The 57,671-nt window shown below is 38.7% G+C and carries 43 protein-coding genes and 4 pseudogenes (2 of these 47 cut by a window edge); 27 read left to right on the forward strand and 20 right to left on the reverse strand.

All coding sequences use genetic code 11. The features are described from left to right. From IPO27_11145 to IPO27_11210, 14 genes and pseudogenes are all read left to right on the forward strand, one after another. Positions 1 to 56 (forward strand): annotated as a pseudogene (locus IPO27_11145) (carbonic anhydrase) (it extends 499 nt beyond the left edge of the window). A 157-nt stretch (positions 57 to 213) separates the two neighbouring features. Next, complete coding sequence (locus IPO27_11150) at positions 214 to 1,482, forward strand: phosphoribosylformylglycinamidine cyclo-ligase (GenBank protein ID MBK8847065.1); 1,269 nt, start codon at positions 214 to 216, stop codon at positions 1,480 to 1,482. Between the two features lie 12 nt (positions 1,483 to 1,494). After that, the gene (locus IPO27_11155) at positions 1,495 to 2,373 is read left to right on the forward strand and encodes an NAD kinase (GenBank protein ID MBK8847066.1); all 879 of its coding nucleotides are present in this window, start codon (positions 1,495 to 1,497) and stop codon (positions 2,371 to 2,373) included. Positions 2,374 to 2,472: 99 nt separating this feature from the next. Continuing rightward, positions 2,473 to 5,031: a choice-of-anchor L domain-containing protein gene (locus IPO27_11160; GenBank protein MBK8847067.1), complete on the forward strand. Its 2,559-nt coding sequence runs from the start codon at positions 2,473 to 2,475 to the stop codon at positions 5,029 to 5,031. Positions 5,032 to 5,262: 231 nt separating this feature from the next. After that, positions 5,263 to 5,751: a hypothetical protein gene (locus tag IPO27_11165; protein MBK8847068.1), complete on the forward strand. Its 489-nt coding sequence runs from the start codon at positions 5,263 to 5,265 to the stop codon at positions 5,749 to 5,751. A 68-nt stretch (positions 5,752 to 5,819) separates the two neighbouring features. After that, positions 5,820 to 6,125, forward strand: coding sequence for a hypothetical protein (locus IPO27_11170; protein MBK8847069.1), 306 nt, complete (start codon positions 5,820 to 5,822; stop codon positions 6,123 to 6,125). 158 nt (positions 6,126 to 6,283) lie between these two features. Beyond that, on the forward strand, positions 6,284 to 6,808 hold the full coding sequence (locus IPO27_11175) for a hypothetical protein (protein MBK8847070.1): 525 nt from the start codon (positions 6,284 to 6,286) through the stop codon (positions 6,806 to 6,808). A 248-nt stretch (positions 6,809 to 7,056) separates the two neighbouring features. Then, positions 7,057 to 7,560, forward strand: a complete 504-nt coding sequence (locus tag IPO27_11180) for a hypothetical protein (protein MBK8847071.1) — start codon at positions 7,057 to 7,059, stop codon at positions 7,558 to 7,560. Positions 7,561 to 7,628: 68 nt separating this feature from the next. Continuing rightward, a complete protein-coding gene (locus IPO27_11185; GenBank protein MBK8847072.1) occupies positions 7,629 to 8,540 on the forward strand; it encodes a hypothetical protein in 912 nt (303 codons plus the stop codon). A 676-nt stretch (positions 8,541 to 9,216) separates the two neighbouring features. After that, positions 9,217 to 10,446, forward strand: coding sequence for a T9SS type A sorting domain-containing protein (locus IPO27_11190; GenBank protein MBK8847073.1), 1,230 nt, complete (start codon positions 9,217 to 9,219; stop codon positions 10,444 to 10,446). Beyond that, positions 10,443 to 11,360 (forward strand): hypothetical protein, encoded by a 918-nt coding sequence (locus tag IPO27_11195; GenBank protein ID MBK8847074.1) that lies wholly within the window; start codon positions 10,443 to 10,445, stop codon positions 11,358 to 11,360. The genes IPO27_11190 and IPO27_11195 overlap by 4 nt, the downstream gene beginning before the upstream one ends. Continuing rightward, positions 11,360 to 11,509 (forward strand): hypothetical protein, encoded by a 150-nt coding sequence (locus IPO27_11200; protein MBK8847075.1) that lies wholly within the window; start codon positions 11,360 to 11,362, stop codon positions 11,507 to 11,509. Before IPO27_11195 ends, IPO27_11200 begins: the two co-directional genes overlap by 1 nt. Continuing rightward, positions 11,496 to 11,876: a T9SS type A sorting domain-containing protein gene (locus tag IPO27_11205; GenBank protein MBK8847076.1), complete on the forward strand. Its 381-nt coding sequence runs from the start codon at positions 11,496 to 11,498 to the stop codon at positions 11,874 to 11,876. The genes IPO27_11200 and IPO27_11205 overlap by 14 nt, the downstream gene beginning before the upstream one ends. A 437-nt stretch (positions 11,877 to 12,313) precedes the next feature. Beyond that, positions 12,314 to 15,742: a hypothetical protein gene (locus IPO27_11210; GenBank protein MBK8847077.1), complete on the forward strand. Its 3,429-nt coding sequence runs from the start codon at positions 12,314 to 12,316 to the stop codon at positions 15,740 to 15,742. Between the two features lie 5 nt (positions 15,743 to 15,747). On the opposite strand, the gene rpiB is transcribed toward IPO27_11210, so the two are convergent. The 12 genes and pseudogenes from rpiB to alaS all read right to left on the reverse strand — a co-directional run bounded on the left by rpiB (position 15,748) and on the right by alaS (position 31,644). Beyond that, positions 15,748 to 16,185, reverse strand: a complete 438-nt coding sequence (gene rpiB, locus IPO27_11215; protein ID MBK8847078.1) for a ribose 5-phosphate isomerase B — start codon at positions 16,183 to 16,185, stop codon at positions 15,748 to 15,750. Between the two features lie 248 nt (positions 16,186 to 16,433). Beyond that, the gene (locus IPO27_11220; protein ID MBK8847079.1) at positions 16,434 to 17,216 is read right to left on the reverse strand and encodes an enoyl-CoA hydratase/isomerase family protein; all 783 of its coding nucleotides are present in this window, start codon (positions 17,214 to 17,216) and stop codon (positions 16,434 to 16,436) included. A 21-nt stretch (positions 17,217 to 17,237) separates the two neighbouring features. Further along, positions 17,238 to 17,645 carry a cobalamin B12-binding domain-containing protein gene (locus IPO27_11225; protein MBK8847080.1) on the reverse strand — a complete coding sequence of 136 codons (408 nt, stop codon included), beginning with the start codon at positions 17,643 to 17,645 and terminating at the stop codon, positions 17,238 to 17,240. Between the two features lie 49 nt (positions 17,646 to 17,694). Beyond that, positions 17,695 to 18,983 (reverse strand): annotated as a pseudogene (locus IPO27_11230) (nucleotide sugar dehydrogenase). 155 nt (positions 18,984 to 19,138) lie between these two features. Beyond that, on the reverse strand, positions 19,139 to 21,823 hold the full coding sequence (locus IPO27_11235; GenBank protein MBK8847081.1) for a T9SS type A sorting domain-containing protein: 2,685 nt from the start codon (positions 21,821 to 21,823) through the stop codon (positions 19,139 to 19,141). A 108-nt stretch (positions 21,824 to 21,931) separates the two neighbouring features. Then, on the reverse strand, positions 21,932 to 22,207 hold the full coding sequence (locus IPO27_11240; GenBank protein MBK8847082.1) for an HU family DNA-binding protein: 276 nt from the start codon (positions 22,205 to 22,207) through the stop codon (positions 21,932 to 21,934). A gap of 251 nt (positions 22,208 to 22,458) precedes the next feature. Continuing rightward, entirely contained in the window at positions 22,459 to 24,966 is a 2,508-nt protein-coding gene (locus IPO27_11245; protein MBK8847083.1) for a carboxypeptidase-like regulatory domain-containing protein, read from the reverse strand. Positions 24,967 to 24,974: 8 nt separating this feature from the next. Beyond that, positions 24,975 to 25,566 (reverse strand): annotated as a pseudogene (locus tag IPO27_11250) (DNA-3-methyladenine glycosylase I). Positions 25,567 to 25,945: 379 nt separating this feature from the next. Beyond that, positions 25,946 to 26,200 (reverse strand): hypothetical protein, encoded by a 255-nt coding sequence (locus IPO27_11255; GenBank protein MBK8847084.1) that lies wholly within the window; start codon positions 26,198 to 26,200, stop codon positions 25,946 to 25,948. An 18-nt stretch (positions 26,201 to 26,218) separates the two neighbouring features. Continuing rightward, a complete protein-coding gene (locus IPO27_11260; GenBank protein MBK8847085.1) occupies positions 26,219 to 27,517 on the reverse strand; it encodes a hypothetical protein in 1,299 nt (432 codons plus the stop codon). Positions 27,518 to 28,496: 979 nt separating this feature from the next. Continuing rightward, a complete protein-coding gene (locus IPO27_11265; protein MBK8847086.1) occupies positions 28,497 to 29,030 on the reverse strand; it encodes a CvpA family protein in 534 nt (177 codons plus the stop codon). A gap of 4 nt (positions 29,031 to 29,034) precedes the next feature. Beyond that, positions 29,035 to 31,644: an alanine--tRNA ligase gene (gene alaS / locus IPO27_11270; protein ID MBK8847087.1), complete on the reverse strand. Its 2,610-nt coding sequence runs from the start codon at positions 31,642 to 31,644 to the stop codon at positions 29,035 to 29,037. A gap of 300 nt (positions 31,645 to 31,944) precedes the next feature. Here alaS and IPO27_11275 point away from each other — a divergent pair, with 300 nt between their 5' ends. The 6 genes and pseudogenes from IPO27_11275 to sufD all read left to right on the forward strand — a co-directional run bounded on the left by IPO27_11275 (position 31,945) and on the right by sufD (position 37,291). Then, positions 31,945 to 32,271, forward strand: coding sequence for an iron-sulfur cluster assembly accessory protein (locus IPO27_11275; GenBank protein ID MBK8847088.1), 327 nt, complete (start codon positions 31,945 to 31,947; stop codon positions 32,269 to 32,271). 89 nt (positions 32,272 to 32,360) lie between these two features. Beyond that, positions 32,361 to 32,743, forward strand: a pseudogene (locus tag IPO27_11280) (four helix bundle protein). Positions 32,744 to 32,835: 92 nt separating this feature from the next. Further along, positions 32,836 to 34,269, forward strand: a complete 1,434-nt coding sequence (gene sufB, locus IPO27_11285; protein MBK8847089.1) for a Fe-S cluster assembly protein SufB — start codon at positions 32,836 to 32,838, stop codon at positions 34,267 to 34,269. A 244-nt stretch (positions 34,270 to 34,513) separates the two neighbouring features. Continuing rightward, a complete protein-coding gene (locus IPO27_11290) occupies positions 34,514 to 34,906 on the forward strand; it encodes a four helix bundle protein (protein ID MBK8847090.1) in 393 nt (130 codons plus the stop codon). A 117-nt stretch (positions 34,907 to 35,023) separates the two neighbouring features. Further along, positions 35,024 to 35,779 carry a Fe-S cluster assembly ATPase SufC gene (gene sufC / locus IPO27_11295; GenBank protein ID MBK8847091.1) on the forward strand — a complete coding sequence of 252 codons (756 nt, stop codon included), beginning with the start codon at positions 35,024 to 35,026 and terminating at the stop codon, positions 35,777 to 35,779. Between the two features lie 234 nt (positions 35,780 to 36,013). Then, positions 36,014 to 37,291, forward strand: a complete 1,278-nt coding sequence (sufD, locus tag IPO27_11300) for a Fe-S cluster assembly protein SufD (GenBank protein MBK8847092.1) — start codon at positions 36,014 to 36,016, stop codon at positions 37,289 to 37,291. A 311-nt stretch (positions 37,292 to 37,602) separates the two neighbouring features. Here sufD and IPO27_11305 read toward each other — a convergent pair whose 3' ends face one another. The 7 genes from IPO27_11305 to IPO27_11335 all read right to left on the reverse strand — a co-directional run bounded on the left by IPO27_11305 (position 37,603) and on the right by IPO27_11335 (position 47,499). Continuing rightward, entirely contained in the window at positions 37,603 to 38,364 is a 762-nt protein-coding gene (locus IPO27_11305) for a phosphate ABC transporter ATP-binding protein (GenBank protein ID MBK8847093.1), read from the reverse strand. Between the two features lie 13 nt (positions 38,365 to 38,377). Continuing rightward, positions 38,378 to 39,181 carry a phosphate ABC transporter permease PstA gene (gene pstA, locus IPO27_11310; GenBank protein MBK8847094.1) on the reverse strand — a complete coding sequence of 268 codons (804 nt, stop codon included), beginning with the start codon at positions 39,179 to 39,181 and terminating at the stop codon, positions 38,378 to 38,380. Positions 39,182 to 39,225: 44 nt separating this feature from the next. Then, positions 39,226 to 40,122, reverse strand: coding sequence for a phosphate ABC transporter permease subunit PstC (gene pstC / locus IPO27_11315; GenBank protein ID MBK8847095.1), 897 nt, complete (start codon positions 40,120 to 40,122; stop codon positions 39,226 to 39,228). A gap of 26 nt (positions 40,123 to 40,148) precedes the next feature. Further along, positions 40,149 to 41,099, reverse strand: a complete 951-nt coding sequence (locus IPO27_11320) for an extracellular solute-binding protein (GenBank protein MBK8847096.1) — start codon at positions 41,097 to 41,099, stop codon at positions 40,149 to 40,151. Positions 41,100 to 41,119: 20 nt separating this feature from the next. Then, entirely contained in the window at positions 41,120 to 42,547 is a 1,428-nt protein-coding gene (locus tag IPO27_11325) for an alginate export family protein (protein MBK8847097.1), read from the reverse strand. A gap of 771 nt (positions 42,548 to 43,318) precedes the next feature. Continuing rightward, entirely contained in the window at positions 43,319 to 44,959 is a 1,641-nt protein-coding gene (gene lnt, locus IPO27_11330) for an apolipoprotein N-acyltransferase (protein MBK8847098.1), read from the reverse strand. A 20-nt stretch (positions 44,960 to 44,979) separates the two neighbouring features. After that, positions 44,980 to 47,499, reverse strand: coding sequence for a hypothetical protein (locus tag IPO27_11335; GenBank protein MBK8847099.1), 2,520 nt, complete (start codon positions 47,497 to 47,499; stop codon positions 44,980 to 44,982). Between the two features lie 197 nt (positions 47,500 to 47,696). Between IPO27_11335 and IPO27_11340 the strand changes: the two genes are divergently transcribed. The 7 genes from IPO27_11340 to IPO27_11370 all read left to right on the forward strand — a co-directional run bounded on the left by IPO27_11340 (position 47,697) and on the right by IPO27_11370 (position 55,993). Then, a complete protein-coding gene (locus IPO27_11340; protein MBK8847100.1) occupies positions 47,697 to 50,399 on the forward strand; it encodes a DUF2723 domain-containing protein in 2,703 nt (900 codons plus the stop codon). Next, positions 50,392 to 50,796 carry a hypothetical protein gene (locus IPO27_11345; GenBank protein ID MBK8847101.1) on the forward strand — a complete coding sequence of 135 codons (405 nt, stop codon included), beginning with the start codon at positions 50,392 to 50,394 and terminating at the stop codon, positions 50,794 to 50,796. The genes IPO27_11340 and IPO27_11345 overlap by 8 nt, the downstream gene beginning before the upstream one ends. A 140-nt stretch (positions 50,797 to 50,936) precedes the next feature. Continuing rightward, on the forward strand, positions 50,937 to 51,368 hold the full coding sequence (locus tag IPO27_11350; protein MBK8847102.1) for a hypothetical protein: 432 nt from the start codon (positions 50,937 to 50,939) through the stop codon (positions 51,366 to 51,368). A 51-nt stretch (positions 51,369 to 51,419) separates the two neighbouring features. Beyond that, positions 51,420 to 52,175, forward strand: a complete 756-nt coding sequence (locus IPO27_11355) for an enoyl-CoA hydratase/isomerase family protein (GenBank protein MBK8847103.1) — start codon at positions 51,420 to 51,422, stop codon at positions 52,173 to 52,175. A gap of 156 nt (positions 52,176 to 52,331) precedes the next feature. Next, entirely contained in the window at positions 52,332 to 53,777 is a 1,446-nt protein-coding gene (locus tag IPO27_11360; GenBank protein MBK8847104.1) for a hypothetical protein, read from the forward strand. Positions 53,778 to 53,916: 139 nt separating this feature from the next. After that, on the forward strand, positions 53,917 to 54,555 hold the full coding sequence (locus IPO27_11365; GenBank protein ID MBK8847105.1) for a deoxynucleoside kinase: 639 nt from the start codon (positions 53,917 to 53,919) through the stop codon (positions 54,553 to 54,555). Between the two features lie 130 nt (positions 54,556 to 54,685). Further along, on the forward strand, positions 54,686 to 55,993 hold the full coding sequence (locus tag IPO27_11370) for an OmpA family protein (GenBank protein ID MBK8847106.1): 1,308 nt from the start codon (positions 54,686 to 54,688) through the stop codon (positions 55,991 to 55,993). Positions 55,994 to 56,268: 275 nt separating this feature from the next. Here IPO27_11370 and IPO27_11375 read toward each other — a convergent pair. Beyond that, positions 56,269 to 57,671, reverse strand: part of the annotated coding region (locus tag IPO27_11375) for a tetratricopeptide repeat protein (protein MBK8847107.1) (this coding region is incomplete at its 5' end). The annotated region continues 323 nt past the right edge of the window; 1,403 of its 1,726 annotated nt are in view.

Raw genomic sequence — 57,671 nt, forward strand, 5'->3', positions numbered from 1 at the left:
TTACCGCGGCCTTTGATGCAAATACATTATTTAGTGCTCCTGGCGTGATATCGTAATTAAAAAAATAAAGATTTGATTGGTTTAACCGGCAAGACCATAAGTACTTGCCGGTTTTTTTTGATATTAAAAGCCTGCAATTACCTATGGTATAGAAAGTTTTTTGCAAAGCATTTAGGCTTTTACATGTCAAAAGCCATACCTTAGCCGACACTTATGCAAAACACAGAGCAAAGCGAAAAATATGCTGCGCGAGGAGTATCGGCAGGCAAGGAAGATGTACATGCCGCTATAGTCAATACCGATAAAGGACTTTTTCCAAAGGCTTTTTGCAAAATATTTCCTGATTTTTTAGCTAACGACCCAAGCATGTGCACCATCATGCATGCAGATGGTGCAGGCACGAAATCGTCATTAGCCTATGCATACTATAAGCTAACGAATGACATTTCGGTTTGGAAAGGAATTGCGCAGGACGCATTGGTTATGAATACCGATGACCTCATGTGTGCCGGTGCCATAGATGATATTTTATACAGCAGCACCATTGGGCGCAACAAACACCTGGTGGGTGGTGAGATCATAAAATCAATTATTGAAGGTACCGAACAGTTGATAAACGAACTGGGAAAATTTGGAATAAAAATATATACCACCGGAGGCGAAACAGCCGATGTAGGCGATCTTGTGCGTACCATCATTGTTGATACTACGGTAGCATGCCGATTGCAACGCAATCGGGTTATTGACAATGCCAAAATTAGCCCCGGTGATGTTATTGTTGCTTTTGCATCTTACGGTGAAGCCACTTATGAAAGCGGGTATAATGGTGGCATGGGTAGCAATGGTCTTACCAGCGCGCGGCACGATGTATTTGATAAATCAATAGCCGAACATTTTCCCGAAACCTACGACTCCGCGCTTCCTGAACACTTAGTATACTGTGGCCGTTACAAACTAACGGATGAAATTCGTGTCGATAAAAATAACCCCACAGTTTACATTGTGAATAGAGGCAACCAATTGCTGTATCAATCAAAAGAAAAGGTTGGAGATGATTACTACACAACCACCATGGGTAAGCTAGTGCTATCACCTACACGAACCTACTTGCCATTGGTAAAGGATATTTTCCTTTCGCATCATGCAGATATACATGGCATGATACATTGCAGTGGTGGCGGTCAAACCAAAGTTTTGCATTTTATTGACCAACTGGAAGTTGTAAAGAATAATTTGTTGCCGGTACCTCCCCTGTTTGATATAATACAACATAGCTCGGGCAGTGAGTTGAGCGAAATGTTTAAGGTGTTTAATATGGGTCATCGGCTCGAAATCTATACCCACAAGCAAGCAGCTGAAAGCATGATTGAAATTGCCCGAAGGTATAACATCCCCGCCCAAATAATTGGATATTGCAAACCCGCTGCCGGCAAACAGGTTAGCATTCACTACCAGGACCATGTATTTAATTACACCTCATAAAAGCACGCAATTATGACCATCGCATTATACGGCAGGCAACAAAACACAAGCAATATTGAATTTATCGAATTCCTGATAAATGCATTAAAAGCTGTTGGATGCGATTTATTATTTTTTGATAATTTTTTGCATTTCTACAACCGACATGCTGCCAAAAAGATTGATGCTCCACAATTTACCTCAAACGATGAATTGAAAAATAAAGCTGATTTTTTGTTTAGTATAGGAGGTGATGGTACCATACTCGACACCATTACCATGGTGCAGGACTCCGGCATGCCTGTACTTGGCATAAACACCGGCCGGTTGGGCTTCTTGTCAAGCATCAATAAAAACGAAGCTGCGTCAGCAATCGAATCGCTTAAGAAAGGATTATATTCGCTTGATAAGCGCGCATTGCTTAGGCTCGAGTCAAACAAAAATATTTTTGGCAAAACATTCTATGCACTCAATGAATTAACCATTCATAAAAAAGACAGTGCTACTATGATGATTGTGCATACGTTTTTAAATGGCGAGTACTTAAACTCTTACTGGGCCGATGGATTAATAATTGCAACCCCTACCGGAAGCACGGGCTATAGCATGAGTTGCGGTGGCCCCATCATTATGCCACAAAGCGAAAATTTCGTAATCACACCCATTGCACCACATAATTTGAACGTACGCCCCATTATTGTAAGCGATAAATCTGTAATTTCGGTGGAAGTGGAAGGGCGCAGTCAGTATTTTCAGGCTTCGCTAGACTCGCGCACGGTTACCATCGACTCATCTATTCAACTTGCTGTGCGCAAAGAAGACTTTACCCTTAACCTGGTGCGCCTCGACAATGAAAATTTTCTAAGCACCCTGCGACATAAGCTGAATTGGGGTATGGACTTACGAAATTAAGATTCGGCACGGTGCATCCATACAGCCATAAATTTAGTCTTTTAAGCTAAAAGAAGTTTAGTACATTTGTCATAAATTTATCCTGAAAAATCATCATCTATGAAAAAATTAATTGGATTGCTAATGCTAGCAATTATTCCGTTTGCATCTAAATCACAGTTAACGGTAAGTGGTGGCCTTACACCACAGCAATTGGTTCAAAACGTTTTGTTAGGAAGCGGTATTACTGCTTTTAATGTTACCTTCACAGGCGACCCTGTTGCCATTGGAACTTTTAATGGCGTTAATTCGAATATTGGTTTGGATAGTGGCATTATTATGACCAGTGGTGATATTGCCCAGGCGGCAGGTGCCAATACCATGCAGGGTGCTGGGCTTGCCAATGGTGCTTCGGGCGATGCAGATCTTGATTTCATTAACAGCACCACCACACAAAATGCATGTGTACTTGAATTTGATTTTGTTCCTGCATCAAGTAATATAAAGTTCAATTTCGTATTTGGGTCTGAAGAGTATAACGAATTTGTTAACTCCAGTTTTAACGATGTATTTGCCTTCCTGCTTAGCGGCCCCGGTATTATTGGTCAGCAAAATCTGGCCCTGGTACCTGCTACCACTTTACCTGTTGCTATCAATAATGTAAATAATGGTAATGCCTTTGGTCAAAGTAATGGCCCTTGTACAAATTGCACCTACTTCATCGACAATACCAACGGAACCACTGCCCAATACGATGCTTTTACTACCGTACTAACTGCGTATGCCATTGTAAATCCCTGCGATACCTTTCATATCAAATTAGCAATTGCAGATGCGGTTGACCAAATATTGGATTCAGGAGTTTTGCTTGAAGCTGCAAGTTTTACCGGAGGTGTTCCTCTTATTAGTGCCACCTTTGCTTCACAATATGCTCTAAACGATTCTTCCATTATAGAAGGTTGTACCGATGTAACCGTACGTTTTTCTTATCCTGATACGGTTGCAGTTGATACCTATATTAAATTAGCGTATGCTGGCACAGCTACCAATGGTATAGATTATAATCAACTACCTGATTCTGTAAAAATTCCTGCTGGCGACTCTACCACTTTCATTTCTATTTATCCTGTTTCGGATGCATTGCCTGAAGGTGTTGAAACCATAGAAATTTCTCAAACCAACTTACCGCCATGCCTTGTTGCTCCTTCTCCGCTAATTGTAAAAATCAGAGATAAAACACCATTTCAGGCATATGTAAGTAATGACACTACCATTTGTTCCGGAAATACCGTAAACCTTCAAGCATTTATTGTTACAGGTCAGCAGCCATACACCATTAGTTGGGACAATGGGGTTTCTACCGATTCCATTTATACTGTATCGCCTACGCAAACTACTACTTACAATGTTAGCATAACCGATGCATGCGGACAACCATTTACACAATCGATAACAGTATCGGTATTGCCCAATGGACCCGTACTAGCCTTAAGTGATACAACCATTTGCCCCGGCAGCAGCGTATTGCTCATGGCCAATGTTGGACTAGGGGCGGCACCACTTACGTTTAACTGGAACAATGGAGCAGCCACTACGCAGTTCTATCAAGTTACTCCATCTGCTACCACTACCTATACGGTTACCGTTACAGATGCATGCCAGCAATCGAGTACGGGCAGTATCACGGTAACTGTGCAAAGTGCAGGCCCTCAAATATCAATTATTCCTGGCGACACTACCATTTGCCCCGGAGCAAGTGTGGTGCTTTCCATTAACACCAACCTGGGTGTACCACCATTTACCTATACGTGGAACAATGGCTTACCATCAACTAATAATGTTACCGTAACACCGTCATCGGCTACTACCTATAGTGTTACCGTAACCGATGCCTGCACACAAACTACCAATGCCACAGTTACTATCAGCATTTCGTCTACCCCATCATTATCAATAACCCCCGGTGATACAGCAGTATGCGAAGGCACCCAACTTACTCTGGTACCTACCGTAACCAATGCTGCGGGCAATGTTCAATACAACTGGGACAATGGACAGGCTACATCATCAGCATATACCGTTACCGTTAACAACACGGTGGCTATCCCGCTAACTGTAACCGATGCTTGTGGCAGCACCGCCTCGCAAACCGTAAATATTACTGCCAACAAAGCGCCTACCGGAACCTTAGCCGGTCCCGATACTAGTTGCAATAACAACGAAGCTGCCTTTACCTTTACTGGTGCAGCTGCCTCTAATGCAAATTATACATGGCAGTTTACCGGTGCAACTGCGGTAACGGGCAGTGGCTCGGGTATACATCAAGCTACCTGGAATGTGGCTGGCACTTACCCATATACCCTCGTGGTAGACGATGGTAGTTGCCCAAAGCTTACCTTAACCGGTGAAATTGATGTTATTCCTTGCGAGATAATTATTCCAAACATTTTCACTCCTAATGGCGATAATTTTAATGAGCTATTCTTTATTCAAGGATTAGAAGCATTTCCAAATACTCGGGTAGAAATTTACAACCGTTGGGGTAATTTAATTTACGAAACCGATAATTATAAAAATGACTGGAGAGCAACAGATGCTCCCGATGGAGTATATTATTATATTGTAGTACCTACAAGCGATAAAGTATATAACGGTACCGTTACAATTATGAGGAAGTAGTTTTTTTCAAAACAGAAATAATGCCCGGCACGTTTTCGTTGCCGGGTTTTTTATTTAAAAGCTATAAAAATAAATTAATTAGTGCCTGCCCGAAAAGCCTCCAAACGCATTGATATCAACGGTTTCGTGTTGATAAGTAATGTCGAAAGTTGAAAAGAAAAAACGATAATGATGGGTTTGATTCGTATTTTTAGGCGAGATTCAAAATAAATCAAGCAATGCGTCAACGATTTGATACAATTAAGAATAGGTCAATCACCTATCAGCGAAATTATATTTCCACCAAGCTATTTCAAAAGTCGTGATGAACAACCTGCAGCTATGTTTGCATTACTGCACATATTTAAAACACCGGCATTAAACGAAGCAGTGTTTTCTATCCTCGAAAAAAAAATAATACCTGCGCAAAAGCTACGTGCTAAAAATGGAAGGCCCGGTATGGATTTGTGGCAAATATTTGTACTCGCTACACTACGCCATGTGCTGGATTGCAATTGGGATAGATTAATGATGATTGCAAATCATGATATTATAGTTCGAGCGTTATTGGGCATAGAACACATAGCAGGATATGATGTGCAGCAATATGAATTTAAATATCAAACATTGATAGACAATGTAAACCTGATAGACGAGCAAATGCTGATAGAAATAAATACAGTATTGGTGGAGATGGGTGAAAAGATTTTAAAAAAAAAGAAGACGAAAAGATACATCTAAAAACGGATAGCTATGCGGTTGAAAAAAACATACACTTTCCAACTGACCTCAATTTGCTTTGGGACTCAATGCGCAAATGTTTTAGTATAATAGAAAATTGGCATGAGCAAGCAATCATAAACGGCTGGCGCAAAGTAAAAAGCAATACACAGACTTTTAAAGCCATATATCGCAACACAAGCTTTGCCGTATTCAAAGGCAGAAAAGAAGATGCGAAAAAAAAGCAAGTGAAACAATATTTGCAACAAGCCCGTCAACTATTACAACGATTTGAACTTGCCAAACAGGAGGTAATAAAAGCATCATTGACAGAAAAGAATTTTATTTTACTTGTGGCATTAAAGCAATATGAAAACTATGCAAAAAATTTATAGACCAAATAGAACGCAGACTACTACAAGGAGAAGTTATACCATCGAGCGAGAAAATATATTCCATATTTGAACCCGAAACAGAATGGATAACCAAAGGAAAAATAAACAAGCGAGTTGAGTTAGGCCACCTTGCATTAGTAACCACCAACCAATACAATTTGATAGTTGATTTCAAAATGATGGAAGGCGAAAAAGATGCAGCCCAAGTAAAACCATTGATAGACAGGCTATGCCAAAGGTATCCCAATCAAATAGAAAGTATCAGCTTTGACAAAGGATTTTATAGCAAAGAAAATTTTGAGTACGTATTAAATGCAGGAATACCACAAGTAGTGATGCCCCAAAAAGGCAAAAAAAATGTACAAGAGGCAGAATACGAAAACACAAAAATATTCAAAAAAATACGCAACCAACATTCCGCAATCGAGAGCAGCATCAACATGCTCGAACATCACGGAGCCAACCGCTGCCCCGATAAAGGACATAAAAACTTTTGCAAATATTTTGCCTTCTGTGTACTTGCCACCAACCTACATCTAATAGGAAACCAACTCCTAAAACAAGAAAAGGAACAGACACAAAAGGCACTAAAAAGCTGCATAAACGAAATATTCAACGCCCGTGGCGGAGCTATGCTTAGTCACGAAAAAAAACGATTTGCTCAATGTTTTTTCCGAAAATAAAGTCCAGTCACCGTTTTTTGAGCTGCTTTTTACAACCAAAAAAAATATGTACACTACTTCGAGCTGCCTTCTATTTCTTTGACAGGAGTTTTCGGGCAGACACTATATAGTGCCTGCCCGAAAAGCCTCCAAACGCATTGATATCAACGGTTTCGTGTTGATAAGTAATGTCGAAAGTTGAAAAGAAAAAACGATAATGATGGGTTTGATTCGTATTTTTAGGCGAGATTCAAAAAATAAATCAAGCAATGCGTCAACGATTTGAGCCACAATTAAGAATAGGTCAATCACCTATCAGCGAAATTATATTTCCACCAAGCTATTTCAAAAGTCGTGATGAACAACCTGCAGCTATGTTTGCATTACTGCACATATTTAAAACACCGGCATTAAACGAAGCAGTGTTTTCTATCCTCGAAAAAAAAATAATACCTGCGCAAAAGCTACGTGCTAAAAATGGAAGGCCCGGTATGGATTTGTGGCAAATATTTGTACTCGCTACACTACGCCATGTGCTGGATTGCAATTGGGATAGATTAATGATGATTGCAAATCATGATATTATAGTTCGAGCGTTATTGGGCATAGAACACATAGCAGGATATGATGTGCAGCAATATGAATTTAAATATCAAACATTGATAGACAATGTAAACCTGATAGACGAGCAAATGCTGATAGAAATAAATACAGTATTGGTGGAGATGGGTGAAAAGATTTTAAAAAAAAAGAAGACGAAAAGATACATCTAAAAACGGATAGCTATGCGGTTGAAAAAAACATACACTTTCCAACTGACCTCAATTTGCTTTGGGACTCAATGCGCAAATGTTTTAGTATAATAGAAAATTGGCATGAGCAAGCAATCATAAACGGCTGGCGCAAAGTAAAAAGCAATACACAGACTTTTAAAGCCATATATCGCAACACAAGCTTTGCCGTATTCAAAGGCAGAAAAGAAGATGCGAAAAAAAAGCAAGTGAAACAATATTTGCAACAAGCCCGTCAACTATTACAACGATTTGAACTTGCCAAACAGGAGGTAATAAAAGCATCATTGACAGAAAAGAATTTTATTTTACTTGTGGCATTAAAGCAATATGAAAACTATGCAAAAAAATTTATAGACCAAATAGAACGCAGACTACTACAAGGAGAAGTTATACCATCGAGCGAGAAAATATATTCCATATCTGAACCCGAAACAGAATGGATAACCAAAGGAAAAATAAACAAGCGAGTTGAGTTAGGCCACCTTGCATTAGTAACCACCAACCAATACAATTTGATAGTTGATTTCAAAATGATGGAAGGCGAAAAAGATGCAGCCCAAGTAAAACCATTGATAGACAGGCTATGCCAAAGGTATCCCAATCAAATAGAAAGTATCAGCTTTGACAAAGGATTTTATAGCAAAGAAAATTTTGAGTACGTATTAAATGCAGGAATACCACAAGTAGTGATGCCCCAAAAAGGCAAAAAAAATGTACAAGAGGCAGAATACGAAAACACAAAAATATTCAAAAAAATACGCAACCAACATTCCGCAATCGAGAGCAGCATCAACATGCTCGAACATCACGGAGCCAACCGCTGCCCCGATAAAGGACATAAAAACTTTTGCAAATATTTTGCCTTCTGTGTACTTGCCACCAACCTACATCTAATAGGAAACCAACTCCTAAAACAAGAAAAGGAACAGACACAAAAGGCACTAAAAAAAGCTGCATAAACGAAATATTCAACGCCCGTGGCGGAGCTATGCTTAGTCACGAAAAAAAACGATTTGCTCAATGTTTTTTCCGAAAATAAAGTCCAGTCACCGTTTTTTGAGCTGCTTTTACAACCAAAAAAATATGTACACTACTTCGAGCTGCTGTTTACTACGAATATAAAATAATTTCAGGGCTAACACCCCTCGAAATAAGATCAATTAGCTTTTCTACGAAGATACAAGGGCTACGCCCCTGATTTTACACATCTGAAGCACGGATGCCTATTGGTTTTGCAAAACGATATTTCAAATTGTTGTAAAATTGCAATTGGCGTGCCTTTTTTTCTTGTGGATACATACAGATATATGACTAGCTTTTTCACTTTACATTGAGTGATTGTTTAAGTTTTTGAATTTTCTATGTGCGAATTGTAAATTAACAATGTATGATGTTGTATCCGCATTTCAAATGCTGACGAGTGAGGGCATCCGTAAGTACCGCTGCAAGACTGTGCTGCGCCTTTGTGCGTAGTCACTTTTATTGCACAATTGTTTGAGGTTGCATACTCAGCAAATTTTAAACATGTATCTTCAAACTAATTTACCCGCAGCCAAATAGTATTATTTTTGATACTAATCTCGCCAAAGGCGAGACGTATTTTTATAAAAACAAAAAATATAAATTCCTTTTGCTATGAAAAAAAGTGTTGTTGTATTGCTTATTATCCATTGCACATTACAAATGGTGCATGCACAAACAGCCGACCAAAAGCGTAACATGCACTGGTATTTTGGTGTGTTTGCGGGTTTAGATTTTACAAGTGGTACAGCAGTTGCGGACACCAATGGGCAAATTTCTACATTAGAAAGCACAGCAGTAATTTCTGATACCAATGGCATACTGCAATGTTATTTTGGCTATGGCTATCAAACCAATTATGATTGGTGCATTTATAATCGTGAGCATAAAACCATGCCTAATGGATGTGGCATAGGCAATGGCAATAGTACACCGAACGACTGCGCAGTATTTATACCCAAGCCAGGCGATGATAGTACCTATTTTCTTTTTACAGTTGATGGCTGGGAAGGGCAATTTATGCGTGGTTTGCGCTGGCACGAAATAGACATGAGGCAAGATAGTGGTCGAGGGGATGTTGTATCAAAGGACAATGTATTTTTGCAGCAAATAAATTTGATTGATAGCACGGTAAAATATATTGTGCTGCAAATAAATGACCACGATAGCCTGGAGTTAATAGGCAATACAAATTTAAACATGGCAACAAGAGAAAATTATATTTTGCAATTGTCAACTGAAATAGAAAATCGCAATCTTTTATTTGCGCAGCGTGAAACATTTATAGTAAGTTTGTTGAACGAAGCAGCAACACGATTAGGCCAAACATCAACAAGCGAAACCCCTTTGATGAATGATAAAACAGTGTATGAAATAGAATTGGATTATCATACTTATGGTGAAAGTGTAATTGAAAACCATATGGTAACGCTTTACTCCATTGCTGTGCAATGTCCATACAGCGCGGGTAATGCAGTTTACAAAGCAAGAGCATGGCTCGAAAATTTGTACGATTCACTTTATTGGGACGATGCGAATGTTTGTTTTAACGAAGGCATTTATAGACAAAGCAATTTATCAAACCTGCCTATCAACAGCAACATTATTGTAAGACCAAATCCATCAAGCGGAATTGTAGAAATTGTAAAATCAAGAGCATTGCAAAGCAATTGCAGTGTATCAATAAAAAATTCAGTGGGCAAAATTGTATTTGAACAAGCAATTGATTGCAAACAAGGTTCGCAATTTATTGATGTAAGCAAACTTGCAAATGGTGTTTACACCATTACAATAGTGAGCGAGCAAACAATGCAACTCAATCAAAAATTAATTATCATGAAATGAAAAAGTTTGTATTAATTTTTCTTTACTGTTGTAGTTTAACCCTTGCCAATGGGCAAGGGTTGAACCATCAATGGTTGATGGGGAATCAATGGAATCAATTAGTTGATAAGGGTCGTATGACTTTTGACACCAATAGTTATACTCTAAATACTGAATTGCGCAAAATGAGTTTCGATGGCACCAACGCCTCCATCTGCGACAGCATCGGCAACTTACTAATGAGCAGCAATGGCGTATGGATAGCCAATGCCACAGGCGATACCATGGACAATGGCGCAGGCCTTAACCCGGGTTATTTTGTAAATTCATGGCCCAATGGTTTATTAATTGTAAACGGAAATATTATTTTGCCATACCCAGGCGATACCAATAAATATGTGTTGATTCACCAAACAAGAACCTCACTGGCTCCAGCAAGTTATCCTTCAAATGAATTATTTTATTCTGTAATTGACAAGACTTTGGACACAGGAATGGGAAGTGTAATTTCAAAAAATAATATTATTTTTCAAGATACAATTATTTGGGGCATTGCCGCTTGTCGCCATGCCAATGGCAGAGATTGGTGGATTGTAACTATTAAAGATAGTAGTGATATTGCATATAAAGTTTTATTAGCTGATAATGGAATCGCAAAAGTTGATACGCAAAGTTTAGGCTTTCTTCCATGGGGTTATGGAAATGCTTCGCGCATCCAGTTCAATCTTTTTGGTAACAAATTTATTTACACGACTTACGATAATCCAATTGACCGTAATAGTACAATAGTGCTTGCCAATTTTGATAGATGCACTGGCTTATTTAGCAATACTCAAACTAAAGTATTATCTAACGGTGCATATATTTGGGGTATTACTTTTTCGCCAAGCGGTCAATATGCTTATGCTGCAACATCAAACCTTTTATTTCGTTGATGTTAATACCTTTGCATGTAGATACGGTAGGTGTATACGATGGTTTTTATGACCTGCCAAACGCATATACAACATTTGGCCCTATGTACTTAGCCGCCAACGGCCACATATACATGATAAGTATGGGGCAGTGCCTTGCGCATACATGAAATAAGCGCACCTGATAGTGCCGATACACTTTGCAATTTTCAACAACATAATATTTTCCTCAACTTTTGGAATTTCCGCGCTGTACCAAATCACCCAAATTATTATTTAGGGTGCGATACAAGTTTGGGTTGCCCTTGTTTGGCTAATGTGGGGTTGCAAGAAAACGGCACACACGATTTTCGTTTTCGTGTTTATCCCAATCCTGTTGTAAATAATTTTGTTAACATAGGGTATATACTACCGCAAAACAAAAATGGAGTTTTAAAATTATATGATGTAAACGGCAAACAACTTTACACGCAAGGCTTGCCGCCTTGGAGTAATGAGCAAAGAGAAATTGCCATTGCTTTGCAATGGTATGTATAATCTTGTAATACAATCGGGTAATTTTATTGCAAGTAAAAAAATAATTGTAGCGCATGACAAATAGTTACGCAGAAACATTGACCACGAAAAGAGGCGCATCCGATAACAATAGATTTAATGAAATGGCGGCAGTTATCCGTACTCATTGCGTTTGCCGTGCTTCAATATTTTATCCGTACTCAAACCTTATATACTCCTAACCGCCACTTCATAAATCCCGAGTCGTTAAATCACATCACGGTTGATGTGTTTTTTTTTAATACAGCGACTGCAGGCCAATTGTTAGTGGGCGTTTTGATACCTTAGCAAAAAATAATTCATTTACCTAAGCGTTATCTTAGCAAGCCTTGCAGCTATACAGTCACATACTAAAACACAGAAGCCTTATACAAACTATATGGTCGCTTATGCTATTTATGTTGTGCTTGCCCCATTATATGCACGCACAACAAGGTTCCAACTACAGAGAACAAACTGTTTTCTTTAAAAAAGATACCATGGTGCTTGACACTGTAAGCATTATACCCGGAAGCATCCGTTTTTATAATTGCACCAATGCATTAATTGACAGCAATGCATACCGGATTGATTTTGCTAAAGCAAAATTGATTCTTATAAACCGAAATACCATTACCAACAACTATAGCTGCGATAGTGCAAAAATTTCGTATCGGGTGTTTCCACTGCTGTTTACACAATCATTTTATAACCGGAAATTACTCCCCAAAAATCCGGATAGCTTACGGATATTTGATAACTATGAGTATATACCTTCCACCTTCAGCGATGATTTTTTCACTTCAGGCGGCATCAGCAAATCGGGGAGTATATCGCGAGGCATCAGTTTTGGAAATAATCAGGATGTGGTGGTAAACTCAAGCTTGAGTCTTCAACTTGCCGGCAAGTTGAACAAGCAATGGGAAGTAGCCGCTGCTATTACCGATAATAACATCCCCATACAACCTGAAGGCAACACACAGCAATTGCAGGACTTTGACCGTGTATATATCCAATTGAAAAATAACAATACCCGTATACTTGCTGGAGATTTTGATTTGCTGCGGCCATCAGCTTATTTCTTAAGTTATTTAAAACGAGCACAAGGCATTCAAATCGAAAATCAAAATAACATAGCGGCAGATGATACCATTAAAAACCGGGTGGCAGCTTCGGCATCCATATCAAGAGGAAAGTATGCACGCATTGTTGTTAAGCCTATCGAAGGAAATCAGGGGCCCTACCGGATGACCGGAGCGCAAAACGAATTATCCATCATCATACTTGCCGGAACAGAGCGTGTATATATAGACGGGCAACTGCAAACCCGCGGTGCACAAAGCGATTATATTATTGATTACAATACTGCCGAAATTACATTTACGCCTCGCAGGCTTATCAATACCTTTATGCGCATTGTGGTAGAGTTTCAATATTCGGACAAAAACTACGTACGAACAATGCTTGCCGTAAATGATGAATGGCGATATAAAAAGTGGAAACTGAATTTCAATTTTTATAATGAGCAGGATAGCAAAAACCAACCACTGCTGCAGGAGTTGGATGATAGTTCAAAAATAATTCTTGCCAATGCCGGCAACAATCCTTTGCTGGCAGTAATTCCAACCATTGATAGTGTAGGTTATAATACAAACGAGGTGCTGTATGCTAAAATTGATACCATTGTAAATGGTATTCAATATTCCGATGTGCTGTTATATGCCATCAGCAGCGATAGTGCTTTGTACCGTGCGGTATTTTCGTTTGTTGGCGAGGGCAATGGAAACTACATTCAACTATTAAGTGCTGCCAATGGAAAAGTCTTTAAATGGGTAGCACCGTTAAATGGCCTACGCCAGGGCAGTTACGAACCTGTTTCGCAATTAATAGCACCAAAAAGAGGGCGACAACTTACCGCAGGTGCATCGTATGATATGCGTAACCAAGGCTATATACGTTGGGAAGGAAGCATGACCAATACCGATGCTAATTTATTTTCAAGTATCGACAATCAGGCAAATACCGGATATGGCAGCATGCTTAGTACGCTGCAACAATTTAAGCTGGATAGCGGTGCAAACCCGCTAACGATGGTATTGCGGGCCGATTGGGAATTTATCACCCAACGATTTCGGGCAGTAGAAGTATACAGGCCTCAGGAGTTTGCCAATGACTGGAACATTGCTGCTGACAGTCGCAAAACCGATGAACATATCGTATCGGGATTAGTTGGAATAAAAAAATCCAATTCAAAATTTTTGAATTATACCTATAAAACATTTTTGCGCGATAGCCTATACACCGGTGCGCAACATGGTATTAGTGCTGCTTACTCCATTCATCATTTTACGCTTACTACCAACACCAATTTATTAAACACCACTGCCACCGATTTTAATTCGGAATTTACGCGAAGCTATAATCAACTTACTAAGCAAATAAAGAAAATTGAAACAGGTTTACTTTTTAATTATGAAAAAAATGCCATCGCAAACCGCCAGTTAGATAGCATGTTGCAAGTGCCGGGGCGCAATTACATTGACCGTGGTGTATTTATTAAAACCATAGGAGATAATAATGCTATTAATTTTAATGCAAAATATAATTATCGAACCGATGATGAAGTAATTAAAAATAAATTGCAGCCATATGCTACCGCACATAATGGCGAAGCTGCCTTTGCATACAGGAAAAAGAAATACAGGATTGGCATACAGTCAGGTGTCAGAATTTTTGAATTGCTGCAGGATACTACACCGGCAAGAAAAGAACAAAGCATTGTTAACCGCATAGATGGAAGCGTTATTGCCCTAAAAGGTTTTATCACCTTAAATGCTACCTATCAAAATGGTACCGGCAGGGAAATGCGCAAAGAATATGTTTTTCTGGAAGTGGCTCCCGGCCTTGGCGTTTATACCTGGAATGATTATAACAGCAATGGCGTTAAAGAGCTTAACGAATTTGAAATTTCGCAATTTGTTGACAAAGCAAATTATGTAAAAGTATTGCTGCCCACCAATAATTACATCCGCGCTTTTTCTAATGCAGCTACGGCTGTTATCAGTTTAATGCCATCGAATTTATTTCAATCATCGCGACAAAATATTTTTCAAAAATTTCAAAATCAATTTGCCTGGAAAGCGGATAATAAAACTACTGATTCGGATTGGCGTAAGAGTTATAATCCACTTGCCGAAAATGTGCGCGATAGCAACCTGATAGCTGCCAACACTTCGTTGCGTAATACGTTGAGCTTTAATCGCTCTTCCGCTGTGTGGGATGTAGAGTATGTATATGTTGATTCGCGAACTAAATCTATACTCGCAAACGGATATGAATTCAGAACTCGTAATGGCAATACGGTTACAAGTAGGCTTACTATTGCACGCACATGGACTTTACTTATCAGAGGCGAACATGAAAAAAGTAATAACGAGTCGGAGTTTTTTAAATCGCGCAACTATTCTCTTTATACCCAACGTATATTCCCTACGTTAACATATCAGCCAACACCAGCAGTTAGTATTGCTGCAAGCTACAATTATGCTCAAAAAAATAATCGAACCGAAAACAAAGAAAGCGCCATGAACAGCGATGCAGGCATTCAGCTAAGGCTTTCGGGGTGGCGCAAAATAAACCTCACCCTTTTTTATAATTACATCAATATTAAATACCGTGGCGACCCAAACAGTCCGGTAGCGTATGAAATGCTCGAAGCCCTGCAGCCGGGCAATAACAGCCGCTGGGGATTGAACCTGTTACAAAACGTTTCGAAAACATTACAAATTGGAATTAATTACGAAGGGCGCAAATCAGAAACTTCAAATGCCGTGCATGTTGCAAATATGCAGGCACGCGCCTTTTTCTAGAACATTTACTTGCCGCTTATTTTGCTTACCCGAATGGCATGACGCCCACCTTCGAACGAAGTGTGCATAAAAGCAGAAACCATTTCGAAAGCAAGTGGCTCATCAATAAAACGGGCGGGCAGGCAAATGATGTTGGCATCATTATGCTGCCGTGCAAGCCTTGCGGTATCCATATTCCAACAGATAGCGGCACGTACTTTGGCATGCTTGTTAGCAGTAATTGCTACACCATTTGCGCTCCCACATATCAGAATACCGTATTCACAAAAATGATCATTTACCAAACCGGCTACTTCGTGCGCAAAGTCAGGATAGTCTACCGAATCGGGACCAAATGTGCCAATATCTTCAATAAGCAACGAAGGCATTGACTCACTTAAGTGTTGCTTAAGTTTTTCTTTTAGCGCGTATCCTGCATGATCGCAACCTATGGCAATGGTCATATCTATAAGTTATTATGGAATTTAACGAAGAGCATATTTAAGATTTTTCTAGTTGTTTTCTTAAGGCGAATATTTCGATTACCTTCGTTATGTTTTTAGTCAATAGTACTCGCTATGACTTGCAAAACATGCCTTGCTAATCAAAATATTCGTTCTTAATAAATTCAAAATATAAATCTTATACAGGCTCTAAAGATAAAAACAAATCCCCAAAGAGCAAGAAGTACTAATGAGGAAATCGCTATTCATTACTCACCTTTGAATACTGCTTTGCGTTTTTCCAAAAATGCACCAACCCCTTCTTTCATATCTGCGGTGCCAAAGCATTTTCCAAACTCATCTATTTCAAGTGTGTATCCATTGGCCGGATTATCAGTAGCTGCATTGGCACAAGTGATGCATGCACCAACAGCCAACGGAGCCTGTGCAATTATTTTATTGGCTATTTCTATACACTTATTTAATAATTCGGCTGGTGTGGTTACATGATTTACCAAACCAAGAGCCAATGCCTCCTGAGCACCAATCATATCGGCAGTACACAGCAATTCGATTGCCTTTCCCTTGCCAACCAATTTGGTAAGACGTTGCGTGCCACCATAGCCGGGTATTAACCCAAGTTTTACTTCGGGTTGTCCAAATTTAGCAGTATCACTTGCCACACGCATGTGGCAAGCCATAGCAAGCTCGCAACCACCACCGAGAGCAAATCCATTAACGGCAGCAATAACGGGCTTGGTCATGTTTTCGATTTTATCGAAAACTTTTTCTTGACCTGCACGCGCCAGGGCTGCACCTTCGCTTACATTTAGCGTGTTAAACTGCGAAATATCGGCACCGGCCACAAAGGCTTTTTCTCCTGCTCCGGTAATAATTATTACTCGCGTTTCGGTATCTGTATACGCTGCATCCAGAGCCGCACCCAATTCATCAATGGTGGCGGCATTTAGTGCATTTAATTTATCAGGCCTGTTCACGGTGATGGTGGTTACTTTGTTATTGGCAGTAACCAAAATGTTCTGAAAACTCATTTGTTTAAAAAATATTAGGAATTAAAAATTTCGATTCGTGCTAACCCAATCGGTTATGTAGTTAATAATTTCTTTGGTATCGGTGCCGGGTTGGAATAAAGTACCCACACCTAATTTGTGCAGCTCAACTGCATCGGCAGCGGGAATAATGCCTCCACCGGTTACGAGTACATCGTTAAGCCCCTTCTCTTTAAGCAGGTTCATAATTTTAGGAAACACCGTCATGTGTGCTCCACTTAATATGCTAATTCCAATTACATCGGCATCTTCCTGCAAGGCAGCATTTACCACCATTTCGGGAGTTTGGCGTAATCCGGTGTATATTACTTCCATACCTGCATCCCGCAAGAAGGAGGCTATTACCTTGGCTCCACGGTCGTGTCCATCTAATCCTACCTTGGCAACTAATACACGTATGGGACGTTTCATGTAAGAAAAATACTTGTTTTTTTTGTGGGGAAATTTATCACGAACAATTTTACAAACTCCAGTAGGTAAGTGATTTTATTTTGTTGCGAAGTACGCCTTTTAAATCAACAATGATGCAACCGGGCGAAGAGAGTTTTTGAAAATAGCTTTCGTCCAATGCCTTGTACTCCTGATGTGCAACGGCTAATATAATTGCATCGTAAGGGCCGGTAGGATTGGTTACTAACTGATAACCATATTCATGGTCGAGATCATCGCTACTAGCTTTGGGGTCTATTACATCTACCTTTACTCCGTAGGATTTAAATTCATTTACCACATCAGCTACTTTGCTGTTGCGTATATCTTCTACATCTTCCTTAAAGGTGGCACCCATAATGAGGACGGTAGCCTTGCTTCCCTCCTTACCGGCAGCAATCATTTTCTTTACGGTTTGCTTGGCAATATAAAAGCCCATGCTATCATTAACAGCCCTGCCCGAATTAATTACTTGCGCATGATAGCCTAACTCGGCTGCTTTGTAGGTAAGGTAATAAGGATCGACACCTATACAATGCCCTCCAACCAAACCCGGTTGAAATTTTAAGAAATTCCATTTGGTGCCAGCAGCATCAAGCACATCGTAGGTATTAATTCCAATTTTATTGAAAATAATGCTCAACTCATTCATGAGCGAAATATTTACATCGCGTTGTGTGTTCTCTATAATCTTGGCAGCCTCTGCTACTTTTATACTTGGAGCACGATGCACACCTGCACGCACTACTATTTCATAAACTTTTGCAATTACTTCGAGCGACTCATCATCACAACCTGATACTACTTTAGTAATATTTGGTAAGGTGTGCACCTTATCTCCCGGATTAATGCGCTCAGGGGAATAACCCACTTTAAAATCTGTGTGAAATTTTAATCCCGAAACTTCTTCGATTACCGGAATACAATCTTCTTCAGTACAACCAGGATAGGTGGTTGATTCATATACAACATAATCACCCTTTTAATACACTTACCTATGGTTGCCGAAGCGCTAAGCAATGGTTTCAAATCAGGAAGCTTGTGATCATCGATGGGCGTGGGTACTGCAACGATAAAAAATTTTGCCTCGCGCAAAATGTTTAAGTCACTTGTAAAGGCTATGTCGCAATTATCAAATGCGCTGCTTTCTAACTCGCCACTGGGATCCTGCTTGTTTTGCATCATGGCTATACGGCCATCGTGAATATCAAATCCGATAACGGATACCTTTTGTGCAAATTCGAGTGCAATAGGTAATCCTACATATCCTAGTCCAATCACGCCAATCTTCGCTTTCTTATCTAGTATGTCCTGATACATCTTGTTAATTTGTAAAAATAGATGTGCAAAAAACGCGTTTTTTTTGGTTAGGCAAGCATTTATATTGTCAATTGAGAATATAAAAATAAGCATGGGCAAAGGTGTCTTTAACTTTACCACTCCTTTAGCCTTTGAATTAGATGATGCCCACGTAATTAATGTATCTTTTGGAGCGGGTAACGCTGCAAAATTCCATCTGAATGCAGCTCAACCATATACATGCCCGGCTCAAGTTTAGCAATGTCCACAAACAATTCGCCTATACCGGAATCAAAAAATCGGTTCATTACCAATCTGCCAAAAACATCATAGATACTTAACACAGCCCCATTTGTGCTAGAAGTACGGGTAACTATAATTGAATGCGTGGCAGGATTTGGTTTAATAATGACATTGGCGTTGGTGCTAATACTGGAGAATGAGGCAAACTGCAGTTGAAATACCTGCGACTGATTGGTACAACCTGAACCATCAGTTACAATAACATAATAATATCCGGCAGTGCAATTTGTTATTAATTGTGTATTGCCAATGGGTGCAAAATTTGAATTAGCAGGGCTGTAATACCATTGATAACTAACTGCCTGCGAAACCCCGATAGCACTTAAGGTATTACTTACAGGGCTTACCTGCGGCTCATCGGGGCTTACGGTAAGTGTAACAGTGTTTGAAAACGCATTCATCTTGCCAAAATAACTTGTAAGGCAACGATAGCTACCCGGAAGTTTTGCATAGTACGTTGGCTTATTAGCAAAAGGTATATTGATACCGTTAAGCTGCCATTGATATGTAACGCATGTTAATGGATTGCTTGCAGCTAGTAAGGCAGAATCGCTAGTACATATGGAGGTGTTTGTAATGGTGACTACTGAAGGTATGGTTTGTGGTACCCGCGCCCAAATAGCGAAACTGCGTGGTGGCAATTCCATATAAATTTGATTATTGCCATTTACCAATGCGTAAGGGAAGGCGCTATTGCCAAGAATGCAATGCAACGTATCGCCCTGCTGCGAGTGGAATGGTGCCCCGGTGTTAATGGTGTGATCTACTTTAAGTGTGGAGTAGCCAAAGTTGATAGCCACAATTACATCACGATTTGTGAGGCAGGAGGAATTTCCACCTCCACTAAGTTGATATATCAAACTTTTATCAGCACTTCCACTTATATAATTAGCCGGATAAGGAGTAGACTTGCGATTAAGGTATTCTCTAAAAGCAGTATTGAATACAAATTTTTTATGCAGATCCATTAAGTTGTTAATGGTAGCTGTATACGTTGTGGTTTTGTAGTAGTCGGGATAATAAACACAAGGTACACCAAGCGCATTGTTTGTTAAGACATATACATAAGCAAGCAATTGATTGAAATCGGCCGATTGGCTGCTATCGCGAAAGTCATGATTGTTTACAAAAGTAGCAGTATTGAAACCGCTACCTGCAGCGCCATCTACTATTCCTGAAGTAAATACATCGCGCACGTCAAAACCGCCATTGTCGCAAGCTTCGCGCAAGGCAGCCTGCAAAGCAAAATCAAACACTTTTGGACTTATGGCATTTAGCGTGGCCTGATTCATTGTGGATTTTACCGCATCTACCCACCCTTTTAATAAAGCAGGATTATACTCATATGACTCGCCAACAAAAATTCCCGGATTAATATTATTGGCATGCAAAAAATTTAATAACTGACCAATAAACTCAGGAGCAAAATTTTTAACCGCATCGGCACGCACTCCTTTAATGCCGATGGTATCAAACATCCACTTAGTATATTCATTTAATGTATCGCGTGTACCAGCATCAAACTGGTCAAGGTCATAAAAGAAAAGCATTTTATCCCAATCGCCATTAAGGTTTGTTGGATTGCCATTAGGTTTAAAGTTTTGCCACGACATTTGACCGCGGCCACTTTGCACAAAACTAAAATCGGTAGCTGTTTGATAAATGACACTATCCTTTAGTTCCTGCGCATTAGTCGAGTAGTACAGGCTATGGATAACATGATCGGTATAATCACCGTTGGTGTTAGTGAGGTATATAGTAATTATATCTCCGGCACTATTAAAATTGCTGGTATCAAGCGTAATGGCAAATTCGTCAATACCACAGCCACCGTTATCAATGGTTGCATTTACCCGCTTTCCTAAAGCTACCACATCAAACCCTTGCGCACAAAATATCCCGCCATTGTTTTGCGACTCAGTCATAAAGGTGCCATTGGCGGGTGCCTTCTGCGTGCTGGCAATGAAGGTATAAGGCTTATTAAAATAATCAGGATGTTGCGAAGCTGAGCGCATACGGAAATAATACGTTCCTGCTCCGCGGCCTGTATTGCCCCCCACGCTGATACGGCATCTAAACCTATCTGAAGGATAACAGGCATCGCCAGCAATATGCTTGGTAGCATTGTATGACTTTATCCAATTGGCTACGGCCGTGTTGTTTTCCCAAAGTCCACCGTTACGGTGATTGTATATGAGGTCGCCAACAAGGTTTAAATTTAGTTGATTGTAAGTGTTTATCAATGCATCCACTTTGACACGTGTGCCAAAACCGGTTGCAGGTTGCGGAAATCCACCCACACTGAAATAGTCGCGTATATCGTAACCGTTACTTGCGGGACCCGATCCGGTAATATTCATTGGAGGTGCCCATATGTAATTAAATCCTGCCTGTTGCCACTCGTACCCCTTTATGCGCATCGTATCGCACCAATTGGCACCTTGCGATGTTTTGGGATAATCCCAATACCATCCTTGCAGCATAAAATCCTGCGCTTGTACCTGTATGGCAATTATCGATACCAGAAATATCCATTTTGCCTTTTCAAATTTAGTCATGTAGCTATCTATTTTTTTATATGAATGGAGAAATGCAAAGCTAGTAAGTCGAGTAACAAAAAAAAATCCCCTCACATGGAGGGGATTTTTTTTGGAGTGCTTAGCAAATTACTTGTTTACAGACTTTGCTAAATCAGCACCTGGCTTAAAGCGAGCAACTTTTCTTGCTTTGATTGTGATTTCTTTACCAGTTTGTGGGTTGCGGCCTTTGCGGGCTGCACGCTTGCTTACTGAGTAAGTACCGAAACCTACCAAAGTAACTTTGTTACCTTTTTTTAATGTGCCTGTGATGGCACCTGTCATTGCATCTAATGCACGACCAGCGTCAGCTTTGCTGATTTTCGCTCCTGATGCGATAGCATCAATTAATTCACCTTTGTTCATTTTTAAAAACTTTTTTAAACGATTAACGGTTCGAAAGTACAGTGTTATTCAATATCTACAACGATATGCCTCAAGATTGTTGATAAATATGGTGTTTTGTTAATAAATAGCCTTGTAACGTGCTGTTCATGCAGGTTTCAGGATTTGCAAATCCTTTATTTCGGGATGCTACCTTTTTAATACGGATGAATATTTATTATTTTTAAAAAGCCACAACACCTATGTATAAAGGGTTTGTCAATGTACATACGTTAATTGTTACCATTGAGATATATTCCAAAACGCAAACCTTGGGCAGAAATTTTATTTTTTTCGAAGCCCATGCAATATGCCATTTGCAACAATCCAAGTTTTTCGACTCCGAAATTAACTTCGTAATACGGGCTCCTGTGCTTGATGTGCAAAGCGTGCAAAGCAATTACTTCGCGCAGCTTGGCCTTACGCAGCCCTGGCATTTTATTAAACAACAAGCCACCCATATTGTATGACATATGTGTTTGTACATAAGGTGCAAAGGTGCTGTGACTGTAGTAATCGAGCATTTGAAAATTTTGCAAAGCAAAATTGGTTAGCACCGTTCGGCTACCTGTAAAATGAAACCGATCGATAAAATATGATGAATGCTTATCAAAAATTCGTGCTGTTTCAACTGACCAATTTACCTTACCAATCATGCCTAATTTAATATCGTCTTCAATGCGCAATTTAAATAAGCTAAAGTTTGCATTGCTATCTGTAAGTCCCAGCGAATTTTTAATAGTAAAATAAATTGTTGGTCCCTTATGATTGAGAAGATAAAAATTTTCGGGGTCGCTATAATACGTTTGTTTAAATCGCACGCGCAACATTACTTCGTTTTGCCAAACGGTATGTGGAGCAAAATAGCGGCTGCGTCTGTTGGGTTGCAGGGGCACATTACTAGTATATCGCTTCAAGTCGTTTTTGCCCCAAGAGTAATTCGTATTATTATATAATTCGCTGCGTGTTGCCAACTCTGATTTTGTAAAAAACATCAGGCCATTAACAGGTTCACATAAAAAACGTGTTTGCAAAAAATTTTTTTGAAAAAGCTTAAGATAATTTACCTGATAAAACAATGCATAGGAAGATGCTGCGAGCAGTGGAACCGGACGCGCTTCGTTAAACTGTTCATACTCATGCCCTGCTTTAAACTCTATAGTAATTGCTTTGCGCGGATTGACAAATGCTGCCAGCTTAATGTCGCCAAGAAATTCGCGAGCAGCAAAGGCATACCGAAAATTACTTTCCATGCGAATATTTCGCTGCCCCTGTAGTCTTTTTGTCCAATTAATTCCAGTGCCAAGGTTGATGCCTTCTACCGGATTAAACTGTATGTGATAAAGCAAGCCTTCAGCGTTCCATCTCACCTTTTTCCATCGCTTACTATATGTATAGCCTCCATATAAAAGCTTTAACGGGTTAAATTTATTATCCCTTTTGTCGAGCGAATCTTTATATGCCCGTGTACCTTTTATATCCTCGAGGCTGTCACGTCTACTATAATCACTTTGTTCAATGGCAGTGAGTGGCACAGGGCGCAAGGCTGACCAATAGATACTATCCTTTTTATTAGCACCATCTTCTACTTTTACTGCAGCTCCGCTGAAAAACTTTCTCTCGAACCCCGGAGATAGATTATAATTAGAAAAAACCGCATGGTACACACCATCGCCTTCAAAGCCAAAAAATTTGAAATAGAAACTGAAATTGCATGTTAACGGTAGCCATATACTATCGGTAACCGGAGACAATACCTGCTTTATTCTCAATGTATCAAGCACTTGCATTTGAGCATCCTTTATCAGGAACATATCAAAACTGTGTACGCGGTAATCTTTGTCTTTAATAAAAATTTCTCCTCGAAATACAGGGTCATTTTTTCTACGCGGAGCAAAAGCAATTTTGTAAATCAATGCATCGTTTTCAAAATAACTTCCAATCAGTTTATACGAATAATAGAACATTGCGTTTTGTGCCACTGGCGAAACAAATCCTCTTGGATTCAATCCTTCGTAAGGAATCAGGTTTTCGTAAATATTAAATATCATTTGTCCCGCACGATTAAAGCTAAACGAATTGCTTCGTCCACTCACCTTACTTGATTTCATAATTTCCTTCACCTTTTCGGGCGCTTTGTAATTCAATTGCGAGATGGCCTCTGACAAGTAAAATATTTTCGTGGTTGAATCAATAATATTATCAAGCGTAACCTTTTGTCCCATAACAGCTTTGGGATATCGTACCATGCGTTGCAATCCTTTGGTGTATGCATCGCAAGCAAACTCGTTAACTTGAGTGCGGTAATAATTTCTACGCTCAATTACCTCATTCATTATATCGTAAGCAGGGTCACGCCCTCCTGCCTTTACTTCTACAGTGCTCAAGTTGTATTGTTCAGGTTGCAGTTGCACATTAAGTTCAATGCTTTCATTTCTTATATCAATATTTTTTTCGAGCGCGGCAAAACCAATGTATTTAAAAACAATGGTGTATTTACCGGCAACCAATTGCAATTGATAATTGCCCTCGTTGTTTGATGTTGTTGCAATGGTGCTTCCCTTAATAAATATGGTAGTAAATGGTAGCGGCTGATTTTGATGATCCATAATACGGCCATGAACCCCCGCAGCATGAGCATGACCTATAAATAAAACCAACAGCATGAAAAACAAGGTGCACAAAACCTGAAGCACTTGGTGCAATTGCATGGGTATGGCCTGCTTTATAATATAAGTCACTACTACTTTTATAAAGATTTTTTTGGTGATACCTTCACTCTTCTGAAACTGCAATCTACCAAATGATCGTTGACCATGCCGGCCGCCTGCATAAATGCATAGCAAATGGTAGTGCCGCAAAATTTGAATCCTCGTTTTTTTAAGGTCCTTACTCATGGCATCTGACTCTTTGCTTGAAGCAAGAATTTCCTTTTGAGTCTTGATAGAATTTACAATGGTCTTACCACCGGTAAATTGCCAAATATATTTTGCAAAGGTGCCAAACTCTTTTTGTACCACAAGAAATTGTTGCGCGTTGGTAACGGTGCTACATATTTTTAATTTGTTACGAATGATACCTTCGTTGACGATTAAAGCATCTATTTCTTTTTGACCAAACCTGGCAACTTTTTTCGCATCAAAATTCGCAAAAACTTTACGAAAGTTTTCGCGTTTTTGAAGTACGATGTTCCAACTCAACCCGGCCTGAAATGTATCTAGCACAAAAAATTCAAAAATTTTTTGATCATCATGTACAGGTACACCCCATTCAGTATCGTGATAGGCGCGCATCACATCATTCGACTCGCACCAGGGGCAGCGGATAATTTGTTTTGCCATAGTTTCATTTTGCTGTTAGGCAGGCAAAGGTAATACGTTTGGTATTGAAATTAGGTTACATTTATGAATAAAAAAATAATAACGTGCCGTAATCGGTTGTGAAAAACCTTTTTGAGAACACATTGATTACCTATATACTCTCATCGATACTTTACATGCGATTGACGTAGTCTCCGACTACGTCTTTGTGTAATACAATCTTCTATTGTGCAATACAAATTATTTTCTCAGTTTAGCTTTATCTCCAGCAATATCAGTGTATGCATGAATCTTTAACTAGCTAAATCATATCTATATATAATTACAATTTCCAAACAAACATAATTTCAAGCACTTGAATAAATGTCATTTTCTGGGCATTATTTACAGTATGACGTAGTCAGAGACTAAGCCAAACGGGGGTTGTTCCATCCCAGCGTGCTATATGGTCTGCATTTACGCCTCCGGCTGCAGTAAATTTTCCGCCTACTATTAAATCACCATTGTAAATGGCAGATGCATACACCCAATCATCCATGCCGCTGCCTAAGGTTGACCATGTTTGCGAATATGATTTTTGGGATAGCATTAAAATCATCATCAGTAAAAACAGTTTGCTAAAAATGTTTTTCGAATTTATTTTTATTGTTTTCATCTTGATAATTTTTAGAGATTATTTAATCAATACAAATTTTTTATTTGTTACAAGTTTCTCTTGTATAAAATTAATAAGGTAAACACCATTGGGAAATGATGTTAAATCAATTTGAATGTTTTGCTGACCATATCCAAGACCCGATTTTGATACTTTCTTTAATACACTGCCACTGGTGTTTAATATTTCAATAGTGGTTGAACTTTGCAGATTGTTGTTCCATTTTAAATTTAATTGATGATTATCATCTATCCAATTTACTAAATCATTTAAAAGATTTAACTCATTAACACCAACGGTGTTAGTGTATTTTAAAAAAGTTCCGGCTGCACCAACAGCATAAGCAAGATTAGGTGAGATTACAGAAACATCGGATATGGTAGCAGTTACAGGACTTGCTGAAGCAACCCATGTTTTGCCATTATCGTTAGTCATGTATATGATTCCATTCTCGCCAGCAGTAAAACCAAATCCATTTTTTATTTGGATAGTATGTAAAGCTGATGTTGTTGGAAGCGCCTGGTTCCATGTTAATCCGGCATTAGTAGTTTGATAAAGTCCATTGGCTGTTGCGGCAAATCCTGTATCCATTGAAACAAAATACAATGACCAGATGCTTTGCGTAAATGAAATTGGTGACCAGGTAATTCCATCATCAGTACTTTTAAACAATGTACTTCCACCTAACGTGTTTTCGGCACCTGCATAAACAACTCCGTTGCCAGTGCAAAAAACTGTATGCAATAATGTGTTCTCATTGCTTACTTCCTGGCTTACAGTATAGTCAGTCCAGCTTCCACCGGCATTCGTAGTTTTATATAGCATTCCTTCAAATGAAGTATAACTAAAATCATAGCGCTGACCTACAGCATAACCGTTAGTGCTGTTAGTGAACATTACATTTTCTAAAATTCCTGCCTGGGTTGCAGTTGCATCTACTACTAAATTCCAGGTGCTGCCTCCATTAGTAGTTTGAATAATTCCATTACCAACCACTATTCCGTTGTAAGAATTAGTAAACCACACATCGCTCGAAGCATAAAAATAAGTCTGGAATAAACTTCCTGAGGTAATTGTAGCACCACCATCATTTGTATAAAAACCAAATGGCAGGCGATCAAAATTTTGAATAAACCATCCGACAGCCATTCCTGTATCCGGTTGAGCAGGATCGAACCAACATCCGTATAAATTTCTGGTGTTGGGTGTTTGCAGTTGAATCCAGGTTTGTGCATTTAATGCTGATGCACTAAATGATATTAGCAGAATTATTAATAGTCTTTTCATAACTATCATGTTTAATAGATTACTTTTCATATATCTTTTGTTTTCAGAAAAATCTAAATTAATTCACTATTCTCCTATGATATTTATCAGTGAATATTGATGATTATTGTCATCTAAATCTGAATGAAATCAACAATAATTACAGCAGTTGACTGTGGCTGGAAAATTTAGCATTTTGTAGATATAGCTATTAAGATCGACATTTGCAAACATGAACTGAAACGGAATCAGGCTCTGCTGAGGAGCAACCTGCCAGGGATAAGTTCATACCGATGGAATATCTTACCCTAACGGAGGCAGCGGATAATTTGTTTTGCAATAATTTCATTTTGCTGTTAGGCTGGCAAAGGTAATACGTTTGGTAGTGAAATTAGGTTACATTAATGAATAAAAAAACAATAACGTGCCGTAATCGGTTGTGAAAAACCTTTTTGAGAACACATTGATTACCTATATACTCTCATCGATACTTTACATGCGATTGACGTAGTCTCCGACTACGTCTTTGTGTAATACAATCTTCGATTGTGCAATACAAATTATTTTCTCAGTTTAGCTTTATCTCCAGCAATATCAGTGTATGCATCAATCTTCAACTAGCTAAATCATATCTATATTTAATTACATTTTCCAAACAAACATAATTTCAAGCACTTGAATAAATGTCATTTTCTGGGCATTATTTACAGTATGACGTAGTCAGAGACTAAGCCAAACGGGGTAAAAATATAAAGGTGGTGTGTAGTTTTAGTTTCATTGTGTTTTGGTTTTTAGTTAATCAGCCCCGACACTTCGGTCGGGATGCAAACATTTTTATTTTTTGTTTCTGTGTTCCGTCATTCCGATTACTATCGGAAGAAGCAATCTCTTCATCGTTTGTTATACAAACTTCGTTTTTGATGCAAGCATTTCATTAAAAATAATCAATGGTAAATGTAATGAAAGAAATGGATGAGAAAACATTTTAATCCCAAAAACAACTGGTGTGATAAATAGTGCAAAATTCTATTCAATCAACCTTATCCAGATCCTTACCGGGCAGGTTATCTTTAAATTCCTTTTTCACCATTTCTAATGCCGGTGTAATAAGACTGCCAAGAGCAAGGGTAGGTTGATACAAGTATGCTTCTTTCTTAATTTCGGGAGCAATAAGATGTGCTGCAGGTTCCAGTTGTTGTGTCATATTTAAAAATACACTTACAATCAAACCAAATTTTAAAGCACCCAGCAAACCGCCTGCAATTTTATTAAATAGATTAAGGCCGGTAGCTTTCAAAATGGTTTCAATAAACTTTGCAAAAAATATTAATACCAACACTACTGCTGCTATTACCAGTATAAATGAAATTAATGGAAGAATGGGGCTGTTGCTGTCAAACTTATCAGCAAGTAAAACATTAACCGTTCCGGCTAATTTAAACGCAAGAAACAAACCAACAATCATTCCGATGATCATGGCAATCTGATGTACTATGCCTTTGGTAAAGCCTTGGTAAAATCCATAGATTAGAGGAATAGCAATTACGATATCGAGCCAGTTCATGGGCTTAAATGTTTTTAAAATATTGCAAACCTGCATCTACAGCATCTTTCAGGCCTTGCAACAGCTTGCCTCCGGCAGTAGCATAAAATGGTTGCCCTCCACCTCCACCTTGTATATGCTTTGCAAGATCGCGCAAGATGGTAGCCGCATTTAAATTTTTATCTGTAACTAAATTATCAGATATGATGAGCGACAACAATGGCTTGTCATCAACCACGGTAGCAAGTAAAGCAACTATATTGGGTTCTTGATTTTTTATCTCAAACGAAATGCTCTTTACTGCCTCGGCACTTGCGATATCTACCTGGCTACAAATAAGATTAAATCCATTGCAGGAAATTTTATGTGTGAGTAAATCTTGTTTCACGGCCCGTGCTTTTTGCATGATCATGCTCTCGATACGCGATTGCATTTGAGCATTATCATCAATTAATGCTTGTATGCTCTTCACCAAATCTTTCGGATTCTTAAGCAAGATACGAGCCTGATGCAGCGTTTCATTTTCGGCAGCTATTACCTGCTCGGCACCGAGTGATGTTACGGCTTCAATCCTGCGCACACCAGCTGCTACAGCACCTTCGCTCATAATTTTAAAATATCCGATTTCGCCAGTAGCCTGCACGTGGGTGCCTCCGCATAACTCTACCGAATAATTTCTATCAAACGTTATTACACGCACAAAGTCACCGTACTTTTCGCCAAACAAGGCCATTGCTCCCATCTCTGTAGCTTTTTGTATGGGCACATTGCGTTGTTCATTAAGTGGAATGTTCTTGCGTATTTGTTCATTTACCTCCGCCTCTATCCGTTTAAGTTCGGCCTCGTCCACTTTTTGAAAATGCGAAAAATCGAATCGCGTATACTCCGGATTCACCAGCGAACCCTTTTGGGCCACATGGGTGCCAAGTACATTTCGCAATGCAGCATGCATCAGGTGAGTGGCGCTGTGGTTGCTGTTAGTTAACTTTCGCTTCTCGTTATTAACGGTAGCCTTATAGGTTCCTTCGAGCAACGCAGGAATCTTATCACACACATGAATGTTCAGGTTATTTTCCCTCTTGGTATCTAGGATGTGAATGGTTTCTTTTCCGTTGGTAAGAGTACCCGTATCGCCTACCTGCCCTCCACTTTCTGCATAAAAAGGTGTATGGTTAAGCACTAGGTGATATTGCTCTTTGCTTTTCGATTTTACTTTTCGGTACTTAATTATCTCAGCATCGCAAGTAAGTGCATCATAACCAACAAATGATACCGTATCGTCATCGGTAAGAATAATCCAATCATCCGTATCTACCGCAGTTGCATTACGCGAGCGAGTTTTTTGCTCGGCCATGCATATATTAAATCCATCGTGATCTACTTCCAGATTTTTTTCGCGCGCCATTAAATCTGTTAAGTCTTTTGGAAAGCCATACGTATCGTACAATTCAAAAGCAAAGGAGCCCTCAATTTTTTTATTGCCGTAGGCTTCAAATTTTTTAATGCCTGTTTCTAGTGTGCGCAAAAAACTTATTTCTTCTTCCATAATCACTTTCATCACAAACTCCTGTTGTGCATATAATTCCTTAAATACGTCTTTAAATTGTAATGCCAGCACAGGCACAAGTTTATGCATAAAGGCATCTTTAATATTTAAAAAAGTAAAAGCATACCGCACAGCCCTGCGCAATATTCTGCGTATTACATAGCCCGCTTTAACATTAGCAGGCAACTGTCCATCGGCTATGGTAAAGGAAATTGCACGTATATGATCAACCATGACACGCATGGCAATATCGGTTTTCTCATTATCGCCATATTTTATACCGCAATGATTGCTAATAAATTGAATCATCGGTTGAAACACATCGGTATCATAATTACTTTTTACATTTTGCAATGCCATACACAAGCGCTCGAATCCCATGCCGGTATCTACATGTTGCGCAGGCAACTTCTCTAAGGAGCCATCGGCCTTACGATTAAACTCCATAAATACATTATTCCAAATCTCTATCACATGCGGATGGCTTTCATTTACAAGTGTTTTGCCGTCCACCGTTTTTCGCTCATCATCATCACGTATGTCTACATGTATTTCGCTGCATGGACCGCAAGGCCCCATCTCGCCCATTTCCCAAAAATTATCCTTTTTGTTGCCCTTCAATATGCGGTCTTCTGCAATCCACTGTTTCCAATAGTTGTATGAGTCTGCATCAAAGGCCAGGTTTTCTTTTGCATCGCCTTCAAACACGGTAACGTACAATCTGTCTTTCGGAATTTTATACACTTCGGTAAGCAACTCCCAGCTCCAGGCAATGGCTTCTTTTTTAAAATAATCGCCAAACGACCAGTTACCAAGCATTTCGAACATGGTATGGTGGTAAGTATCTACCCCTACCTCTTCCAGGTCATTATGCTTGCCACTTACACGCAAGCACTTTTGGGTATCGGCCACGCGTGCATTCTTAATGGGTTGGTTACCAAGAAAAATATCTTTGAATGGCGCCATACCACTATTTATAAACATGAGGGTAGGGTCATTCTTCACCACTAGCGGTGCACTGTCTACTATTACATGATTCTTGCTCCTGAAAAAATCAAGAAAAGCACTGCGTATCTCATTTGAAGTCATCATACGTGCAACATTTTTTTTTTGCGAAGCGCAAAAATAGAAAAATGCACGAAGCAATCGTACCCGGGCTCTATATCAATTAATCAAGGCGTAATATGTGTACTTGCTACAAAAATCCAGTATGCCTTACCATAGTTTATAAGTGATATCCCGATGCGCCCAGAAAAAGACACTTTATTTGCATTTTCATAACAATTACGCCTCTAATTTGTTGTTGCTTATGGCTGTTGAAAACCGTACCTTCGCGGCCTAATTGGAGGGTTTGAATTGTTCATAACCCTTTCTCAAAAATAAAACAAGATGATAACTGTAACCGATACTGCAAAAAACAGGGCATTGCACTTGATATCACAAGAAAATCGCCCTTCCGAAACCTTTATTCGTGTAGGTGTTGAAGGTGGTGGCTGCTCAGGCCTTTCTTACAAACTGGAGTTTGATAATGTTATGCGCCCGGATGATAAAGTGTTTGAAGACAAAGGAATTAAGATAGTTTGCGATAAGAAATCGTTCCTCTATCTGGTAGGTACTGAACTTGACTTTAGCGATGGCCTTAACGGCAAAGGCTTTGAATTTCATAACCCAAATGCAACACGTACATGTGGGTGTGGGGAGAGTTTTGCGGTGTGAGTTGAGAAAGTTTTGATAGTTGAGAAGGTTTAGAAAGTTGGGGGAGTTTGAACATTTTAAGTATGGGTATTTAATTTATCAGACATAGAATGGCAAAGATTAATCGGTTTGAGGATATAGAAGCTTGGCAAAAGAGACTTATACTTTGTAATGAAATATATGAAGTTTCGAAGGAAGGAGAATTTGCAAAAGACTTTTCGCTAAAAAACCAGATGAGGAGGTGCAGTATTTCTATCATTTCAAACATAGCTGAAGGATTCGACAGAGAAAGCAACTTGCAGTTATATACTTTTTAAAAATTGCCAAAGGTTCATGTGCTGAATTACGTGCTCAATTGCATGTAGCACTCGGACAAAAATATATTGACACAAAAATCTTTAATGATTTATATTCTAAATGCGAAGAAGTAAGTAGGATGATATCAGGATTTATAAATTATTTAAAAATTAAAAATAAGGAAAAAGCGAAATGAAGATAAGTATTGTTGAGGAATTTTGAATGAAAAGAATTTCAAACTTTCAAAACTTTCTCAACTATCAAAACTTTCTCAACTATAACTAAAAAATGAAAGAAGTATTAGACGAACTTGCGTTACAGGACTACAAATGGGGCTTTGTATCCGACCTCGATGCCGACCAGGCACCAAAGGGATTGAACGAAGAGATTATTCGGTTTATATCATTGAAAAAAAAGGAGCCTCAGTGGATGCTCGATTATAGATTGAAGGCGTTTGCTCATTGGCAAAAAATGGTGGAGCCTACATGGCCCAATGTGCATTATACAAAACCCGATTTTCAGGACATAATTTATTACAGTGCGCCTAAGCCAAAAAAAGTATTGGCATCGCTCGATGAGCTCGACCCCGAAATTCGCGCTACGTTTGATAAACTTGGCATAAGCCTCGATGAGCAAAAGCGCCTTTCCAATGTTGCAGTCGATGCGGTGATTGATAGCGTGAGTGTAAAAACTACATTTCGCGATGAGCTGTCGAAACAAGGAATTATTTTTTGCTCGTTTAGCGAGGCAGTGCACGATTATCCCGAACTCATAAAAAAGTATATGGGTAGTGTTGTACCTTATACCGATAATTTTTATGCTGCATTAAACAGCGCTGTGTTTACCGATGGTTCGTTTTGTTATATTCCCAAAGGTGTGCGTTGCCCTATGGAATTGTCAACATATTTCCGCATCAACTCGAGTGGTACAGGGCAGTTTGAGCGCACATTAATTATTGCCGATGAAGGTTCGTTTGTAAGTTACCTCGAAGGTTGTACTGCACCCATGCGCGATGAGAATCAACTCCATGCTGCCGTAGTAGAAATATATGCACATAAGGATGCACAGGTAAAATATTCTACGGTGCAAAACTGGTATCCGGGCGATAAAAATGGCAAAGGCGGCATTTTCAATTTTGTAACAAAGCGTGGCATTGCTCACGAAAATTCGAAAATAAGCTGGACACAAGTTGAAACCGGAAGTGCCGTTACGTGGAAATATCCTAGTGTTATTTTGAAAGGCGATAATTCGATTGGCGAATTTTATTCTGTTGCTGTTACCAATAATTATCAGCAAGCCGATACCGGTACAAAAATGATTCACATAGGAAAAAACACACGCAGTACCATTATTTCGAAAGGCATAAGCGGAGGGCACAGCCATAACTCTTACAGAGGTTTGGTACGCATAGGAAAAAATGCAAACAATGCACGCAACTTTTCGCAATGCGATAGTTTGTTACTAGGCGATAGATGTGGTGCCCATACATTTCCTTATCTCGAATGTGGCAATGCATCGGCAAAAGTAGAACACGAAGCCACCACAAGTAAAGTTGGCGAAGACCAAATATTTTATTGCAATCAGCGCGGTATAAAAACCGAAGATGCCGTAGGATTAATTGTAAATGGATATTGCAAAGAAGTATTCAATCAATTGCCAATGGAGTTTGCTGTTGAAGCACAGAAATTGTTGGCTATAAGTTTAGAAGGAAGTGTGGGGTAGTTTTGGGTTTAGTGTTTTGAGTTCTGAGTTTTGAGTTCTGAGTTTTGAGTTCTGAGTTTTGAGTTCTGAGTTTTGAGTTCTGAGTTTTGAGTTTTGAGTTTTGAGTTCGGAGTTTTGAGTTTTGAGTTCGGCAGTCTGAGTTTTTGTGAATAGATCAATGTTGTACAATTGTAATAGGATTATAAAATAAGAAAATGGATTTTGATTTGCTTTTTTAATGCAAGCAAATATAGTTGTTAAATGAATGGCGAATTTTGAATCTTTTGAAGATATTGTTAGTTGGCAAAAAGCAATCGATGTTGCGCAAGAGATTTATTCATTTACGAATAAAGAAGTTTTTTCAAAAGACTTTGCACTTAAAGATCAAATTCGAAAATCAGCAATCTCAATTCCATCAAATATAGCTGAAGGATTTGGCAGAGGCGGAAACAAAGAATTTATCCAGTTTTTATACATAGCGAAAGGTTCTCTATTTGAATTGAAAACACAGATACTTCTGGCTTGCAAGTTAAAATATATAGAGCAAAACGAATATAAAAGTATAGACGGAGAATTGGATGAAATATCAAAATTGATTTCAGGCCTTCTCAATTATCTTAAATCATCAGAACTGAAAGGAACTAAATTTAAAAAATAACACAGACAAAATGATAACAAATAAAACTAATCATATTACAGTCATTTTAAAACTAAAAACGCAAAACTCAGAACCCAAAACTAAAAACTAAAAACACAGAACTAAAAACACAAAAAAATGTTATCAATAAAAAACCTTAAAGCCAGGGTAGAAGAAAAGGAAATTTTGCAGGGGCTTAACTTACAAGTGAACGCGGGCGAAGTGCACGCAATAATGGGTCCTAATGGAAGTGGCAAAAGCACACTGGCATCGGTACTTGCTGGCAAAGAAGAATACGAAGTTACCGCAGGCGAAATAATTTTCAATGGCGAAAACATTTCAGAATTCAGCCCCGAAGAGCGCGCACAAAAAGGAATGTTTCTCGCCTTTCAGTATCCGGTAGAAATTCCCGGAGTAAGCAATGCCACTTTCCTCAAGGAAGCAGTAAATGCTGTGCGTGTTGCCAATGGAAAAGAAAAATTGGACTCGAAAGATTTTTTGAAACTCATGAAATCGAAAATGGCACTTGTTGAAATGGACAAGGTAATGACACAACGAAGTGTGAATGAAGGATTCAGTGGTGGCGAAAAAAAGCGTAACGAAATTTTTCAAATGGCCATGCTCGAGCCCTCGCTTTGTATACTTGACGAAACCGATAGCGGACTCGATATTGATGCCCTGCGTATAGTTGCAAATGGTGTAAATTCTTTGCGTAGTGCCGAACGTTCGTTTGTTGTTATTACACACTATCAGCGATTGCTGGATTATATAGTTCCCGATTTTGTGCATGTGCTTTACAACGGCCGCATAGTAAAAAGCGGAGGCAAAGAACTTGCGTTGGAGTTGGAAGAAAAAGGATATGATTGGGTGAAGGAAGAGAGCATGGGTGTTTAAATTGTTCAATGCTTTTGAATGGTTAGAAATAATAAAGTCAAAAAAAAATATTAGATATACGATTGTTTTTCAATTTGAACTGAACAATTTGCCAAACAGCTTATACAAATCAGTTGTGGGAAATAAATTGTTGGAAAATGAATAGAAGAAATTTACACAGTTTATAAAATTCGAAAACAGACCGAAGGACAAATTGGACGTAAAAGAGTTATTAAAATTAAATAAGAAAAATAAGTGACAACACTCATAAACGATAAAATAAAATCTACTGCGGTGACACAAAAGTTTCCATCGCTGCGTACAACTGCATTTGCAAGTATCGATAAGCAAGGATTTCCTACCACCAAAAACGAAGAGTGGAAATATACCAGCCTCGATAAAATTATAAGTGCCAGCTACCGCGATGTTTTTGCCGCTCAACATAATCACATTGCTCAACAAAATATTTCTGCTTTGCCATTTATCAATAACGGTGATGTTGTTATTGTTTTAGAAAACGGTCAATTCCGAAACGATTTATGCGATGTGAAAAATTTGCCATCTGGCATTTCTATTTCATCACTTAACGAAAACGAAAACAACGAAATTGTAAAAGTCCATTTCAATAAATACGTTGCAATAGACAAACACCCATTGGCAGCACTTAACACTGCATTAATGCAAGATGGTGTTTTTATTCACATCGATAAAAATGCATTAATTGAAAAAAATATTTATGTGCTCCATTTTTCATCAAGCAATGGCGAGGCAGTGTCCAACTATACACGACTGTTGCTTGTGGCCGAAAGCGGCTGCAAGGCCAACATATCATGCATCACTTTGTCGCACAGCGAAACCACACAATCGTTAAATAATATCGTAGCTGAAATTGTAGTTGACGAAAATGCCGATGTCACTTTCGATTTTATTCAGAATGATAATTTATTAAGCAACCAAATTACAAACACGTATGCTTATCAAAAACGCGATTCTACATTTTGCATCAACACCATTACATTTGGAAATAAACTAACACGCAATAATTTAGCACTAAACCTCGATGCCGAAAATTGCGAAGCACACATGTATGGATTAATTGCCGGCAATGGCGAACAGCTGATGGACAATCATACCGAAGTTTACCATGCCAAGCCACATTGCAATAGCAACCAAATTTATAAAAGCCTGATGGGCGGCAAATCGACAGGCGTGTTTAACGGAAAAATATTTGTGTTGCTCGATGCGCAAAAAACAAACGCCTACCAAAGCAGCAAAAATATATTGATGAGCAACGATGCGGTGATGTACACAAAACCGCAATTAGAAATTTTTGCCGATGATGTAAAGTGCAGCCACGGTGCCACTACCGGGCAAATGGATGAAGCAGCATTGTTCTATTTACGCGCACGCGGCATCAACAAGCCCGAAGCACAAGCACTATTAAACAAAGCATTTGCCAGCGATGTAATGGAACACATCAGCAACCAAGCCTTGAAAGAATATTGCGATGCATTGTTGCAGAGTAAGATATGAATTGAATCTTTAAAATGATATCCCATTCAATTTTAAAATGAGAGACTTTCTTGAAAATGCTATTCGAATAACCTTTACATCACTTATGAATTCAATGTTTGTCGCCTTGTGTGTACTGCGGTTTTGGCAAAGTTATTTTCGTTGTTGTAAAATTCGTCCTGTAATTCTTGAATAATACTCTTTGAAATAAACTCCGCTTGTTTTCTCAGTTCCGGAACGGCACTTGACTCCCAAAATAATCCGCGTAACATGGAACCTATAACATACAGTTGGTCAGAAACCTTATTATCGTTATTATTTGTTATATTAAACTAACTGATAATGCCTTTCACATATTCTTTAGTCAATTGTTGTTGTGGATTTTCTAATACATCCTTTGCAGGCCCATGTTCAATAATTTCTCCCAGATACATAAAGATTACATAGTCGGCAATACGCCTTGCCTGACGAAGAATGTGCGTAACCATTACAATGGTGTATTGTTCTTTTAGTTCAACAAATTTTTCTTCAATCCATTTGCTCGAAATGGGGTCGAGTGCCGATGTGGGTTCATCTCCCAAAATAATTTCGGGTTCAACTGCCAATCCACGGGCAAGGCATAACCGCTGTTGTTGTCCTATTGATAATTTTGAAGCGGGGTCTTTTAACCGGTCCTTAACTTCATCCCACAGTGATGCGATTTTAAGATACTCTTCTACTTTTTGATTAAGGATTTTTTTATCGCTGATGCCATGCAATTTTAATCCATAAACTACATTAGCGTATATACTCATAGGTAGTGGAGTTGGCCGTTGATTAAGCAAGCCCATTTTTTTTCGAAGCAAGGTTACTTCTGCGTTTTTATCATAAATATTTTCACCATCCAATAATACCTGCCCGGTAATTTCGGTGTCAGCATTGTTTTCCAACAAACGGTTAAAACTTTTGAATAATGTTGTTTTTCCGCAACCGCTTGGCCCTATGATGCACGTGATTTTTTTATCAGGAATATCAACATTTATATTTTTTAAAATGTGTTTGCCACCGATAGAAACGTTCAAATTTTTAACGCTGATGTGATTTTTGTATTCCATTTTTAGTTATTAATCAGATTTTGTGTTTCGATAATTTTTTGTTGATGATACGTATCACCACATTGATAGTAAGAATGATTATGGTGAGGATTAAAGCTGCAGCATAAGCACGCGTTTGTACTTCTTCTACCGGACTGCTTAACTGAAAGAAAATGGCTAGAGGTAAAGTTGCCGTGGGTTGCGAAAGCGAAGTAGGAATACTATCGGTATAACCTGCTGTAAAGAGCGGGCAGGCTGCATCGCCAATAGCGCGACCAAACGATAACAGGATTGCCGTTAAAATTCCGGGAGCAACTTGTCGCATAATTACTTTTGCAGTTTCCCAGCGGGTAGCACCCAGTGAATAAACGGCATCGCGTAATTCGCGTGGAACAAGCAATGCAACTTCATCCATGGTTCGCACCATGATTGGAATAATTAATAAGGTAACTACAATGATACCGGCAAGCAACGAAGTTTTTAGCCCAAGCATCACCATTAATGTAAAACCAAAAGCTCCGTAAACAATAGACGGTACTCCAAATAAAATATCGAATGATGTTCGTGTAAATGCAACCAGTTTTGAATCTTTATTCAGGTAAACATTGATATACAAAACAATGGGAATGCTGATTAATAAACTTAAAAGTGTTGCGCCTCCGGCCACGTAAATTGAGCCAATAATGGCATTTAAAATTCCACCTTCTTTACCAATATAAAAGCCGCCTTCGGGCACGCGCGAAACCATGTCCCAATTCATGCCTTTTATGCCTTTACTAATGATGGTATAAAGTATGGAAAATAAACAGCTAACTATTATTGCTGTGGCCAACATCATCAGCCCTTTAAAAAAAGGCCTCTTCTATTTTTTTGCTCTTAAACTCATAATTTAAATCTCCTTTCTAAACGTGCCAAGGTGAGCCTCGACACTGCATTAAATACAACTATGATGATGAATAAAATAAACGCGGCAAGCATTAATGCCGATTCATACATTGGTACTGAAAGCATTTCGCCATAGTTATTTGCAATTAGTGCAGGTAATGGATAACAAGAATCAAAAATGGAATGCGGTATAGCTGCTATGTTACCACACACCATTAGTACTGCTATGGTTTCGCCAAGTGCACGCGATATAGCTAACACTACTGCAGCAATAATACCGGGTAATGCTTTTCGTATTACTACCAGTTTTGTAGTTTGCCATTTGGTTGCCCCCAATGATAAGGAGGCATCTCTAAGTTCATTTGGTATAGCAGCAAACACTTCGCGCAAGATGCTTATGATTAGTGGAAAGGTCATAATGGACAAAACAATTCCTCCGGCAAGTACACTGTAGCCCGATGAATATTCAACAAAGTGTGGAGCCAGGGTGTCTCCAATAAAAGGAACAATAGTTAATACTCCCCATACACCGTAAACCACAGGAGGAACTCCTGCAAGTAAATCAATAAGTGGTACCACAACACTACGAATCCTATTGGAAGCGTATTCTGATAAGTATACTCCGGTTAACAGGCAAAGTGGAAATGCTATGGAAATACCAATAACAGCAATCCAGATTGTACCCATAATGTATGACAGAAAACCAAACTGCCCTTTAAATGGTCGCCAGGTTTCGGAAGTCAGCATATTGAACAAACCGTTTTGCGATAAAATTGGCCATGCCTTATAAAGTAAACCACCACCAATAATGAACATAAGCAACAATGCAAAGCCGGTAAGGCTTTGCATGATGATGCTCATTATTTTATCTTTTAAAATCCGAAGTTTATACATTTTATACAAAGTCTTTATAGTAACTATTATTTTAATTTGTCCAATTCTTTTGCAAGGCGTTCTTTAGATAAATCAACATAGCCGGCTTCATGAACATACTTTTGACCATCAGTTAAAACATATTTTAAAAAAGCAATCACCGCGGCATTGCCAGGTTTGCCTTTGGTAACAAAATATAAATCGCGTGCAGGTGGTGATGGATATTTGCCGGTTGCAATTGCCGCAATCAACTGATCAATGTTATCGTAAAAATTTTCGTTAGCATCAATTTGACCATTGTTATTAATGTCAATTGGAATTATTTTAACGCCATTAGTTTGTTGTTTGGTTTTGGAATCGTAAACGTAAACGATGTTGTTAAAGCCAATTCCAACAGGATCCTTTTTAACAGCAGTTGCTAAACCCGGGTCACCAAAAACACCAACACCTAAAAGGTCTTCTTGTTTTTTACCTAAGTATTTTGCCCACGACTCAGCAGCACCTGCTGCATCACTTCGCGTATAAACGTGCACCGGTGCACCTGATTTAATTCCTGCCGCCTGACCCCAAGTTTTTGCATTGCCGGTTACAAACAAATCAATAAACCCTTGTTTCTTTATCCCCTTTTTCATCAGCTCATTGAAGTTAGGATTCAATGCACTGATTGTTGGCACAACAGCATCTTTAGTAACCGCTACTCCATAGGCACCTTTTTTGGTTTCTTCAGGATAAATGTCGCGACTAAACATAGCAATATCGGCCATGCCTGAAAGTACGTCAGTCATGCCTTTGCCGGCACCACCTGCAGAGATATCAATCTTAACGCCTGGGTTTAATTTTTTAAATTCTTCGGCCCATTTTACAGTAACCGGATACAAAGCAAAAGCACCCGAAATAGTAATGTTACCGGTAACGGGTTTGGGACTTGGCGACAATTTGCCTGCAAAACAAATTGCAATTATTAGCGCTGTCAATAGTGTAAATTTCAACTCTTTCATCTTATTCATTTTTTTTATTTTTATTTATTGAATTTCATTTTTAGTATTTGGGGTTTTACTGTCAGCATAACATAAGCCCATTGCTGAAAAGTTTTTTCGCTATCAACTTTAGCTTTTTTTATTAATACGGTAGAGGCAGTGGGCAAGTAATATGAATATCCTATCTCTAAATTTATGATTGGATTCGGCTTGTAATTGAATAATATATCATGTTCAAATCCAAGGTTGTTATCAATTACTTCCTTCTTTGAATTTACAAACTTATTCTGTGAATAGAACTGATGGAAATAGAAACCTAAGCTGGTTTTTTTTGAAAGATTTTGTACGATAAAAAAGTACGGGTTTATTAAACCTGCATTATTTAAATCGCTTGGAAACCTGGTGTACAAATCCATGTAACCATTAAAACGATGAGCAACACCATATAGCGGTACAAATGAATGGTCCACAGTATCGGTTTTATTGGTGGCATCATTCCCGCTCATGTACTCCATACCTAACCGAAAAATTGTATTTGATTTTAAGGTGTATTTGATTTCGGGCTGCATATAAAACGCATCAATTTTTCTATTTGATGTATTATGCCCATGTTGGTAGTAACCACTCATGGTAATATACAAATTACCCTTCTCAAATTCTACTCTACCGCCATTTGTATACCGCATCAGCAGCTTCTCTGGATTCTTGGCATCTTGATACCCATCTCCACTATTTATTGTTGTTAAAGTTAAGGCTTTAGTAAATTTCCAATTTAAATAATGCACCAATAATAATTTGTAATTTGAAATAAGTTTGCCACTTGCATCCGTTGGTGTAAAATTGGTACCTGCAACTCCTTCGTTAGTTTGATTCCATGCAGCGGCCAATTCAGTTTTAAGATTACTATTGCGCCAGCGAAAATTTAAAGCATCATGTGCATTGGCATTTTGCCGCCAATCATTTTGTGCAAACAGTCTTTGGTTGTCATACATTAATCTTTGTCGCCCTATACGTATTGAGAAATTTTTTGTTATCATTGGTTCAAAATATGCTTCAAATATTTGTATGGTTCCAGCTGTAGATCGCGGATCATTAGCGCCAAAAGTGTGTATATCCTGAATTGAAAATTGAAAATTATATTTCCCCACAACATCATAACCAAAAGTTAAGCGGGTGCGTTGATTTGTAAAAAGTGCTGGTACAGTTGTGTCATTTGCCATCTGTTGATATCCACTTCTGAATTCCGTTCGCGGCCTCCATTCTAAATCAATCGATAATGTTTTATCAAATGGTGTTTCTTGCGTTTTCAGCGCTGTTTCCGCTCTTATTGAGTCAGCCTCTTCTTGTTTTAAAAGATTTTTCCCTATCAACAAATTAAGTAAATCATCTGTTGATTGAGCATGCACTGCAACGGCTGAAAGACCTATAAATACACAGGTTGTGATAAATTTTAAGAATGTTTTTTCCATATTTATTTTAATTTTTAGGCTGCGAACATACTAATACATACTTAATCTACCAACTTTATAGATTTAAAATTTTATTTATTTTTTTGGCCAAAGTTTCAAAAGCTATTTTCTGCGAAACATCTTCTGAAAAATGACAACGCAAAACTTCGCATTTATCATCCTCTTAAAACTATAATGTAATATTTCTATTAAAAAAAATTCATTGCCCTTTTTATTGAAACTGTAACGTGAGAAGTAAAAATTTTTCGTGACAAATAAATAGGAGTGATATGGTTACACATTGATATTATGTTTGGAGGAATGCTTAATGCACTATTATTTTTTTTAAAAATACTTTTGATGATGCCCTCTAAACCAAATTGAACACATTCAAACGCCTTTATGATTGAGTTAATAAACATAACAGGCACAAAAAGTAATTGCAGCTTTCTGCTTACATACTATAATATGAACAGTTACACTTGTTCAAGGCGCTATGTTTGCCTCTATAACATAGATTTCGCCCTTGATGTTCTCTTTGCATTTAAGTATAGTCTATCCTACAAAACTAAAAAGCGATAAGGTTCATCACCCTACCGCTTTTCGTTTTCCTAACTCCCTATTTTATTTTGAAATAGTCAGCTTCTCAGAAGTGCACCAATCTTTTAACTTTTTAAAGTAATAAAGATATGCTGTAAATACAGACTTCTATTAACCAGGCATGTGTTGGTAATGTAACGGAGCATGTGTCCGCTATTAAATTTAGGAATAATGTAAATTAGGTATTAAAAGTTAATCTATGCTTTCACTCCTTATCTTAATATTTTCATCTGTTGCATCATTTCGTTTTTTCGCTTTACTAAAAAACAAAGCAACAATCATGACGAATAAAGCAAGACAACACGGGTATGCTAAGCGATCGCCTGCATAAGAATAAAAGGTGCGTATATTGTTACCGTTAAGAGTTCCGGCAATGGCGCTCTCCTTCCACCACTCAGTCTGCTGCAGTATATCGCCACGTTGGTTGATGAAAGCAGAAATACCGGTATTAGCACTGCGGGCAATACTTCGCCTCATTTCGATAGCGCGCAAGCGGGCATACTGTAAATGTTGTCTGTAGCCGGGCGTATTGCCCCACCATCCATCGTTCGTAATAATAAAAATCAGTTCAGCACCTTTTTCTATATACTCATTTACAAACGCTCCATATACCGACTCATAGCAAATGACAGGGGCAATCATTTTTTTTCCCTTAAATACACTTACTTCGGCCTGACTGCCAAGGCTTCCGCTTGTGCCACCAAGGTCAATAGCAAAATTTTCTAATGGTTTCAACAGTGCTGGGAATGGCATTTTTTCTACTCCCGGTACCAGTTTGCTTTTATGATAGATCTGTATTTGCTTGCTGCTATCATACTGCAATGCTGTATTGTACGAATCATAATAATCATCGGAGCGGGTAAATTTTCGTGCGGTAGGTGTGCGGCCTATACCTCCGGGATATAAACGATCGGTACTTGCACCAATAACAATTTCAAGGTTGGGATAGGTCTTGGCAAAATTCTGAAACAAATGTGTTATTCGGTGTAGATTTAAATCTTCTTCCCACATAGACTGTGCTATAGCTGTTTCGGGCGCCACCAGATACTGGGTGGAGGAATCCATGTTTGATTTTGCCAGTGCTAATAAACGATTCATGTGTGCCGTGTTGTCGCCATAAAATTTATCGCTGTACGGGTCCAAATTGGGTTGAGATATAACTATGTTAACCGGATCTTCCTTTTCAACATACGTGTAATAGCGTACAAGTGAGATTACTAAAGGAACGGCCACAACCAAGAACGCCATAGTTGCCGGTCGCGTTATGCGCTCCTGCTGTCTGATTTTTTTTACTAAAAGAAATAATAAAATATTGCATGCCCATATCCATGCTGTTCCTCCTGCAAACCCTGTATACTCATACCATTGCACGCACTTATACCAGGCAGCCCAGCCATTGGCAAGGGTAAGCCAGGGCCATGAGGCATCCCAGTTCATGTGAATATATTCAAATCCGATCCATGCCAGTGGCAATAGTATATAGGCATAGTTACTTTTCCATCTTTTACGCCATGCGTGAAAGAGTAAAAACACCAACGTCATAAAAAATGAATTGAACAAAAAGGCCATGACCGAACCACCCGGGCTGGCATTCCACACCCACCAGGTAGTGGCCAAATTAAAAAGCAGGAACGATAAATAAAAAATACCAAATGTTGCCAGGCGCTTACTTTTTTCTTTAAGTAACGTATCTTCAAGTATTAACAATGGAACAAATGCTATCAACAGCAAAGGTGCCACACCACCTGCAGGCCATGCTGCCCACAATAGAAACGGAGTTAATACTGCCAGAAGTAATTTTTGCTGTGTGCTCATGTGGGCTAAAGTAGTCATATTTCGTTTTATCAATTCTGCTAGAATGGATCTGTGTCTACCTGAAATTCCTGCTTCCTTTTCTTTTCGGTAGGTGTAATCTTATTTATCGAGCTGTCTTTTTTAAACAATCCAAATTCCTTATTCAGCATTACCTTCAGGTTTTGCTTTTCCTGCTTTGCACTTTGTGTAATATGCTGCTCAACAGCTTTGGTATCATATTTTACATTGGGATTCGATGCCGGGCCTTTCATTCTTAAAAAAATTTGCGTGTGTCCAAGCCCATCTTCTTCTATGGTGCCAAACTCCGTTTTAAGATTTTTTTCCCTCCGCGTAAGGTCGTTTAACGCCAACTTTATACTATAGTCTATATCATTATCAAAGTTATGTGTACCGCTGGCTGTAAAGTTCATGGCGCTATTTTCAATGCGCATCACCGGGAATACGATATTACGATTACGTATTTCAATTTGATTTTCGAGGTTGGCAAATTTTATATTTTGCAAATCAACTTGCTTTACATATTTCTTTAATTTCTGCATCGGTTCAAAATTGTTTAGCTCCCCATTTACAATAGTCACATCGCTTATTGCAACTATGCTTTGTGGATTAACAACAAGTGTAGGCAACCACATAGAAGTGAACTGTACTGTGGCATTTAATTTCCCCTTCAGGTTTTTATCCGTAAGCGACTGTTGTCCAAAATTATCAAACTGATACATCATCTGATTAATATCAATGTTTGACAATCCGGCATCGCAAATTATTCGAATACTATCTTCCAAAATGGACAACGAACCTTCGAGCATAATACTTCCACGCATTGCTTGTAACTGCACCTCTTGAAGCATTAGCGCATTTTCCTTTAAGATTACTGTCCCTATTATACGCTTGGCTTCAAATTTTCTGAATCGGGTATTATCAATGCTCACTGTAAGTTCTGCATGAAGCCAGTCCGGAAATTTTACTACCGAGTTATTAGTAGTGCTTTGATTTTCGGATGTAATAAGTTCGTCCATGTCAAGCAGTTTCATTTTTAGCAATGCCTCCACCTGTATAGGTTCATTTCCCTTTAAGAAGGCACTGGCAAAATTGCTTACCTTGCCACTAAGTTTGTAATCGCTGTTGCCTTGCACAAAGGTGAGTGCTTCGAGTGTAAACGCGTTATCATTCACATTGCCTTGCAATTGTATCTTAGTTACCGGCAGGCTCGAATTCTTTAATTTAACATTTCCATTGCTAACGGCAATGGTACCACTTGCCACATAGGTCAATGGATTGCTAATGGTACCCGAAAATTTTAGTTGTACTCGTGCATCGCCATTTAATAATTCCACGGTATCAGCTTTGAGCAAGTCTTTTAACTGAGCCAGGTCTATTCCCCCTTCGGCAATCAAATTGAGGGCAGGATCATCAAAGTGGTTTAACTCGCCCGAAGCTTTAATTACCTTTTCGTTGAAACTGCATTTCAAATTTTCAAAACGTATATAGTGGTTGTTACTTTTTCCTGCACGATGATTGGTATACTTACCTGCAAACGAAATATTGCTTAGCGCTGCATCAGAAAATTTTGTGAGCAACGTTCCTTCTTTACAACTAAACTGTACATCGATAGCGGGCGTATTCAACTTGTCTATCTTACCCTTTACGGTAGCATTCCAGGTAAGGTATCCTTTGGTTTTATAGTCATTGGTCCACTCCTTGCTGCCTGCAGGCAGCAAGCGCAACAAGGTAAGTATATCGGCATTGTTACTTTGTGCGGTAACATTTAGCTCCGTATGCGATGGCTGGTTGTATATGTCGCCCGAAAGTAGAATTTCGGTTTCCTTTACTTTAATAACCGAATTATTAATGGAGAAATGATTTTCATTTTCAATTAGCAAGTCAAACTCGGCATTGGCAATCACACTATCAATATATCCCGTTGCATTCCATTTTAATTGTTGAGCTACAAAATCAACTTTGCTACGAATAGAAATCCTTCCGGGCGTATAGGTTGTATTACTTTCGTTTTTTTCGATATAGAATTCATATCGCTCATTCTTAAGGCGGTTTACATATGCATATTTCACATCTTGTAATAACACCTTTTCTAAATTTATGCTCAAACTGCTGGCGGTGGTATCGCTTGATGGTTTTAAAAACACAAAGTTTGATTCGCCTTTGTCATTAACCTTCATATTAAGTACACCATTCTTTAATTCTAATCGGTTTATTTGATAATTCTTGCCAAATAATTCAAAGGCATTAAACGACAATATGATTTTAGAAGCAAACAGGAGGGTATCTTGTTGGCTAAATGGCTTAGAGGGATGAGCCAATACATTCCTAAAGACTAATGCGGCATTTGGAAAATCGTTAAAGAGGCTGAAATTTATCTCTCCGGTTTCAACTTTCACATTCAATTGTTTATTTATCGAACTTATAAACGCCTGCTTTACTTCCTTCTGAAAAAAAGAGCCCACCATAAAAAGCGATAACACTAACAACATCATGATACCCAAAATTGTAAGGAGTAGTTTTTTCAACCATCCGGTAGCTTTATGTTGCTGATTGTTCATGTTGATTTAGAAGACGCAAAAATAGTTGTAAAATTGCCAGACGTGTTCAATTCTAAATGTGGTTAATAACAAGGTTAAGTTAATAGTATTCGTGCTTAACAAGTCTTTAGGAATCCATCTGAGGCAAGCATTTGCCACTTCAATAATTTATCTAACTTCGCCCACTTATCCAAAAAAAACAGAAATTTTAATTAAGTATGAGTTATAAGCGGATTAACAATATTGTTGGCTGGCTGGTTTTTGCCATCGCTTCATTTGTCTATTTATCTACCATTGAACCAACGGGTAGTTTTTGGGATTGCGGAGAATTTATCGCCTGTGCCGATAGGTTGCAGGTTGGGCATCCTCCGGGTGCTCCGTTTTTTATTATGCTAGCCCGTGTGTTTATCTTGTTTTCTATGGGCGATATTAAGCTAATCCCGATAATGGTTAATGCCATGTCAGGCTTGTGCAGTGCCTTTTGTATTCTCTTCTTATTCTGGAGCATAACACATATGGCCCGCAAGTTAGTAGCCAAAGGCAAGGAAGAGCCTGCCGGTGGCGATCTTATTGCCATAATGGGTGCTGGTGCTATAGGTGCACTAGCTTATACTTTTACCGATTCATTTTGGTTCTCGGCTGTAGAGGGCGAGGTTTATGCAACTTCGGCAGTGTTTACAGCTATCGTTTTTTGGGCTATATTGAAATGGGAAGAAGTAGCGGACGAAAAACATAATGCCCGATGGATTATTCTTATCGCTTACATGATGGGGCTATCCATAGGAGTGCATTTACTTAATTTACTTGCTATACCTGCTTTGGCGTTGGTATATTATTTTAAGCGGTACAAATTTAGTTGGACAGGATTTTTTGTTGCTATAGCTATTTCTGTGGCCTTGCTTGGTTTTGTGCAAAAAGGAATAATCTCTTACTACGTAAAAATGGGTGCCTATTTCGATTTGCTTTTTGTAAACACATTTGGACTTCCATTTTGGAGCGGGTTTATTTTCTTCAATTTAATAGTTTCTGTATTGATTTTTTTCGCGCTGGGATACACCAAGCGCATGAAGCAAGTAGTTGCCAACACATTCGTTCTGGCATTTACCTTTATACTGATAGGTTATTCTTCCTATGCAATGATTGTGATTCGTTCTGCGGCCAACCCTCCTCTGGATGAAAATGACCCTGAAAATGTTTTTGCCTTAATATCTTATTTGGGCCGTGATCAGTATGGTGACTTCCCATTATTATATGGGCAATATTACAATGCCCCTCAGGATGCAAACGACCCCATAAAGCAAGGCGAAATGCAATACATTCGATTTGATGGTAAGTACAAAGAGGTAGGATACAAGCAAAAACCAAACTACGACTCAAGGTACTGTGGATTTTTTCCGCGTATGTGGAGTGGTCAAGACAATCATACCAGCTACTACAAACAATATCATAAGAAAGACCTTGAAAGCCGACCAACCAATGGTGAGAATCTTGCTTTCTTTTTCGACTATCAGCTAATGCATATGTACATCCGTTACTTTATGTGGAACTTTGTTGGAAGGCAAAACGATATTCAAAGTTTCGGAGGAATATTAAAAGGTAACTGGGAGAGCGGAATTTCTGCAATCGATGGAATGCGCTTAGGCCCTCAGGGTAAATTGCCAAACAGCATGACCAGCAACAAAGGCCGTAATCATTTTTATTTCCTTCCACTTGCGTTAGGATTATTCGGTTTTATATTTCAGCTCAATCGCCATCGAAATGATTTTATTGTGGTTGGCATGTTATTCCTCTTAACTGGTCTTGCTATTGTATTGTATGTAAACCAACCTCCATACCAGCCTCGCGAGCGTGATTATGCTTATGCTGGAAGCTTCTATGCGTTTGCTATCTGGATTGGTCTTGGAGTATTGGGTCTTTACGATTTTCTGAAAAATAAAATTTCGGCACAGGGAGCAGCTATGGCTTCCATATTGGTATGTGCAGTGGTTCCTGTTGTGTTAGGCAAAAATGGTTGGGATGACCACGACCGTAGCCACCGCTATACATCGCGCGATTTTGCAACCAATTACTTAAACTCTTGTGCACCTAATGCTATTATTTTTACCAATGGCGATAACGATACATTCCCATTATGGTATGCACAAGAAGTTGAAGGTGTGCGCAGGGATGTTCGCATTGTCAATCTTAGCCTTTTAAATACAGACTGGTATATAGACCAAATGAAACGTCAGGCTTACGAAGGCCCTCCGGTACCCTTTACTGTACCCCGCGAAAAATACATTCAAGGAACGCGCGACTATATTCCATATTTCGAGCAAAAGAGCATTTCGAGCGATTATATTGAACTGAAATCTGTATTTGAATTTATTACCAGCGATGATCCTAAAACCAAAGTGCAATTGCGCGATGGTAGCTTTATCAATTATCTGCCTACCAAAAAATTCAAGATGACCATTGATAAAGAACAAGTAATAAAATCAGGTACTGTTGCTGCTAAGGATAGCGCCCTTATTGTTAACGAAATTGTATGGGACTTAAACAAAGGCTATGTGCAAAAGGCTGACTTGATGATGCTTGACCTGATTGCAAATAACAATTGGAAACGCCCAATTTATTATGCAGTTACGGTTGGCAGCGACAATTACATTGGCCTCGATGATCATTTCCAGTTGGAGGGACTTGCCTATCGCCTGGTACCTATAAAAACGGTAAACAAAGATGGACAAACCGGACGTGTGGCGGTTGATGAAATGTACAACAACACCATGAATAAATTTGCATGGGGCAATATGAAAATGGAGGGTGTATATCTTGATCAAAATAACCTGAACATGACCATGAATATCAAGAATAATTTTTCACGATTGGCAGAGGCCAAGTTCATGGAAGGCAAATACGATGATTGTATAAAAAGTGCTTGACAGATGCAACGAAGAAATGCCTGACAAGACTGTTCCCTATAACATTATGAACCTGCGTATGGCCGAGATGTACTATCGCACTGCCATGGCAAAAGGTGGAGGTGTAGATAGCCTTGGGCGCCCCTCCACGGATATAGAAAAGGTTATTCAGTCAGAAAAAGCGTTGCTAGATAAGGGAAATGCAATGTGTCGCAGGATTGGCGAAATTTATCTGGACGATCTTACTTACTATGCATCATTACGTGGCACTTCGCATTTTGCTTCGGTAGAACGTGAAGCAGGGCAAGCTCAAGCAGTAATAAACGAACTTGTACGCCTTGCTAAGATTACAGGCCAAAAAGATGTAATAAAAGAAATGGAAGAAAAAGCCGCCAAGGCTAATTCACTAATACAGTAATATAAAACAGCACAATAATTTATCCCGGTAGTTGTTATGTAAGTGTTTGTTTTAAAATTGGTTTTAGAGGAACTGTAAGCGTGGAGATAAAAACCGAAAATAAAACAAGCGTATAATATTTAAGTAGCTTATTGAATCACATGTTTGCATTGAGAGCCTTTTATTTACCTGGAATACTTTCAAAAATAGTTGGGGTTTCGATAGTGGCTACCACACTTTTACTTTGTGGTTGCAATAAAGATACCTTTAAAACGGTAAAGGTAACTTATCGTGTTCGCTGTGCTATTGCAAACAAAGTCAACATTCAATGTTACAATGACTACTACTTCGATTCGGGAAGTTTAAAAACCATTGAATTTACGAGCGAAGGATATTCCTTCAGGTCGAGTCGATTTGTAAATACGGAAGAGCCTTACTATATAAAAGTTGATTATTTAGATTCTACTCAAAATATAGAAGCCAATTATCTGGTAGAAGTATTGTTTGATGACACCATGGTTGTGGCGCAAAAAAAATATCTTTTTGCTCAACCATTGGTTGAGTTAAGCGGCACCGTAACCGAACAAAAATAAGTTAACCATTACTATATACTATCAGCAAAAAAGTATTTGAATCAATAATAAATGGAAGGAAAAGTATCAGTTAAAATTGAAAATGGAATAGCACGAGTTGCATTCTTTCATCCCCAAAGCAATTCATTGCCGGGTCAATTACTGCGGCAACTAGCTCAAGCTATAGTGGATACAGGAGCGAATAACGAGGCACGCGTTATCATATTGGAAAGCGAAGGAGATAAAACATTTTGTGCAGGCGCCTCGTTTGATGAGCTAATTTCTATTCAGGATAAAGAAGCCGGGCTTGCCTTTTTTTCAGGCTTTGCCATGGTGATAAATGCCATGCGCATGGCCCCTAAGTTTGTTATTGCACGTGTGCAAGGTAAGGCAGTAGGTGGAGGCGTAGGGCTTGCCTGTGCTGCCGATTATACTTTTGCTACCAATGCATCATCAGTAAAACTTAGCGAACTTGCAGTTGGCATAGGCCCCTTTGTTGTTGGCCCTGCCGTTGAACGTAAAATTGGCACTGCAGCATTTTGCGAACTCTCCATTAACGCAGCCGAATGGCGCGATGCTGCATGGGCATATCAACGTGGCATGTACGCTCACCTGTTTGATTCCATTGCAGAAATGGATGCAAGCATTGATAAACTTGCCTGCACACTGGCCGCTTCGAATCCCGAAGCTATGATGATGCTGAAAAAAATATTTTGGCAAGGAACCGAAAACTGGGACACGCTGCTTACTGAACGTGCCGGTATGAGTGGACACCTGGTGTTGAGCGACTTTACGCGAAATGCCATCAATAAGTTTAAAGCAAAGTAACTTGTGCTACATGCAAGTTGCAACAGGTGATTCTCTTGTTGCACTTACAATGCAATTAATAACACCTGTAGTTTTTTCTATTCGCTGTTAGTTGAGCGGCTCAATACTTCTTAATTATAGATATTCTATATTGCAGGCACAAACATTTTATACGCTTTGTATAGCAGGTTCATCATATTCATTTGGCAACATATATGGTCATGGTTATTGGCTGCCTGTTTTTTGCTGCCCGGTGCAGCAGGCGCACAAGTGCGCTGGAGTATGCTTGATACCGATAGCACGCAGAAAGTAGTGATTCGTAACCTACTCATTACGGGAAACAAAAAAACCAAGGAACGCATTATTACCCGCGAAATAATTTATCATGCTGGCGACTCACTAAGCATTGAAGTGCTTGACAAAGCAATCTTACGATCTCAAAGCAATCTTCTAAATACCAACTTGTTTAATTTTGTAGAAACCAACATTACCGGGAGTAATAATCAGGCCGATATTACCATCATTGTAAAAGAGCGTTGGTACATCTGGCCCTTTCCAATACTGGAGGCGGTCGACCGAAATTTTAACGAATGGTATCAAACCAAAGACCTATCGCGCCTCAATTATGGCATGTATGTGCTGCACGAAAATTTCAGAGGCGCAAAAGAAAAATTACAAGTCAATGCCCGGTTTGGCTATTCATTACGATTAGGAATAAATTATTCGTTACCATATATAGATAAGGCTCAAAGCATGGGCCTTAATTTTAGTGCGGGCACGCAACAGTTTCGCGAAGTGCCCTTTAAGATCATTGATAATAAGTTGCAATTTCTAACCCTTGAAGATGGCATAGCCAGGCGCGAAACATTTGGGGGCATGCGCTACACCTATCGTAAAGGGATATATAGCTTTGCCAATGCATTTGCCGAATACCGCAACATCCGTATAAACGATTCCCTTATCATGCTTAGTCCGGCTTACCTGGGAAAATCGCAGCGCGATTTTCAGTTATTAATACTAGGTGTAAGTTACCGGTATGAGAATGTGGACTTTAATGTGTACCCGTTGCGAGGCTTTGTATTCAGCACTGAAATAATGAAACAAGGAATAGGCTTGCTGCAAAACGAACCGGATGTAACCAATGCTTCAATAGGTATTAGGGTATTTAAACCACTATCGACACGCTGGCATTATGCATATAGCATCAGGTTGCGCAAATATAGCTATGATAAAATTCCTTATTACTTTCAGCGTGGCTTGGGTTATGGCAGCGAGTTTGTGCGTGGGTTCGAATTATATGTGGTGAATGGTAATTTCCATGGCGTAGCAAAATCATGCATTAAGTATTCGTTGCTGCCTCAAACTAAGGTTAAAATTAATTGGATACCCACCGAAAAATTCAACACTATACCACTTGCCTTTTATATCAATATCAATGCCGATGCAGGCTATGCAAGAGACCGCTACTTTTTCAATGAAAATTTTTTATCCAACAAAATGTTGGCGAGTTTGGGAGCAAGTTTTGATGTAGTTACCTATTACAACCTGGTTTGGTCGTTCAATTATACCTTTACAAATATAAACCGTCACGGTTTCTATATACATTTTAGCAGTCCTATTTAAATGGTAACTGCATATTAACAAAATAAGGTTGAAGTAAGTGCTCCGCCCTCTAGCTGCATACTCCCTTTATCACATCTCAAAAATATTGATAACTAATTTTTGCAAAGCCTAACCTTATTCTGATTTTTGACAGCTCGATATGAATGCTAAATATATAGTAATAGAAGGTAATATTGGTTCGGGCAAGACTTCGCTTGCCACCATGTTATCGCAGTATTATCAATGTAATTTAGTATTAGAAGAATTTGCCGATAATTCCTTTTTACCGAGGTTTTACGAACACCCTGAGCGGTGGGCATTTCCGCTCGAGATGAGTTTTCTGGCCGACCGTTATCATCAAATGAAAAAAGTATTTGACCACAGCAGGCATCACGATTTTAAAGTGGTTAGTGATTACCTCTTGGATAAGTCCTATATTTTCGCAAAAAATAATCTGGCACAAAACGAATGGTTGCTCTACGAAAATTTTTTTGAAATCATCAGTCAGCATATGCCAAAGCCAGATATATTGGTGTACCTTAGCAATACCGCGGAGGGTTTACTTAAAAATATAAAAAAACGTGGCCGTGGCTATGAACAGAAAATAGCAGCAGGATATCTTGAAAATATTGATCAGGGATACCGAAATTTTATGGCCAAACATCCCGAATTAAACATTTTAGTAATAGAATCTCAAGAATTAGACTTTGTAAATGAGCCTCAACATTTTGAAGAAATACGCGTTTCCTTAGAAAAATCGCTCGTTGATAATCAAAAAACCTTATTTCCTCATATTTAATGTTTGGTGATAAATTAAAAAGAATTATTATTGCAAGGATTTTATAAAAAACTTATCAACAGGTAGTTTTTTATCCTCTATTCTAAAACGGTTTATAAATTCGTAACTTATTCCTAAGAAAAATTAACGTATGAGCATAAAGCAAAACGGCAAGTTAACAGCACAGCTAGTAGCAATATTATTAATAATTAATCAGTTTGCTACGGCACAAGACCCTGCGTATTCGTTACCCAATCCCAAGAAATTCGACCGCTTTTCATTTAGTATCCTTGGAGGCATGTCTGCCTTGCATAGCGATATAAAACATAAAAAAGAGGCCAACAGTAGCTTAAGTCAAATGGTTTTAAACCCGGCTTTCGGCTTTCAGTTTGGCTATCAACTTACGTATACCATTGGCTTGCGTATGCGTGGCTTTGTCACCGAATTAAAAGATACACCCATCGATTCGGTGTACATAAAAGAGTTTAAGGACCGCTATTTATTATCGTACAGCAGCCCTGTAAGACAAGGTTCGCTAAGTTTGGTTTATAATTTTGGCAATATTACTTACCTAAAACGCAATCAGAGCTTCCATATGTTTGTAGATGCAGGTCTGGGTTTATTTAGCAATCAGGCAACGGTAAAGCAATTGCCTCGAGGCAATGCTATTATCGAACGCGATAAGACTACCGAATTATGCATTCCCTTTGGTCTTGGTTTTAAATACCGCATTGGCCATGCCGACCTATCAGTTAGCTACGATTATTATAAAACCTTTACTGATAAGATAGAAGGAGTAGCTGGTGAGAATAGCGCACCTGATGCATTCTCATTATTTAGTGCAGCACTTACTTTTACCTTTGGTAAAAAGAACAAGCCAATGGAATGGATTAACCCAATGGATGTGGTATATCAAGATCTTAACCGCATGAATGCAAAAGTGGATAGTGTTGCTAATGATAGCGATGGTGATGGTGTTGCTGATATATTTGACAAGGACAACAAAACACCTAAGGGTGCAAAAACCTATAGCGATGGCACATTAATAGATACCGATAATGACGGTGTAGTAGATTTTAAAGATGCCGATCCATTTAGCGCCAAAGGTGCTAAAGTAGATGCGGATGGACGTGAACTCGATACTGATGGTGATGGGGTGCCAGATATTGGAAGCACAGTTATTAAACCAGTGTATCAGGAGCGTTTGCTAATCGTTGCGCGAGCACTTAAAATGAACCCCAATATTAAGATTGCGCTAACCGGTTGCACCGATGTAAGCGGTAATGATAACTTCAACGAAAAGCTTGGCCTTAAGCGTGCCGAAAACTGTAAGCGTGTTTTAGTAGATGACTACGGTATAGAGGCAGAACGTATCTCCACCGAAACAAAAGGTAACCGCCAACCGCTTAACACAGCTACCGATTACCTTAACCGCAGGGTTGATTTTTCGGTTCAGTAATTTTTTGCAATTCTTATTTTTATTAAGGCTTTATACAAAAATGTAAGGCTCCACTATTTTGCTGTCAGCTTGCAGGAGTTTGCAATGGCTCGGTAAATTAAACTAAGTGCATTCGCTTACTTTTGGCTTGCAAAATTTTAAATACAAAAGCGGCTGTATTTTAAATGCGCATTTTTTATGCATCCTCAATGTGAACAAGCTCAAACAAAACACATTATAAAGAAGCGCATCAATCTATTTGCTTAACTAAAACAGCTTTAATGAAAAAACGATTCTTAGGTTTTGGCTTCCACAAAATACATATCAATTTCACCTTTATTCTTAGCCTCTATTTTTCCGCGATATAAACAATTATATTTTTCTTTCACTAAATTATAGGTGCTACCACTAATGTTTACTTTGCCTGCTTCGCTGCTTGATTCCATTCGCGATGCAATGTTTACCGTGTCGCCCCAGATATCGTAAGCGAATTTTTTTACCCCTACAATTCCTGCTACCACAGGGCCGGTGTGAATGCCAATTCTGATTTCAAATACTTCTTTACCTTCACTTTTCCTTACTATTGAATGTTGCTGCATGAAGTTATTAATTTCAACTGCAGCACTCACTACATCCATTGCATTCGTCCTATTCATTACTGGCAATCCACCTGCGCACATATAGCTGTCGCCTATGGTTTTTATTTTTTCAATATTGTGTTTCGATATGATTTCATCAAATGCCTTAAAGCAATCATGAATTTCATTCACCAGTTCAGTTGGTGATAGTTTTTCAGAAATCTGGGTGAAGCCTTTGAAATCGGTAAACATAACCGTTACATCATCAAACTGTTTTGCGTCAGCGCTACCCTTTGCTTTCAATTCTTCGGCAACTTCTTCGGGTAAAATATTCAATAATAGTTCATCGCTTCGCTTTCTTGCTTTCGAAATTTTATTACGCTGCCTATACACCACTATAGAAAAAACTAATGCACCCAGCAGTCCAACTCCAATTGCGTTTCGCACTATGCGCTGCTGCAAATCTTTTTTATCTTGTTCTGTCTTTTCTATCAGGTTGCTTTTCTCTTCTTCGTATTTCAATTGAGATGCAGTTAGCTTTGACGCAATTTCAAAGTCTAGTATGGAATTATTTAATCTATTAAATTCCTTATGACTTAAATATGCCTGATGCCAATTACCAGTTATGCTATCCAATTTTTCAACTCGCTGATAATAATCGCGCATAGGCCTTTTGCTATCTATTTGTTTTGCTAAATCAAAAGCATATTGAAAGTATTCCTTTGCCTTATCAAGTTGATTCAGGTTAACATAACATCCTGCTGTTTGACTATACAAACTTGCCAGTTCTACTTTGTTAGATATTTGCTTAAATTGTTGAATGGCTAATAAATAATTATTGAGCGCTTCGATATAATCTCCTTGTTTCTCATACAAATTACCAATACCAAAATTAGCCATAGCCGAACCAAAGGTATATCCTGTTTGGCTTGCAATTTCAAGCGATTTAAGTTGAAATTTAATGGCAGCAGCATAATCCTTTAGTTGTAACATGCAATTTCCTAAGTCGTAATAAGTGTCGCAAGTATTTATTTTATCATGCTTCTTCTCAAATTCAAAAAGGCCCTTTTTATAATAAGCAATTGCTTCAGCATAATTTCCAAGATTATACATATCGTCTC

It is taken from the genome of Bacteroidota bacterium, from assembly GCA_016714535.1.
GTDB lineage: Bacteria > Bacteroidota > Bacteroidia > AKYH767-A > OLB10 > JADKFV01.

What these genes read in the sequence shown, in the direction of transcription:
- IPO27_11260 (MBK8847085.1), bottom strand. Translation starts at nt 27,517, where the DNA reads ATGAAAAGTAATCTATTAAACATGATAGTTATGAAAAGACTATTAATA.
- IPO27_11170 (MBK8847069.1), top strand. Translation starts at nt 5,820, where the DNA reads ATGCGCAAATGTTTTAGTATAATAGAAAATTGGCATGAGCAAGCAATC.
- IPO27_11355 (MBK8847103.1), top strand. Translation starts at nt 51,420, where the DNA reads ATGGAAGGAAAAGTATCAGTTAAAATTGAAAATGGAATAGCACGAGTT.
- pstC (MBK8847095.1), bottom strand. Translation starts at nt 40,122, where the DNA reads ATGTATAAACTTCGGATTTTAAAAGATAAAATAATGAGCATCATCATG.
- IPO27_11305 (MBK8847093.1), bottom strand. Translation starts at nt 38,364, where the DNA reads ATGGAATACAAAAATCACATCAGCGTTAAAAATTTGAACGTTTCTATC.
- IPO27_11195 (MBK8847074.1), top strand. Translation starts at nt 10,443, where the DNA reads ATGAAAAAGTTTGTATTAATTTTTCTTTACTGTTGTAGTTTAACCCTT.
- sufC (MBK8847091.1), top strand. Translation starts at nt 35,024, where the DNA reads ATGTTATCAATAAAAAACCTTAAAGCCAGGGTAGAAGAAAAGGAAATT.
- IPO27_11365 (MBK8847105.1), top strand. Translation starts at nt 53,917, where the DNA reads ATGAATGCTAAATATATAGTAATAGAAGGTAATATTGGTTCGGGCAAG.
- rpiB (MBK8847078.1), bottom strand. Translation starts at nt 16,185, where the DNA reads ATGACCATTGCCATAGGTTGCGATCATGCAGGATACGCGCTAAAAGAA.
- IPO27_11320 (MBK8847096.1), bottom strand. Translation starts at nt 41,099, where the DNA reads ATGAAAGAGTTGAAATTTACACTATTGACAGCGCTAATAATTGCAATT.
- IPO27_11255 (MBK8847084.1), bottom strand. Translation starts at nt 26,200, where the DNA reads ATGAAAACAATAAAAATAAATTCGAAAAACATTTTTAGCAAACTGTTT.
- IPO27_11350 (MBK8847102.1), top strand. Translation starts at nt 50,937, where the DNA reads ATGTTTGCATTGAGAGCCTTTTATTTACCTGGAATACTTTCAAAAATA.
- IPO27_11180 (MBK8847071.1), top strand. Translation starts at nt 7,057, where the DNA reads ATGCGTCAACGATTTGAGCCACAATTAAGAATAGGTCAATCACCTATC.
- IPO27_11150 (MBK8847065.1), top strand. Translation starts at nt 214, where the DNA reads ATGCAAAACACAGAGCAAAGCGAAAAATATGCTGCGCGAGGAGTATCG.
- IPO27_11370 (MBK8847106.1), top strand. Translation starts at nt 54,686, where the DNA reads ATGAGCATAAAGCAAAACGGCAAGTTAACAGCACAGCTAGTAGCAATA.
- IPO27_11340 (MBK8847100.1), top strand. Translation starts at nt 47,697, where the DNA reads ATGAGTTATAAGCGGATTAACAATATTGTTGGCTGGCTGGTTTTTGCC.
- IPO27_11225 (MBK8847080.1), bottom strand. Translation starts at nt 17,645, where the DNA reads ATGAAACGTCCCATACGTGTATTAGTTGCCAAGGTAGGATTAGATGGA.
- IPO27_11290 (MBK8847090.1), top strand. Translation starts at nt 34,514, where the DNA reads ATGGCGAATTTTGAATCTTTTGAAGATATTGTTAGTTGGCAAAAAGCA.
- IPO27_11220 (MBK8847079.1), bottom strand. Translation starts at nt 17,216, where the DNA reads ATGAGTTTTCAGAACATTTTGGTTACTGCCAATAACAAAGTAACCACC.
- IPO27_11190 (MBK8847073.1), top strand. Translation starts at nt 9,217, where the DNA reads ATGAAAAAAAGTGTTGTTGTATTGCTTATTATCCATTGCACATTACAA.
- alaS (MBK8847087.1), bottom strand. Translation starts at nt 31,644, where the DNA reads ATGACTTCAAATGAGATACGCAGTGCTTTTCTTGATTTTTTCAGGAGC.
- IPO27_11185 (MBK8847072.1), top strand. Translation starts at nt 7,629, where the DNA reads ATGCGCAAATGTTTTAGTATAATAGAAAATTGGCATGAGCAAGCAATC.
- IPO27_11160 (MBK8847067.1), top strand. Translation starts at nt 2,473, where the DNA reads ATGAAAAAATTAATTGGATTGCTAATGCTAGCAATTATTCCGTTTGCA.
- lnt (MBK8847098.1), bottom strand. Translation starts at nt 44,959, where the DNA reads ATGACTACTTTAGCCCACATGAGCACACAGCAAAAATTACTTCTGGCA.
- IPO27_11325 (MBK8847097.1), bottom strand. Translation starts at nt 42,547, where the DNA reads ATGGAAAAAACATTCTTAAAATTTATCACAACCTGTGTATTTATAGGT.
- IPO27_11275 (MBK8847088.1), top strand. Translation starts at nt 31,945, where the DNA reads ATGATAACTGTAACCGATACTGCAAAAAACAGGGCATTGCACTTGATA.
- IPO27_11265 (MBK8847086.1), bottom strand. Translation starts at nt 29,030, where the DNA reads ATGAACTGGCTCGATATCGTAATTGCTATTCCTCTAATCTATGGATTT.
- IPO27_11155 (MBK8847066.1), top strand. Translation starts at nt 1,495, where the DNA reads ATGACCATCGCATTATACGGCAGGCAACAAAACACAAGCAATATTGAA.
- IPO27_11335 (MBK8847099.1), bottom strand. Translation starts at nt 47,499, where the DNA reads ATGAACAATCAGCAACATAAAGCTACCGGATGGTTGAAAAAACTACTC.
- sufB (MBK8847089.1), top strand. Translation starts at nt 32,836, where the DNA reads ATGAAAGAAGTATTAGACGAACTTGCGTTACAGGACTACAAATGGGGC.
- IPO27_11240 (MBK8847082.1), bottom strand. Translation starts at nt 22,207, where the DNA reads ATGAACAAAGGTGAATTAATTGATGCTATCGCATCAGGAGCGAAAATC.
- pstA (MBK8847094.1), bottom strand. Translation starts at nt 39,181, where the DNA reads ATGATGTTGGCCACAGCAATAATAGTTAGCTGTTTATTTTCCATACTT.
- IPO27_11210 (MBK8847077.1), top strand. Translation starts at nt 12,314, where the DNA reads ATGCACGCACAACAAGGTTCCAACTACAGAGAACAAACTGTTTTCTTT.
- IPO27_11200 (MBK8847075.1), top strand. Translation starts at nt 11,360, where the DNA reads ATGTTAATACCTTTGCATGTAGATACGGTAGGTGTATACGATGGTTTT.
- IPO27_11235 (MBK8847081.1), bottom strand. Translation starts at nt 21,823, where the DNA reads ATGACTAAATTTGAAAAGGCAAAATGGATATTTCTGGTATCGATAATT.